This window comes from Micromonospora qiuiae (genome assembly GCF_016863555.1).
Lineage (GTDB): Bacteria > Actinomycetota > Actinomycetes > Mycobacteriales > Micromonosporaceae > Micromonospora > Micromonospora qiuiae.
In genome coordinates this window covers 112,484-161,133 of the sequence record NZ_BOPC01000017.1, presented here as the reverse complement: position 1 = coordinate 161,133, position 48,650 = coordinate 112,484, and the positions used below count along the sequence as shown (strand labels likewise).

42 protein-coding genes and 2 pseudogenes (1 of these 44 cut by a window edge) are annotated in these 48,650 nt (G+C 71.3%); 32 read left to right on the top strand and 12 right to left on the bottom strand.

All coding sequences use genetic code 11. From position 1 onward, the window contains the following. The first annotated feature begins 127 nt into the window (after nucleotides 1-127). From Vqi01_RS07450 to Vqi01_RS07395, 12 genes and pseudogenes are all read left to right on the top strand, one after another. Nucleotides 128-508: a tetratricopeptide repeat protein gene (locus Vqi01_RS07450; protein WP_204033823.1), complete on the top strand. Its 381-nt coding sequence runs from the start codon at nucleotides 128-130 to the stop codon at nucleotides 506-508. 184 nt (nucleotides 509-692) lie between these two features. Further along, nucleotides 693-947: a Smr/MutS family protein gene (locus Vqi01_RS07445; RefSeq protein WP_013736060.1), complete on the top strand. Its 255-nt coding sequence runs from the start codon at nucleotides 693-695 to the stop codon at nucleotides 945-947. 136 nt (nucleotides 948-1,083) lie between these two features. Further along, on the top strand, nucleotides 1,084-1,860 hold the full coding sequence (locus Vqi01_RS07440) for an SDR family NAD(P)-dependent oxidoreductase (protein ID WP_204033822.1): 777 nt from the start codon (nucleotides 1,084-1,086) through the stop codon (nucleotides 1,858-1,860). 57 nt (nucleotides 1,861-1,917) lie between these two features. Further along, a pseudogene (locus tag Vqi01_RS07435) lies at nucleotides 1,918-2,163 on the top strand (RidA family protein); the annotation flags it as partial. Nucleotides 2,164-2,440: 277 nt separating this feature from the next. After that, nucleotides 2,441-3,667 (top strand): PP2C family protein-serine/threonine phosphatase, encoded by a 1,227-nt coding sequence (locus Vqi01_RS07430; RefSeq protein WP_239098238.1) that lies wholly within the window; start codon nucleotides 2,441-2,443, stop codon nucleotides 3,665-3,667. Beyond that, nucleotides 3,664-5,466: a sensor histidine kinase gene (locus Vqi01_RS07425; protein WP_239098237.1), complete on the top strand. Its 1,803-nt coding sequence runs from the start codon at nucleotides 3,664-3,666 to the stop codon at nucleotides 5,464-5,466. The genes Vqi01_RS07430 and Vqi01_RS07425 overlap by 4 nt, the downstream gene beginning before the upstream one ends. Continuing rightward, on the top strand, nucleotides 5,463-5,915 hold the full coding sequence (locus Vqi01_RS07420) for a response regulator (RefSeq protein ID WP_204033820.1): 453 nt from the start codon (nucleotides 5,463-5,465) through the stop codon (nucleotides 5,913-5,915). Before Vqi01_RS07425 ends, Vqi01_RS07420 begins: the two co-directional genes overlap by 4 nt. Then, nucleotides 5,908-6,714: an inositol monophosphatase family protein gene (locus Vqi01_RS07415; protein WP_204033819.1), complete on the top strand. Its 807-nt coding sequence runs from the start codon at nucleotides 5,908-5,910 to the stop codon at nucleotides 6,712-6,714. Before Vqi01_RS07420 ends, Vqi01_RS07415 begins: the two co-directional genes overlap by 8 nt. 269 nt (nucleotides 6,715-6,983) lie before the next feature. After that, complete coding sequence (locus tag Vqi01_RS07410) at nucleotides 6,984-7,988, top strand: coiled-coil domain-containing protein (RefSeq protein ID WP_204033837.1); 1,005 nt, start codon at nucleotides 6,984-6,986, stop codon at nucleotides 7,986-7,988. 36 nt (nucleotides 7,989-8,024) lie between these two features. Continuing rightward, entirely contained in the window at nucleotides 8,025-9,578 is a 1,554-nt protein-coding gene (locus Vqi01_RS07405; RefSeq protein ID WP_204033817.1) for a fused MFS/spermidine synthase, read from the top strand. Nucleotides 9,579-9,649: 71 nt separating this feature from the next. Next, nucleotides 9,650-11,335 (top strand): serine/threonine-protein kinase, encoded by a 1,686-nt coding sequence (locus Vqi01_RS07400; RefSeq protein WP_204033816.1) that lies wholly within the window; start codon nucleotides 9,650-9,652, stop codon nucleotides 11,333-11,335. 122 nt (nucleotides 11,336-11,457) lie between these two features. Then, a complete protein-coding gene (locus tag Vqi01_RS07395) occupies nucleotides 11,458-12,867 on the top strand; it encodes a CLIPPER-2 domain-containing protein (protein WP_204033815.1) in 1,410 nt (469 codons plus the stop codon). Nucleotides 12,868-12,932: 65 nt separating this feature from the next. Here the strand turns inward: Vqi01_RS07395 and Vqi01_RS07390 are convergent, their stop codons facing one another. Beyond that, nucleotides 12,933-13,604 (bottom strand): potassium channel family protein, encoded by a 672-nt coding sequence (locus Vqi01_RS07390; protein WP_204033814.1) that lies wholly within the window; start codon nucleotides 13,602-13,604, stop codon nucleotides 12,933-12,935. Then, nucleotides 13,594-14,928: a TrkH family potassium uptake protein gene (locus Vqi01_RS07385; protein ID WP_204033813.1), complete on the bottom strand. Its 1,335-nt coding sequence runs from the start codon at nucleotides 14,926-14,928 to the stop codon at nucleotides 13,594-13,596. Before Vqi01_RS07385 ends, Vqi01_RS07390 begins: the two co-directional genes overlap by 11 nt. 128 nt (nucleotides 14,929-15,056) lie before the next feature. On the opposite strand from Vqi01_RS07385, the gene Vqi01_RS07380 reads away from it, so the two are divergent. From Vqi01_RS07380 to ltrA, 3 genes are all read left to right on the top strand, one after another. After that, complete coding sequence (locus Vqi01_RS07380) at nucleotides 15,057-15,458, top strand: glycerophosphodiester phosphodiesterase family protein (protein WP_239098236.1); 402 nt, start codon at nucleotides 15,057-15,059, stop codon at nucleotides 15,456-15,458. 37 nt (nucleotides 15,459-15,495) lie between these two features. Further along, nucleotides 15,496-15,684 carry a tetratricopeptide repeat protein gene (locus Vqi01_RS07375; protein WP_204033812.1) on the top strand — a complete coding sequence of 63 codons (189 nt, stop codon included), beginning with the start codon at nucleotides 15,496-15,498 and terminating at the stop codon, nucleotides 15,682-15,684. Nucleotides 15,685-16,345: 661 nt separating this feature from the next. Further along, nucleotides 16,346-17,596, top strand: coding sequence for a group II intron reverse transcriptase/maturase (gene ltrA / locus Vqi01_RS07370; protein ID WP_204033811.1), 1,251 nt, complete (start codon nucleotides 16,346-16,348; stop codon nucleotides 17,594-17,596). A 392-nt stretch (nucleotides 17,597-17,988) separates the two neighbouring features. Here ltrA and Vqi01_RS31440 read toward each other — a convergent pair. Then, nucleotides 17,989-18,219, bottom strand: a pseudogene (locus tag Vqi01_RS31440) (NF041680 family putative transposase); the annotation flags it as partial. A gap of 759 nt (nucleotides 18,220-18,978) precedes the next feature. Here Vqi01_RS31440 and Vqi01_RS07365 point away from each other — a divergent pair. From Vqi01_RS07365 to Vqi01_RS07345, 5 genes are read left to right on the top strand one after another with little or no spacing between them, the layout of a single operon-like run. Next, nucleotides 18,979-20,184: a substrate-binding domain-containing protein gene (locus Vqi01_RS07365; protein ID WP_204033810.1), complete on the top strand. Its 1,206-nt coding sequence runs from the start codon at nucleotides 18,979-18,981 to the stop codon at nucleotides 20,182-20,184. Between the two features lie 8 nt (nucleotides 20,185-20,192). Beyond that, entirely contained in the window at nucleotides 20,193-20,936 is a 744-nt protein-coding gene (locus tag Vqi01_RS07360; protein WP_204033809.1) for an ABC transporter ATP-binding protein, read from the top strand. Further along, entirely contained in the window at nucleotides 20,933-21,727 is a 795-nt protein-coding gene (locus Vqi01_RS07355; protein ID WP_239098235.1) for an ABC transporter ATP-binding protein, read from the top strand. The genes Vqi01_RS07360 and Vqi01_RS07355 overlap by 4 nt, the downstream gene beginning before the upstream one ends. Then, on the top strand, nucleotides 21,727-22,617 hold the full coding sequence (locus Vqi01_RS07350; protein ID WP_204033808.1) for a branched-chain amino acid ABC transporter permease: 891 nt from the start codon (nucleotides 21,727-21,729) through the stop codon (nucleotides 22,615-22,617). Before Vqi01_RS07355 ends, Vqi01_RS07350 begins: the two co-directional genes overlap by 1 nt. Beyond that, nucleotides 22,614-23,738: a branched-chain amino acid ABC transporter permease gene (locus Vqi01_RS07345; RefSeq protein ID WP_204033807.1), complete on the top strand. Its 1,125-nt coding sequence runs from the start codon at nucleotides 22,614-22,616 to the stop codon at nucleotides 23,736-23,738. The genes Vqi01_RS07350 and Vqi01_RS07345 overlap by 4 nt, the downstream gene beginning before the upstream one ends. A 50-nt stretch (nucleotides 23,739-23,788) precedes the next feature. On the opposite strand, the gene Vqi01_RS07340 is transcribed toward Vqi01_RS07345, so the two are convergent. Then, complete coding sequence (locus Vqi01_RS07340) at nucleotides 23,789-24,592, bottom strand: hypothetical protein (RefSeq protein ID WP_204033805.1); 804 nt, start codon at nucleotides 24,590-24,592, stop codon at nucleotides 23,789-23,791. A 78-nt stretch (nucleotides 24,593-24,670) separates the two neighbouring features. Next, nucleotides 24,671-25,372 carry an alpha/beta hydrolase gene (locus Vqi01_RS07335; protein ID WP_239098234.1) on the bottom strand — a complete coding sequence of 234 codons (702 nt, stop codon included), beginning with the start codon at nucleotides 25,370-25,372 and terminating at the stop codon, nucleotides 24,671-24,673. Between the two features lie 119 nt (nucleotides 25,373-25,491). Here Vqi01_RS07335 and Vqi01_RS07330 point away from each other — a divergent pair, with 119 nt between their 5' ends. Both Vqi01_RS07330 and Vqi01_RS07325 read left to right on the top strand, forming a co-directional pair. Next, nucleotides 25,492-27,648, top strand: coding sequence for a DEAD/DEAH box helicase (locus Vqi01_RS07330; protein ID WP_204033804.1), 2,157 nt, complete (start codon nucleotides 25,492-25,494; stop codon nucleotides 27,646-27,648). Nucleotides 27,649-27,821: 173 nt separating this feature from the next. Continuing rightward, nucleotides 27,822-28,826: a DUF8832 domain-containing protein gene (locus tag Vqi01_RS07325; RefSeq protein WP_239098233.1), complete on the top strand. Its 1,005-nt coding sequence runs from the start codon at nucleotides 27,822-27,824 to the stop codon at nucleotides 28,824-28,826. 88 nt (nucleotides 28,827-28,914) lie between these two features. Here the strand turns inward: Vqi01_RS07325 and Vqi01_RS07320 are convergent, their stop codons facing one another. The 5 genes from Vqi01_RS07320 to Vqi01_RS07300 all read right to left on the bottom strand — a co-directional run bounded on the left by Vqi01_RS07320 (nucleotide 28,915) and on the right by Vqi01_RS07300 (nucleotide 33,700). After that, complete coding sequence (locus Vqi01_RS07320; protein WP_204033803.1) at nucleotides 28,915-29,334, bottom strand: helix-turn-helix domain-containing protein; 420 nt, start codon at nucleotides 29,332-29,334, stop codon at nucleotides 28,915-28,917. Between the two features lie 118 nt (nucleotides 29,335-29,452). Continuing rightward, nucleotides 29,453-30,622 carry a class I SAM-dependent methyltransferase gene (locus Vqi01_RS07315; protein ID WP_204033802.1) on the bottom strand — a complete coding sequence of 390 codons (1,170 nt, stop codon included), beginning with the start codon at nucleotides 30,620-30,622 and terminating at the stop codon, nucleotides 29,453-29,455. Nucleotides 30,623-30,708: 86 nt separating this feature from the next. After that, entirely contained in the window at nucleotides 30,709-32,394 is a 1,686-nt protein-coding gene (locus tag Vqi01_RS07310) for a DEAD/DEAH box helicase (protein WP_204033801.1), read from the bottom strand. 377 nt (nucleotides 32,395-32,771) lie between these two features. Further along, nucleotides 32,772-32,999 (bottom strand): DUF3107 domain-containing protein, encoded by a 228-nt coding sequence (locus tag Vqi01_RS07305; protein WP_204033800.1) that lies wholly within the window; start codon nucleotides 32,997-32,999, stop codon nucleotides 32,772-32,774. Between the two features lie 62 nt (nucleotides 33,000-33,061). Further along, the gene (locus Vqi01_RS07300; protein WP_204033798.1) at nucleotides 33,062-33,700 is read right to left on the bottom strand and encodes a TetR/AcrR family transcriptional regulator; all 639 of its coding nucleotides are present in this window, start codon (nucleotides 33,698-33,700) and stop codon (nucleotides 33,062-33,064) included. A 147-nt stretch (nucleotides 33,701-33,847) separates the two neighbouring features. Here Vqi01_RS07300 and Vqi01_RS07295 point away from each other — a divergent pair, with 147 nt between their 5' ends. From Vqi01_RS07295 to Vqi01_RS07270, 6 genes are all read left to right on the top strand, one after another. Next, complete coding sequence (locus tag Vqi01_RS07295) at nucleotides 33,848-36,649, top strand: hypothetical protein (RefSeq protein WP_204033797.1); 2,802 nt, start codon at nucleotides 33,848-33,850, stop codon at nucleotides 36,647-36,649. A 21-nt stretch (nucleotides 36,650-36,670) separates the two neighbouring features. Further along, a complete protein-coding gene (locus tag Vqi01_RS07290) occupies nucleotides 36,671-37,645 on the top strand; it encodes an alpha/beta fold hydrolase (protein WP_204033796.1) in 975 nt (324 codons plus the stop codon). A 119-nt stretch (nucleotides 37,646-37,764) separates the two neighbouring features. Next, on the top strand, nucleotides 37,765-38,577 hold the full coding sequence (locus Vqi01_RS07285; protein WP_239098232.1) for a DUF3152 domain-containing protein: 813 nt from the start codon (nucleotides 37,765-37,767) through the stop codon (nucleotides 38,575-38,577). Between the two features lie 68 nt (nucleotides 38,578-38,645). After that, entirely contained in the window at nucleotides 38,646-39,431 is a 786-nt protein-coding gene (locus Vqi01_RS07280) for a DUF3152 domain-containing protein (RefSeq protein ID WP_204033794.1), read from the top strand. A 105-nt stretch (nucleotides 39,432-39,536) separates the two neighbouring features. Further along, nucleotides 39,537-40,757, top strand: a complete 1,221-nt coding sequence (moeZ, locus tag Vqi01_RS07275; protein WP_204033792.1) for an adenylyltransferase/sulfurtransferase MoeZ — start codon at nucleotides 39,537-39,539, stop codon at nucleotides 40,755-40,757. A gap of 144 nt (nucleotides 40,758-40,901) precedes the next feature. Further along, the gene (locus Vqi01_RS07270) at nucleotides 40,902-41,732 is read left to right on the top strand and encodes a prenyltransferase/squalene oxidase repeat-containing protein (RefSeq protein ID WP_239098241.1); all 831 of its coding nucleotides are present in this window, start codon (nucleotides 40,902-40,904) and stop codon (nucleotides 41,730-41,732) included. A gap of 433 nt (nucleotides 41,733-42,165) precedes the next feature. On the opposite strand, the gene Vqi01_RS07265 is transcribed toward Vqi01_RS07270, so the two are convergent. Together Vqi01_RS07265 and proB are read right to left on the bottom strand one after the other, a co-directional pair. Beyond that, nucleotides 42,166-43,410: a glutamate-5-semialdehyde dehydrogenase gene (locus Vqi01_RS07265; protein ID WP_204033790.1), complete on the bottom strand. Its 1,245-nt coding sequence runs from the start codon at nucleotides 43,408-43,410 to the stop codon at nucleotides 42,166-42,168. A gap of 67 nt (nucleotides 43,411-43,477) precedes the next feature. Then, complete coding sequence (proB, locus tag Vqi01_RS07260; RefSeq protein ID WP_204033789.1) at nucleotides 43,478-44,605, bottom strand: glutamate 5-kinase; 1,128 nt, start codon at nucleotides 44,603-44,605, stop codon at nucleotides 43,478-43,480. A 61-nt stretch (nucleotides 44,606-44,666) separates the two neighbouring features. Between proB and Vqi01_RS07255 the strand changes: the two genes are divergently transcribed. The 4 genes in view from Vqi01_RS07255 to Vqi01_RS07240 are tightly spaced (at most 58 nt apart) and all read left to right on the top strand, a layout consistent with a single transcriptional unit that may run on beyond the window. Continuing rightward, entirely contained in the window at nucleotides 44,667-44,981 is a 315-nt protein-coding gene (locus Vqi01_RS07255; protein ID WP_204033788.1) for an MGMT family protein, read from the top strand. A 32-nt stretch (nucleotides 44,982-45,013) separates the two neighbouring features. After that, on the top strand, nucleotides 45,014-46,606 hold the full coding sequence (locus Vqi01_RS07250; protein ID WP_239098231.1) for an MFS transporter: 1,593 nt from the start codon (nucleotides 45,014-45,016) through the stop codon (nucleotides 46,604-46,606). Next, on the top strand, nucleotides 46,603-48,078 hold the full coding sequence (locus tag Vqi01_RS07245; RefSeq protein WP_204033786.1) for a pyridoxal phosphate-dependent decarboxylase family protein: 1,476 nt from the start codon (nucleotides 46,603-46,605) through the stop codon (nucleotides 48,076-48,078). The genes Vqi01_RS07250 and Vqi01_RS07245 overlap by 4 nt, the downstream gene beginning before the upstream one ends. A gap of 58 nt (nucleotides 48,079-48,136) precedes the next feature. Further along, nucleotides 48,137-48,650, top strand: partial view of an NADH-quinone oxidoreductase subunit B gene (locus Vqi01_RS07240; RefSeq protein ID WP_204033785.1) — the 5' portion only. 47 nt of this gene lie beyond the right edge of the window; only the first 514 of its 561 coding nucleotides appear in the window; its start codon is at nucleotides 48,137-48,139; its stop codon lies beyond the right edge, outside the window.

Here is a 48,650-nt window from a genome sequence, read left to right as displayed (position 1 = left end):
TTATCAACAAGCGGTTGAGACGGCGCGGGGATGTGCATCGCGCCGGAAAAGCGCTCGGGAACAGTCGCGGGACGTCCGATGTTGTGCCAGCGTCGGGACAGTGGCGCGACACGGAGGGGGTGGCGAGATGGATCTTCTGGCCGAATACCGGCGGGCGACCCTGTTCTTCGAGGCCGGGGACCCGATCGGGGCGGCTCGGCTGCTCGAACCGATCGTCGAGGCAGAGCCCGACAACGCTGCGGTACGGCAGCTGCTGGCCCGGGCGTACTACCAGTCGGCCCAACTCGGCCGGGCCGAGCAGCAGCTGCGGGAACTGGTCGACCGCAACCCCAGCGACCACTACGCCCACCATGTGCTGGGCCGGACGCTGGAGCGGCTGAACCGGCACACGGACGCCCTGCGGCACCTGCGCATCGCGGCGGCCATGCACTGCTCCGACAACGACGACAACGACTACACGACCGCCCTGCGGCGGGTTGAGACCAAGGTCGGCGGTGGTGGCCGCTGAGGCCATCCCGGCGTTGCTGGCCGGAGTGTGACCATCGCGACGAGGGGCAGCCCACCCGGGCTGTCCCTCGTCGCCTCGGCCGGCGGCCGGCGGCCGGCGGCCGCCGGCGGGCGCGGGCTGCCGGAGCCGACGGCCGGCGTGCCTACGATGGCCGCATGGGAGCCGACCGGACGGTGGACGCGGCATGAAGCTGAAGCTGGACCTGCACGACATCTTCAACAAGGGCCACGACATCGATCGGGCGCTGCGGGGGATCATGGACGAGGCGGTGGCGAAGAAGGCCACTCTCGTCGAGATCATCCCCGGCAAGGGTTCCGGCCAGTTGAAGAAGCGGGTGCTGCGCTTCCTCGACCAGAAGGACGTCAAGCAGCTCTACCACCGGGTGGAGAAGGACTCCAAGAACTTCGGCCGCCTCTTCGTCCACTTCCGCTGGAAGTAGGAGCCCTCGCTGTCCGACCTCCGTGCAGCGGCCGAGCCGCCAGGCAAAAGAGTGAAGGACTCGGTGTTCTGGGGTCGGTCCTTCGGTGCCGGCCCACACTCATGTTCAGGGACTCCCATATCAAGAGGTTTCGGGCATGGAACTGAACCTGAACGACAAGATCACCGTGATCACCGGTGCCGCCAGCGGCATCGGCCGGGCCAGCGCCATGGAGTTCGCCTCCCTGGGGGCCACGGTCGTGGTCAGTGACATCGATGCGCAGGGCGCTGAGGCCACGGTCGGGCAGATCCGGCAGAAGGGTGGCACGGCGGTCGCCGTCGCCGCCGACGTCATGGCGCAGGAGCAGGTCGCCGCGCTCATCAACACGGCGGTGGAGCGGTTCGGTCGGCTCGACGTCCTGTTCAACAACGCCGGCGGAGCGCAGCCCGAGCCCACCCACGAGATGTCACCGGCAGAGTTCCGTCGGGTCGTCGAGCTCAACCTGTTCTCGATGTTCTACGGCGTGCATGCCGCTCTCCCCGTGATGATGGCCCAGCGTTCCGGAACGATCCTGTCGACGACCTCCGGAGCGGGGCTGGGAGCCGTCCCCGGACTTGCCGCCTATGGGGCGGCCAAGGCCGGGATGATCGCGCTCACGCGCAACATCGCCGCCGAGTACGGCCAGTACGGCATCCGGGCCAACGTGATCTCCCCCGGATCGATGGACACTGTCGGCTTCCGGATCTGGCTGGACTCGTTGCCGGGAAGCGACCAGGACTACTTCTCCCAGATCCCGTCCGGGCGGCTCGGCACCGCCGAGGACATCGCACGGGTCGCGGCGTTCCTCGCCAGCGACTACTCCGCCTACGTCAACGGCGTGACTGTGCCTGTCGACGGCGGAATCGCCGGCGTGCTGGCCATCCCTCGGGTCTGACCTGGCCAAGGCCGGGACTTCGACCCATGCCAGGGCGCGCGTGCTCGGTGGGCGGAAGGAACCCGCCAGGCCATGCGCAATGTCGGTGCCGCCCTGGTCGCTGCCGGCGCAACCTGGGACGACGTCTTCAAGCTCACCTTCTACGTGGTTGATACCTCTGCGCTGGCGATCGTACGAGCGGTACGGGACGAGTTCATCAACATCGAACGGCCGCCGACCAGCTCACTTGTCCAGGTAGCAGGGCTGTTCCGACCGGATCTGCTGGTCGAGATCGAGGCAGTCGCAGCGATCGCCGACCGCTGACCTCACGACCGGGGGCATGTCGTCGGCCATCCTCGCCGACCTTGCAGTTTCGGTCGCCTTTATGCCCCTTGTGTCAGGTTTTGCGGGGACGAAAAGTGCAAGATCAGCGAGCGGCCTCCGGGTAGGCAAGCATCCCCGATGCCGGCCCAGGGCACTCCGTCATGTTGTGTGCGAACGTTGTCTAATACAGGATCAGCAGGGCAGTCGGAAGGAGCCCGACATCACCAGCGATCTCCCGCCCGTCGCGGCGGCGACCTGGCCGCACCGGGGGACCGGTATGACCGGTCCCTCCGTCGTGTCGTGGCCCTACCCGCAGGGCGGCGGTCTGGGTCGCGTCCCCAACCTGCCGCCCGGTGAGCGGCTACGGGTGCTGCTGGTCGAGGACGACGAGGGTGACGCGTTTCTCGTCGGCGAACTGCTGGCCGAGACGAATTCGGGGATCGAGCTGCTGGTCGCCACCAGCCTGAGCGAGGCGCGACAGCGGGTCGCCGGCGTGGACTGCGTCCTGCTCGACCTCGGTCTGCCCGACGCGCAGGGGCTGGATGGTCTGCGGCAGGTGCTGGAGATGTCCGGCAGCGCGGCGGTCTGCGTGCTCACCGGCCGCTCCGACGAGCATCTGGGCATCGTCGCGGTCGCCGAGGGGGCCCAGGACTATCTGGTCAAGGGCCAGGTCGACGGCGTGTTGCTGACCCGGGCGCTGCGCTACGCGGTGGAGCGCAAGCGGGCCGACGAGAACGCCCGCCGGCTGCGCGAGGTGGAACTGCGCCAGGCCGAGTCCGCCCGCCTGGAGCGCGGGCTGCTGCCCCAGCCGCTGATGTCCACCGAGCAGATCGCGGTGCACACCTTCTACCGGCCGGGCCGGCACGCCGCCCTGATTGGCGGGGACTTCTACGACGTGGTGCAGACCCGTCCCGACCGGGTCGACCTGATCGTCGGAGACGTGTGCGGGCACGGCGTGGACGAGGCGGCGCTCGGCGTCGAGCTGCGCGTGGCCTGGCGGGCCCTGGTCCTCGCCGGGGTGCCGGACGACGAGGTGCTTCCCGCGCTGGAGCAGGTGCTGATGAGCGAGCGCCGGCTCCAGGAGATTTTCGCCACCGTGGCGACGGTCCGGCTGGATCTCAGCGCCAACCGGGCAACCGTACGGCTGGCCGGTCACCCGCCGCCGGTCCTGCTCTCCGGAGGCCGGGTGGCCCCGGTGGCGGCGCCGGGCGGCCTGCTGCTGGGCGTACGCCCCCGTCGGCCCGTCGCCTTCGACCTGGAGTTCGACACCGATGACTGGTCCCTGCTGATGTACACCGACGGCCTGATCGAGGGCCGGATCGGCGACGGCGACGAGCGTCTCGACGTGCCCGGCCTGACCCGTCTGCTCGCCGAACCGGCCAGCCGGGACGTCCCGCTGCCCGAGCTGCCCGCCTGGCTGGTGGGGCGGGCGGAGGAGCTCAACGATGGCCCGTTCGCCGACGACGTGGCGATGCTGCTGGTCTCCCGGGGTGGTGGCCGGTGAGCCCCAGGACCGGCCGGTGGACGCTGCGTAGTCGGGTGCTGGCGCTGCTCGGCATCGTCGGCGCGATGCTGCTCGGCCTCGCGGTGGCCGAGGGAGTCGTCGCCACGAAGAGCCGCGGGTACACCGATGTGCTGCTGGTGCAGGTCGGGCCACTGCGGGTGCAGGGCGAGGAGCTGCTCAGCGCGTTGCTCGACCAGGAGACCGGGGTCCGCGGGTACGCGGTGACCGCCGACCCTGAGGACCTCGCCTCGTACGAGCGGGGCATGGCACGGGAGGAGGCGACCGCGGCGCAGATCCGGGAGTTGGCCGCCAACTATCCCGCCATCCAGGCGGAGCTGCGCAGGGTCGAACGGCTGGCCGACGAGTGGCGGCGGGACGTCGCCCAGCCGGTGATCGAGACGACCGACGCCCGTGGCACGACGACCGGGCAGGCGCTGTTGACCGACGAGAGCCGGGGGCGCTTCGACGAACTGCGCACCGCCGTGGGCGCGCTGCAGGATGAGATCCTGGCCGCCCGGGAGGCCACCGCCCGGGATGTGGAGCGGGCCGGGAACCTTCTGGTCGTACTGCTCATGGTCGCCGGCCTGGTGGTCGCGCTGGCCGGTATCGCGCTGCTGGTCTCGCTGGACCGGATGGTGCTGCGTCCGCTGACCGCCCTGGCCGGGCAGATCCGTCAGGTCGCCACCGGCGACTACGGTCACCGGATCGGCGGCACCGGCCCGCCGGAGTTCCAGCGCCTCGGCGAGGACGTGGACGCGATGCGCCAGAAAATCGCGGCGGACCTGGCCGAGGTGCGCGAGGCACGGGAGCGGATCGAGTGGGTCAACTCCCAGTTGCAGAAGCAGGCCGAGGAGCTGACCCGGTCCAACCGTGATCTGGAGCAGTTCGCCTACGTCGCCTCGCACGACCTCCAGGAGCCGCTGCGTAAGGTGGCCAGCTTCTGCCAGCTGCTGCAACGCCGGTACGCGGGCCGGCTCGACGAGCGGGCCGACCAGTACATCGCCTTCGCGGTGGACGGCGCGCAGCGGATGCAGCGGCTAATCAACGACCTGCTGGCGTTTTCCCGGATCGGCCGGATCACCGCCGGCTTCACCGATGTCGACCTGAACCAGCTGATGGCCGAGGTCGCCGCGCAGACCGAGCCGGCCCGCCAGTACGCCGACGCCGAGCTGACCTGGGACGACCTGCCGGTGATCCGGGGGGAGGAGCCACTGCTGACCAACCTGCTGGTGAATCTGGTCAGCAACTCGGTCAAGTTCCGCCGCCCCGACGTGCCGCCGAGGGTGCACGTCTCCGCCCGGCTGGTCGACGACGAGTGGGAGATCACCTGCCAGGACAACGGCATCGGGATCGAGCCGGAGTTCGCCGACAAGATTTTCGTGATCTTCCAGCGGTTGCACGCGAAGGACGCGTACCCCGGGACGGGAATCGGGCTGGCCATCGTGAAGAAGATCGTGGAGTACCACGGTGGGCGGGTCTGGGTGGACACCGATGTGCCGGAGGGCACCGCGATCCGGTTCACCCTGCCGGCGTTGCCCACCGAGGTCGGGGGCGCGACGACCGCCAGCGGAACGGATGGTCCGGCCACCGGTACCGACGACGGGCAGGAACTCGCTGACCGGCCCGAGGAGAGCCTGCCCGGAGCCGACGGGTCCGGAGCCGACGAGGTTTCACCGGCCGGCGAGGGTACCGTCAGTGTGCTGGCCGACCGGTCAACGTCGTCCGACAAATCAACGCCGGCCGACCGGCCAACGCCGGACAGCGGTGGAGCAGGTGGCACGAAGGAGGCGGTGAGATGACCGCGCCGACGGACGGCAGCAGCCCGATCGAGGTCCTGCTGGTCGAGGACGATCCGGGTGACGTGCTGATGACGCGGGAGGCGTTCGAGGAGCACAAGCTGCGCAATCGGCTGAACGTCGTCTCCGACGGGACCGAGGCGCTCGCCTACCTGCGCCGCGAGGGCCAGTACGCGGACGCGGTGCTTCCGGATCTGATCCTGCTCGACCTGAACCTGCCCCGCCGGGACGGCCGGGAGGTGCTTGAGGAGATCAAGAAGGACGAGCAGCTCTGCCGGATCCCGGTGGTGGTGCTGACCACCTCCGAGGCCGACGAGGACATCCTGCGCAGCTACCAGCTGCACGCGAACGCGTACGTGACCAAGCCGGTGGACTTCGAGCGGTTCATCGCGGTGGTCAGACAGATCGACGAGTTCTTCGTCAGCGTGGTGAAGCTGCCGCCACGTGGTTGACACACTGCTCGACGAGGTCGCCGGGCTGCTGCGGGAGACCGCAGACCGGGTCGTACTGCCGTCCTTCCGCCGCCTCGGCGAGGCCGACGTCACCGAGAAGGCCCCCGGCGAGCTGGTCACCGTCGCCGACCGCAAGGCCGAGGACATGATCACGGACGGGTTGCGCCGGCTGCGGCCGGGCTCGGTCGTGGTCGGCGAGGAGGCGGTGGCCGACGATCCCGACCTGCTGCGCCACCTGAGCGGCGCGGGCGACGTGTGGCTGGTCGATCCGATCGACGGTACGGCGAACTTCGCGGCGGGCCGCCGCCCGTTCGCGCTGATGGTCTCCCTGCAGACCGACGGTGAGCCGGTGGCCGCCTGGGTGTACGACCCGCTGGCCGGGACGTTGGCCACCGCCCGCTTCGGCGAGGGCGCGCACCTGGACGGCCGGCCGCTGCGGTTGCCGCCCGCGCCGCCGGTCGGCGAACTGCGCGGCGCGGCGATGACCAGGTTCCTTCCGCCGGCCGCGCGTCAGACGGTCGAGTCGGGCGGGCATCGGGTCGGCGAGTTGCTGCCGGGCCAGCACTGTGCCGGTCGCGAGTACCTCGACCTGCTCACCGGCCGGCAGCAGTTCGTCATCTTCTGGCGCACCCTGCCCTGGGATCATGGCCCCGGCACCCTGCTGGTCCGGGCTGCGGGCGGCGTCGCCCGCCGCTTCGACGGCACCGACTACCACCCCGCCAACACCGGCCACGGCCTCCTGGTCGCCGTCACCACCGAGGTCTGGGCCCAGGTCCGCCAAACCCTCCTCCCCACCTGACCACCCCCACCCCCCGATCACGCGTCGATCATGAGGTTGGCGGCAGTGTGAAGATCGACAACCTCGCGATCAACGCAGGGTGTGAGGCGCGGGTTACCGGGGGTGGAGGGGCGGAGGGTGGGGGAAGGGGTTGTGAGGATGGTTCCGGTATCGTGACCGGCGGTCTTCGGAGGCAGGCCGCCGACCGGCGCCGGCGGAGGTTGCCGCCAGCGCAGAGTGAGCAGTGGGGGGCCGGCGGCTGACGGAAGGATGCTTTCGTGCGCAGGTCCATGTTCATCCGGCGGCGGATGCACCGGCCGCTGATCGCCCTGCTCGCCGCCGTGGCGCTGCTGCTCGGTGTCGGTGCCGTGCCGGCGTACGCCGAGCCGAACGAAGGCGGCAGCAAGAAGCTGCGGGATGCCCTGGAGGCCACCGCCAAGGCGCACATCGAGGCCAAGCGCAAGCTCGAGGGCTCCAAGAAGCGACAGAAGCAGCTCGGCGTCGAGCTGGCCGAGGTGGAGGACCGCCTGGTCGAGCTGACCGTCCTGGTCGGTGAGGTGGCGGCCCAGTCCTACCGGGTCGGCCGGTTGAGTGCCGCCGCCGCGCTGCTGGACAGCGCCACCCCCGAGGCGTTCGTGCAGCGGGCCGCCAGCCTCGACATGATGGCCCAACGGGACGGCCGCCGGGTGCGTGAGCTGACCGAGGCGCGCGAGCAGGCCCGGCAGGCGAAGCTCGCGATCAACGCCGAGGTCCGCGAGCAGCAGAAGCAGGTCGCGGTGATGGCGAAGAAGAAGAAGGAGGCCGAGGCCGCCCTGGCGGCGGTCAGCTCGGGCAGCAGCGGCGGGTTCAGCGGCGCCAACTCCACCTCGGCGAGGCCGGCGCCGCGCAACTCCGACGGGTCGTGGCCGAGCGAGTCGTGCTCGGTGAACGATCCCACCACCTCCGGCTGCATCACGCCGCGTACGCTGCACGCTCTCCAGCAGACCCAGGCCGCCGGGTACAAGCGGCACGTCTCCTGCTACCGCAGCGGCGGCTCGGGCGAGCACCCCAAGGGCCGGGCCTGCGACTTCTCGGCGGCCACCAACGGCTTCGAGGATCGCACCGCCACCGGCGGCGACAAGGCGTACGGAGACAGCCTGGCCGCCTGGCACGTGCGTAACGCCGACCGGCTCGGTGTGCTGTACGTGATCTGGTACCGACAGATCTGGCATCCGGGGACCGGATGGCGGGCGTACAGCGGCAGTGGCAGCCCGGCCGCCGATCACACGAACCACGTTCATCTCTCGATGTACTGACCTTCGACCGGGGGATCGCTGCGTACGATCGCCACGATGAACTCTCCATCGTCCGACGTGTCGGTCCCACCGGCACCGTCCGAGCCGGAGGCCGTTCGGGCCCTTCCCAACGGGCTCGCCGCGTTCCTGGTCTTCTACTCCAGTGGTGCCGTCCTGGTCCTGGAGACCGCCGCGCTGCGCCTGGTCGGGCCGTACGTGGGCGTCACCCTCCAGGTGACCAGCTCGGTCATCGGCATCGCGCTGGCCGCGATCGCGTACGGGGCGTGGGCGGGCGGCTGGCTCGCCGACCGGCGTAACCCGCGTACCCTGCTCGCGCCGGCGCTGGTGCTCGCCGGCATCGCCACCGCGATCACCCTGCCCGCGGTGCGTTACGCCGGTGAGGTGCTGCGCGGCGGCGCGGCCAGCGCCATCCTGCTGTTGGTCGCGGTCGCCGTGTTCGCCCCCGCGATGCTGCTGTCCGCCGTCACCCCGCTGGTGGTCAAGCTGCAACTGGCCGACCTGCGCCGCACCGGCCAGGTGGTCGGCCGGCTCTCCAGCATCGGCACGCTGGGCGCCGTCACGGCCACCCTGGTCACCGGCTTCGTGCTGGTCGCCGCCCTGCCCAGCACCGTCATCCTGTTCGGGCTGGCCGGCTCGCTCGGCGTCGTCGGCGTTGCGCTCTGGGTGTATCTGCGCCGGCAGGACCGCGCCACGCTGCCCGGTCCGGCCCGGCTCAAGTCCGCCCTGGCGGCGCTCGGCCTGATCGGGGCCGGACTGACCGTGATCGCGCCCAACCCGTGCGATGTGGAGACGGCGTACCACTGCGCCCGGGTCGAGGCCGATGCCGGGCGGCCCAGCGGGCGGACGCTGCTGCTCAACTCGGCCCAGCACTCGTACGTCGACCTGGCCGACCCGACCCATCTGGAGTACGCGTACATCCGGTGGATCGGTGCGGTGGCCGACGTCATCGCTCCGCCGGGGCAGCGGCTCGACGCGCTGCATCTGGGCGGCGGTGGGTTCACCGTGCCCCGCTATCTGACCGCCACCCGCGCCGGCACCGACAACCTGGTCTTCGAGATCGACGGCGGGCTGGTCGAGCTGGGCGAACGGCAGCTCGGCGTGGTGCAGGGGCCCGACCTGCGGGCGGTGGTGGGCGACGCCCGGCTACTGGTGACGGCCGAGGCGACCGACAGCCGGGACTTCGTGGTCGGTGACGCGTTCGGGCACCTGGTGGTGCCCTGGCACCTGGCCACCCGGGAGATGGCCGCCGAGATCCGGCGGGTCGCCCGGCCCGGCGGAGTGTACGTGCAGAACGTCATCGACTACCCCCCGCTGCGGTTCATCACCAGCGAGGTGGCCACCGTCGCCGCCGAGTTCCGGCACGTGGCGCTGATCGCACCGCCGGAGGCGCTGGCCGGCGCGCGGGGCGCCAACTTCCTGATCGTCGCCTCCGACGTGCCGCTGCCGTTGGCGGCCGTGCGGGCCCGCCTGGACGCCGACAACGAGCCGGCCAGCCTGCTCTCCGGTGGCGAGCTGAGCGACTTCATCGGCGCGGCGCTGGTGCTGACCGACGATTACGCGCCGGTGGACCAGCTCCTGGCCACCGCCTGATCGGGTGACATCGCTGACCGAATCTGACCAGAAAGGTGTAGCCGGCTTCGCGTCGGGCAACAACGCCGACCATGGGCGGAGGGGTACACGGCGGCGCACAGCTGCTCGGTGAGCGGTACCGGCTGATCGAGCAGCTCGGCGCGGGCGGGATGTCGGTGGTCTGGCGCGGCTACGACGAGGTGCTCGGCCGTCAGGTCGCGGTGAAGGTACTGGCCTCGCGGCTGGCCAGCGATCGGGCGTTCCGGCACCGGATCCGCAGTGAGGCCCAGGCGTCCGCCCGGCTCTGCCACCCCAACATCACCAACGTGTACGACTACGGGGAGTCCGAACAGGTCGGGCTGACCGTGCCGTACGTGGTGATGGAGTTGGTCGACGGCGTCCCGCTGACCGCGCGGCTCGCCCGCGACCGCCGCCTGCCGTGGCGGGAGGCGGTGACTGTCGCCGCGGAGGTCGCCTCCGCGCTGGCCACCGCGCATGCGCGGGGCGTGGTGCACCGCGACGTCACGCCCGGCAACGTGATGCTCACCCCGACCGGCGTGAAGGTGGTCGACTTCGGTATCTCGGCGCTGGTCGGCGAGAGCGAGAAGGCGCCGGACGGAACGCTGCTGGGCACGCCCGCCTATCTCGCCCCGGAACGGCTCGACAACGGCCAGGTCAGCCCGGCCACCGATGTGTACGCGGTGGGACTGCTGCTCTACCGGATGCTCACCGGACGGCTGCCCTGGCAGGCCGACACCACCACGCAGATGCTGCGGGCACACATGTACCGCGAGCCCGAACCGATGCCGTCGGTGCCGGGCCTGCCCACCGAGGTCGCCGATCTGGTCCGCCGCTGCCTGGCGAAGCGTCCGGCGGACCGGCCGGCCACCACCGAGCTGGCCCGTACGCTCGCGGAGGCAGCTGGCCGGGCGCCGGCGGTGCCCGCCGGTGAGGCGCGGGCCGAGCCGTTGCGGCTGGCCAGCATCAACACCACGATCCTGCCGTGGTCCGCCGCGACCGACGCGTTGCCCTTCGCCGGTCTACGGACCCGCCGGACGATGGACCGCCGCCGCCGGATCGAGGCGGGGGTGGCCGCGGCGGCGCTGATGGCCGTGACGGCGGGAGTGTGGGGGATCACCTCGCGCAGCCCGGCCAGCGGCGGCATCGACCAGCCGGCCCAGGCCCGCATCGGCGGCGAGCAGCAGTTCCCGTGCCAGGTGTCGTACACGCTGCGTAAGGACTCCGGCAAGGATTTCACCGCTGAGGTGCGCCTGACCAACACCGGCGACCGCGAGTTGCGCGACTGGACGATGCGCTTCGCCTTTCCGGGTGAGCAGAAGGTGACCAGGGCGACCCCGGCGCCGGTGCGCCAACAGGGGCGGGCGGTGGTCGTGCAGCCCGATCAGCAGCGACCCCCGCTGGCCCCGGGCGCCACCGAGAAGCTGAGCCTGTCCGGCACGTACACCGGGTCGAACCCGCTGCCGGTGGAGTTCCGGGTGGGCGAGGAGATGTGCGGTGTGCAGGTCGCCGGGGTGGCCGGTGCCGCACCGAGCGCCAAACCGGCCCCGAAACCGGTGCGGGCCGCCACCGGCAAGGCCGGCTCCGGTGGTGCCGGTGGCACCAAGGCAAAGCCGGAGTCAAAGCCGAAGAAGGACCAACCGGGCAAGGGCAAGCCGGGCAAGGGCAAGCCGGAGAAGGGCAAGCCGCCGAAGCACGCCCAGCTGGCAAAGGGCACGAAGGGCAAGTCGGAGAAGGCCAGGGGTGGGAAGAAGGGGTAACCGATCAGTTTCACCAGCGCGGCGATGACCCGACGGGGTGAATTGTCCCCGCGTCACATCACATGTCTGCCCGGTGCTCGTTGATCTCGGCGTCAATGAGGCTTCACGACACGGGGATTGACATGAGCAGACTTGTACCATCCGGACGGGCAGGTGCCTGGGGTCGTCTGGCCGCCGGTGCCCTGCTGGCCGGCGCGATGCTGACGGTCGGCGCGTCGCCGGCCATGGCCGACACGGTGATCAGCATCAATCCGGAGAACGTCCCGACGACGGCGGCCGACTTCACCCAGAAATGCGATCCCAACCTGGGTGGCGGACCGTACGAGAACGAGGACGTCTGGGTCTTCAACCTGCCCGGCAGCAATCCGCCCACCGACGAGTTCGTGACGGTCACGGGCACCTGGAGCACGCCCAGCGGCACCGTCACCAGGACGATTCCCACCGCCCAGGACAGCGCGCTGGTCAACAACATGGGCACCAGCAAGGCGTGGATCGTACTCCCGGCCGGCTGGACGCTGACCGGGGCGACGGCGGTGGTCACGGGCACGGAGAGGTTCTTCGTCCTCACCCACACCTGCGCCGCCTCGAACCCTCAGGTGCGCCCGAGCCTGTCGCTGACCAAGAAGGGTGCGCCGGCCAGTGGGCTGAAGGCCGGTGACGTGGTGACGTACACGTACACGGTGACGAATACGAGTACGGGGACGACCTCTTCGATCACGGGTATCACCGTGGCGGACGACACGGTCACGGGCATCACCTGCGTGGCGACGTCGTTGGCGCCGGGGGCGAGTACGACGTGCACGGGTAAGTACACGGTGACCGCGGCGGATGTGGCCGCAGGCAAGATCGTGAACGTGGCGCAGGCCAGTGGCCTCTTCGGTCAGCAGACCGTGCCGTCCAACAAGGCGACGTTCACCGTCACGACCCAGAAGCCGCAGGCCAGCTTGTCGATCGACAAGAAGGCGCGGGTCGATTCGGACTGCCGTGAGAAGTGTGAGAACGACGGTTTCGCGGCCAAGGGTGACAAGATCCACTACACCTATCGGGTGACCAACACCGGCACGGTGACGATCACCGACGTCGCGGTCAACGACCCGACCGCCGGACCGGTGGTCTGCAACAGCACCACGCTGGCGCCGGGCACCTCGACCGACTGCCATGCCGTGAAGCCGTACGTCGTGACTCATTCTGACGTCAAGCGCGGCAAGGTGGTCAACACCGCCCGGGCGACCGGAAAGTTCGGCAGCCAGACCGTGGTTTCCGACCCGGCCACCGTCACGGTCTGCATCCGGCACGGCAAGCACGATCACCGCAAGGACCACGACAAGGGCCACGACAAGGACCACGACAAGGACCACGACAAGGACCATGGGAAGGACCACGACAAGGACCACGACAAGGACCACGGCAAGCTCCCGGTGACGGGCGACGACACCGGCGGCACACTTGCCCTGGGTGGCGGCCTGCTGGCCGCTGGCAGCCTGCTGCTCGGCGCCTCACGGTTCCGCCGCAGGGCCGGCTCCACTCTCTGACCCGTACGCCAGAAACGCTCCGGGCACCGCACGCGGTGCCCGGAGCGTTCGCGGTACGCGCACGGTCAGGTCAGGGTGGAGAAACGCTGGACCTGCTCGATGGGGCCTTCCACGATGATGATGTCGTCCGGGCAGAGCTCCAACCCCTCCGAGACATAATGGAACCGGTCTTCGGTCGCCCGCTTGACTCCGACCACGCGTACGCCGTGGCGGTTCAGCAACCATGCCTCGCTGATCGCGCGACCGACCAGCGGCTGGGGCACCCGCATCTTGGCGATGGCGAAGGCACCCTCGAACTCCACGAAGTCGAGCATCCGGCTGACGATCAGATGAGCCAGCCGTTCGCCCGTCTCCGCCTCGGGAAAGATGACGTGTTGGGCGCCGACCGCTTCGAGAATCTTCGCGTGTTGGGTGGTGGTGGCTCGGGCCCAGATCTGCGGTACGCCCAGCTCGACCAGGGCGAGCACGGTGAGCACGCTGGCCTCCACCGAGGCGCCGATGGCCACCACCACCCGTGACAGGTCCGCCACGCCGAGCTGGCGCAGCGCCTCCCCGTTGGTGGAGTCTGCCTGCGCCACCTGGGCGAGCTGCGCCGACCACTTCTGCACCTGCTGCGGGTTGTCGTCGATCGCCAGTACCTCGTGGCCGAGCGCGTTGAGCGACTCGGCGAGGTGGCTGCCGAACCGACCGAGCCCGATCACGACCACGCCCTCGGAATCGGCGTTCCTATCCGACAATGGGTTGCTCCTCTGCGTAGCGATAGAGACGGTGCCGCGTGTTCAGGGCGATCGCCGAGCCGAGAGTGAGTGGCCCGACCCGGCCGATGTACATCAACGCGATCAGCAGGAGGTGCCCGGCGTCGGAGAGGGCCGACGTCACGCCGACCGTGAGCCCGGTGGTGCTGAAGGCCGAAGTGATCTCGAAGAGGGCGGCCTGGAAGGGCAAATGGTTGGTCATCGCGATGAGCAGGGTGGTGGCACCGGCCACGATCGCGACACTCAGCAGGGTGACGGTGAGCGCCTGTCGTTGGCTGGCGGTGGCGACCCGACGGTGCCCCACCGTCACGTCGGGCTCGCCGCGGATCTCCGCCCAGATGACGAAGGCGAGCAGGAAGAAGGTGGAGACCTTGATCCCACCGGCCGTGCTGGCGCTGCCGCCGCCGATGAACATCAACCCGATCAGCAGCGGGTAGCTCTCCTCGCGGAGCGCGGTGGCCGGCACCAGCTCGATCCCGCCGGTCCGGGCCAGCGCGATCTGGCCGAATGCGGCGAGCAGCTTGTCCGCGACGCCGTACTGCCCGATGGTCCAGCGGTTGGCCCACTCGATGGCCAGGAACGCCATGGTGCCGACAACGACCAGGGCGAGGCTGCCCCAGATGCTCAGTTTGGTGGCGACCGCCCAGCGCACCGGCCGTCGCCATTGGCGGGCCGCCTCGAACAGCGCCGGGAAGCCGAGCCCACCGACGATGCCGCCGAGGGCCAGCGGCAGGGTGACCCAGGGATCTCGGGAGAAGCCTCGTAGCCCGTCGGGGTAGAGCGAGAAGCCGGAGTTGTTGAACGTCTGTACGGAGTGGAAACCGGCCGACCAGAGCGCGCGGCCCAGCGAGTAGTCGTAGTCCAGCCAGAGCCGCCCACTGACGATGATCGTCATCAGTGTCTCGCAGACCAGCACCGTGACGCCGATGTGCAGCAGCAGCCGGCGGATGTTGCCGAGCCCGTACTCCAGCGTCTCGGCCTGGACCAGCAGCCGATTGTGCAGGCCGAGCCGGCGGGAGACGGTCAGGATCACCAGCGCGGCGCCGGTCAGGATGCCGAGTCCGCCGAGTTGGGTGAGCACGGCGATGACCACCAGGCCGGCGGTGGACCAGTAGTCCGGGGTGCTGACGACGGCCAGACCGGAGACCGAGATCGCCGAGGTGCTGGTGAACAGCGCGGTGATGAAGGACGGGTGCCGGGGCTCGACCGCCATCGGGGGCAGCATCAGCAGGCCGGTGCCGAGCAGAATCGCCACCAGGAAACCGATCGGCACGAGCCGGACGGGGTGACGGAAGAACCGGCGCACCAGACAATCTTGGCGATTCCAACCCCTGCCCGGGAGTCGAATACGCCAATCGGCGAGGATTCACCGGACGGTCAAGCGCGGACCAACTTCCGGTCAGCCCGGCCCGATCTCCTGAGCGGCTGGTCCAGTTGCTCGACGCCGGCGGACGCCCGTACGACTTCACCGCCTCCGGCGACGCCCGCACCTACCGCGATCTGACCGGGCGCACCGGGCTGAAGTGGATCGCCCGGTACGCCGACGGGATCGGCGCGCACAAGAACCTGATCGTGCCGCGCGACGCCGCCGGCAAGTTGCTCGCCCCGACGACGCTGGTCCGCGACGCGCACAAGGAGAAGCTGGTCGTGCACGCCTGGACCTTCCGGGCGGAGAACCAGTTCCTGCCGGTCGACTTCCGGCTCGGCACCGATCCGAACGCCCGCGGCGACATCCAGGCCGAGTACGAACTGTTCTACTCCCTCGGCCTCGACGGCGTCTTCACCGACCACCCGGACACCGCCGTGGCCGCCCGCGCCGGCCTGCCCCGCCGCTGATGACCCACCCTTGCCGGCCCGCCACCCCGCTCTCGGGGTGGCCGGCCTGTATCCGTCGTTGCACCTCAACCTCGGTGAGTGCTACCGCAAGCTCGGCGATTTCGACCTGGCCCGCGAGCACCTCCAGCGCGCGGAGGCGGGGATCGGCGCGCTCGGCGACGACGAGTACGGGCAGCTGATCAAGAGTGGCCTGGACCGGCTGGCCCGCCAGTTGACGTCTGAGTAGGCGCTGCCGAGACCGCCTGGCATCTGGTGGCGGCACTACTCGTCGGCTGCGTTAGCTTGCGTTTTCAGTGCGCCACGAGCGCGGAGAGTGAGGTCGGTGTAGGGGATCTCATTTGATGCGGTGCTGTGCAGGAGATGAAGGTTTTGTGGCCCTTCGGCATCGCCCTGTGGGGGGAGATGCCAAACCACCTCAAGCTGCGTTGGCTGAAGACCGTCGTGGTGAGCGTTGAGGAAAAGGCACGCTTGACGTGTCAGGTGGGGACCGGAAAGGCGAGCGTAAGCGAACCGCTATTGACGTGTCGAAACAAGAAGATGACATCAAAACCGGTGCGGTTAAATGGCGCCGGGATGAGCCTGGCGGGTGCCCGCTTATTGGCCAGGCGGTGTCCGGCATGGAGGCGGCGCGAGTCCGGTCTGCGGCTTCTGCATGGAACGTGGGAAGGCGGACGCCGATACGGCTCAACTGGCGAGGCTGGGGGAGCGAGAGGGAGCGCACCGGGCGGCGGAAACCGTCAGGTGCTGAGTACCGATGCGGCATCCGCTGGCGGACCGGTTCGTAGTAGTGGTGAAGCCCTGGTAATCGGGGTGGAGCGAAGGGGCCGGCTCATCGCTGATCTGTTCGCACGAACAACCGGACGTGTGCCGGGAGGAAGCGGGTGGGCATGTCAAGTCCGCAGGACAAGCCTTTTGACATTCCGAAGCGACTGGTGTGGGAGGCGTACGAGAGAGTCAGGTCGAACAAGGGCGCCGCAGGCGTGGACGGGCAGTCCATCGAGGACTTCGAAGCCGATCTGAGAAACAATCTGTACAAGATTTGGAATCGGATGTCATCGGGGACGTACTTCCCGCCGCCGGTAAAGGCGGTGGAGATCCCAAAGCTAGGCGGCACACGAACGTTGGGTGTGCCGACGGTGGCTGATCGCGTGGCGCAGACGGTGGTCGCGCTGGCGTTGGAACCCCGAACAGAGTCGATCTTCCATGACGACTCGTACGGGTATCGACCCAGGCGTTCGGCGTTGCAGGCGATCGAGCGGTGCCGGCAACGGTGCTGGAAGAAGGACTGGGTCATTGACCTGGATGTGCAAAAGTTCTTCGACTCTGTGGATCACGCTCTCATGGTCAAGGCTGTGGAAGCGAACACCGACCAGCGGTGGGTAGTGCTGTATGTCAAGCGGTGGTTGGTTGCCCCGTTGGCGCTGCCCAACGGAACCCTGCAAACGCGGGATCGGGGAACGCCACAGGGTTCCGCGGTTTCACCCGTATTGGCGAACCTGTTCATGCACTATGCGTTCGACTCGTGGCTGGAGGGGGAGTTCCCGACCGTAGAGTTCGAACGCTATGCCGATGACGCGGTGGTGCATTGCGCGACAGAGCGCCAGGCCCGGCAGGTCTGGGCGGCGCTGGCCGAACGGCTGGAAAGTGTCGGGCTGCGCTTGCATCCCGACAAGACAAAGCTGGTGTACTGCAAGGACTCCCGACGGCGGGGCTCGTTCGAGCACACGTCGTTCACGTTCCTGGGGTATGCCTTCGGCCCGCGCAAGGCGAAGTATCCGGATGGGAAGGCGTTCACCTCCTTCCTGCCCGCGATCAGCCCTCAAGCCCTCAAAACGATGGGCAGACAGCTGCGTCACTGGCGCATTCATCGGCGCACCGAAGATTCTCTCGACGAGCTCGCTGATTGGATCAACCCGATCGTGGCGGGCTGGATGAACTACTACGGCCGGTTCTACCGGTCGCAGCTATATCCCTTTCTACGGCGTATCAACACCTACCTGATGCGTTGGGCGCGCAAGAAATACAAGAGGTTGCGCTCCTGGAAGCGCTTCAAAGCATGGTGGACCGGGCTCCTCGATCGAGATCCCGGCCTGTTCGCGCACTGGGCGTGGGAGCGGCAGTACTGCTGGAATTGGTGAGAAGAGCGGAGTGACGGGAGACTGTCACGCTCCGTTCCGTGGGAGCCCAGGGCTGCGACGCCCTGGGCCACCCGACCCTGTTTGCGGTTTTTCCTCCTCGCCGTGGCATGTCCTTTTTGCGGATCTTCTTGCCGACGGGGTGGCGCGGGGCTGGTACGGAGGTGCGACCTTGAGGGCCGGCCTGGGCCGGGTCGGGTGGGTTTCGCCGCGCGGGCGGGAATCCCGACGGTACGGCGGATGCGGCGGAATACTCGCCGGACCCGTAGCGGGCTGGGCGGTCGGTGTGGCGGTAGAGGTCTCTCCCAGGGATGGCGCAAATCATCGACGTGTTGGCGGGCCAGGCGTAACTGTGCGTATGCGGCGATGATCAGCCTCGTCCAGTGGTCCCCGCCGACATCGCCACCACCGGCCGCCAACGCGTCGTAAAGAGCCCCGTGACCACGGCGAAAACAGCCCGCCAACGATAACTCCGCCAGCGACACCATCGGGCCATCCACACACAACACCGCGTCGGTGAGCTCGAACAACGCATCAGCGCGCAACGTCGGGCAGTCATAGAACGAACGACGGAACCCGACAAGCTCATCCCGGCACGCCGCACCACCCTGCTCGCCCCAAGCCACCGCCTGCGGCACACTAACAGCCACGGCCACCGCTTTCATCTTCTTCAAGTTCTGTGGAAGGAACCCGAAGAGGATCACGCGGTGGCCGCTCCGCGTCACGCCAACACGCCGAGCGCAACCGACACCCACCGTCGAGACATACGACCGAGGTTAAAACGCAAGGCTAGAGGGACCGGCAATAGGTGGTGGCGTGGCCAGGTGGGTCCAGGCGTGGTGGCGCTGTGGGATGTGGACAGCGCGGGTTGCGGCATCTCGGGGTGTCCGGGTGCCCAGGGCGGGCACGGGTTGCGGCATGTCGGCGTATCCCGTCCTTTGGGTGGCGCGGGTTGCGGCATGTTGGGGTTTCCGGGCCGGTTGAGACCGCGAGTTGCGGTGTCCTGTGCCCAGGAACGCGAGTTGCGGTGTCTTGTGCGACGGTGCCGGTCGCGGACGTGGTCCATCGCACTCGGGGGCGGTGATCGACACAATGCCGGCGGAATGGCGGTATCCAAGCGCGCCCGATACCGCCATTCCGCCGGCACGGAGTTGATCAAGACTAGCGAGGGCGTGTTCCGGACCGACACATGAGCGGGCTGGGGGATGGGGATGGTCGCCGCCCGGGCGCGGTGGCGCGACCGCCGAGGCCGAGTGCTTGTCAAGGCTGGCCACTCCATCCTGGTGACTTGTGTGCTTCCGCCACATAGCCCGTGGGTGACGTCACTTCTAGCGTGAGCCGACACATAAGGTTTCTCTTCCTCTGAGTCCTCACGTGGAGTCGCTATGACGGTCCGGACGACACGACGGGTGTTCCTGTCCACCGCCACGATGATGGCCGCGGCGCTCGCGGCCACGGCGTGTGGCAGTCCGCAGGACACCGCCAGCGGCGGTGGCGACGGCGCCGCGCCGGTGAAGGTTGGTCTGGTCTACTCCCAGTCGGGAGCGCTGGCCAGTTACGGAAAGCAGTACATCGAAGGGTTCCGGGCCGGCCTGGACTTCGCCACGAACGGCACCAACAAGGTGGGCGACCGGGCAATCGAGATCACCGAGGTCGACGACGCCGGTGACCCGGCGAAGGCGGTCTCCGCGGCCAAGGACCTGATCGGCAAGGGCAACAAGATCATCGCAGGCTCGACGGCGTCCGGTGTGGCGCTCCAGGTCGCCCCGATCGCGGCCCAGAACAAGGTCCTGTTCATCTCCGGTCCGGCCGCCACCGACGCGGTGACCGGCGCGAACAAGTACACGTTCCGCTCCGGCCGGCAGTCGTACCAGGACGTGGTGACCGCGAAATCGTTCATCGGCGACCCGGCCGGCAAGAAGGTCGTGGTCTTCGCCCAGGACGGCGCGTTCGGTGACGCCAACGAGGCGGCCGTCAAGGAGGTCATCGGCGTTGCCGGGGCCACCGTCAGCGCGGTCCGGGCACCGGCCAGCGCCACCGAGTTCACCCCGTTCGCCAGCCAGATCAAGTCCGCCAAGCCGGACCTGCTCTTCGTCGCCTGGGCCGGCACCACCGCCCCGGCGATGTGGCAGACCCTCGACCAGCAGGGCGTACTCACCTCCACCACGGTCGTCACCGGCCTGGACATCCGTGCCTCCTGGCCCACCTTCGGCGCGGCCGGCAGCAAGATCTCCTTCCTGTCGCACTACTTCGACGGTGCCAGTGACACCGAGGCGGCCACGGCCGCGAAGGCCAAGATTCCCGGGGGCACCCTCGACCTGTTCCACCCGGACGGCTTCGCCGCCGCGCAGATGGTGGTCCGGGCCGTGCAGGAGGGCGGCGACGACGTCGACAAGATGGTCTCCGCGCTGGAGGGCTGGAGCTTCGAGGGCGTCAAGGGCACCATGACCATCCGCGCCGAGGACCACGCCCTGCTCCAGCCGATGTACCAGGCGAGCCTGACCGGCAGCGGAGAGGACTTCACCGCGACCGCGCAGAAGGCGCTCACCGGCGAGGAGACCGCGCCACCGGTCCAGGCGATGAAGGGCTGAGGCTCGCCATGCTCGCCACCCGCGGTCTGACCTGGCGGATCGGTGAGGTCGCCATCGTCGACTCCGTTCACCTCGACCTGGCGCCCGGGGAATTCCTCGGCGTGATCGGGCCCAACGGCGCCGGCAAGACCTCACTGTTCAACCTGATCACCGGCCTGCGCCGGCCCACCGAGGGGAGCGTCACCCTGGACGGGCGGGACATTTCCGCTCTGCCGCCGTACCGGCGGGCCCGACTCGGGTTGGGCCGTACCTTCCAGGCGTCCTCGGTCTTCGGCTCGCTCACGGTGCGGGAGAACGTCCGGCTCGCCGTGCAGGCGTACCGCGGGGGCTCGATGAAGCTGTGGCGGCGGGCGGCGGCCGACCGGGAGGTGGCCGCCGCCGCCGACGCGGCGCTCGACCGCGTCGGCCTGGCCCATCGGGGTACGGCGTTGGCCGGCACCCTCGCCCACGGCGAGAAACGCAAGCTGGAGATCGCGCTGCTGCTGGCCGGCGAGCCGAGGGTGATGCTGCTGGACGAGCCGATGGCCGGGGTCAGCGCCGAGGACGTGCCGGAACTGGTGCGCGTGATCCGGTCGTTGACCGGCGACAGCGGCCGGTCGGTGCTGATGGTGGAGCACCACATGGACGTGATCCTGGAACTGGCCGACCGGATCGCCGTGATGCACCACGGCGCCCTGCTGGCCTGCGACACCCCGGAGACGGTGATGGCCAACCCGACGGTGCAAGAGGCGTATCTGGGGGAGGACCTGTGACGGAGCCGGTGCTGACCGTCGAGGACCTGTCGGTGCGGATCGCCGGGCTGCACATCCTGCAGGGGGTGTCGTTCACGGTGGCGCCGACCGGGGTCACCGTGCTGCTCGGCCGCAACGGTGTCGGCAAGACCACCACGCTGCGCGCGGTGGTCGGGTTGACGCCCCGGGGCGGCGAGGTGCACGGCAGGGTCCGGATGGGAGACCAGTCGCTGCTGGAGCGGCCGACCCACCGCCTGGTCCGCGGCGGGCTCGGCTACGTGCCGGAGGACCGGTGCGTCTTCGCCGGGCTCACCGTCGCGGAAAACCTGCGGCTCGCCGAGCGGCGGGGCACCACTGCGGCGTACGACCGGGTGTTCGCGCTCTTTCCCGAACTGGATCGGCGGTCCCGGCAGCGGGCCGGCTCGCTGTCGGGCGGGCAGCAGCAGATGCTCGCCATCGGCCGGGTGCTGCTCAACGACAACCGGCTGTTGCTGGTCGACGAGCCGACCAAGGGGTTGGCGCCGAAGGTGGTGACCGAGGTGGCCGAGGTGCTGAAACGGGTCGCCGAATCCGTGCCGGTGCTGCTGGTCGAGCAGAACCTGGCCGTGGTCCGGCGGCTGGCCCGCGACGCGGTGGTGCTCGCCGCCGGCCGGGTCGCCTGGACCGGTGACGCCCAGGAACTGCTGTCGGCGACCGCGCTGACCAGGTCGCTGCTCGGCGTCGGCTCGGCGGAGGGGCATCACCACGGATCCGGTACGGAGCCGGGGGCATCCGCCAGCACGGCGGGCCCGGCGCGGGAGGACGCCCGCTGATGGACGCGATCATTCTGCTGACGCTGACCGGGCTCGGCCTGGCGGCGCTGTACTTCCTGGTGGCCTCCGGGCTGTCGCTGGTCTTCGGCCTGGCCGACGTGCTCAACTTCGCGCACGGGCTCTTCCTCGGCGTCGGCGCGTACGCCACCTGGTGGGCGGCCGGGAACCTGCCCGGCGCCGGGCACGACGGCCTCGGGTTCGTGGTCGCGGTCGCCTTCGGGGTGGCCGCCGGCGCGTTGATGGCGGTGCTGGTCGAGCTGGTGCTGATCCGGCCGCTCTACTCCCGCACCATCGAACAGGTGCTGGTCACCGTGGGTCTCTCCCTGGCCGGCGTGGCGCTGTTGCAGGCCACCTGGGGTGCGGACGCCCGACGGTTCCCGCGCCCGGAGTGGACCCGCCAGGTGACCTCGATCCTGGGCGCGCAGGTGCCCAACGGCGGGCTGCTGCTGATCATCGCGGCGGTGCTGGTGCTCGCCGCGATCCTGGCCTTCCTCCAGTGGACCCGGTACGGCCTGATCATCCGGGCCGGGGTGGAGAACCGGGAGATGGTCACCGCGCTGGGCATCGACGTACGCAAGGCGTTCACCCTGGTCTTCGCGATCGGTGGGGCGGCTGCGGCGTTGGCCGGCGCGCTGGGCAGCGTCTATTTCGGCACCGTCTCGCCACAGCAGGGCGGCTCGCTGTTGATCTTCGCGTTCATCGTGGTGGTCATCGGCGGCATGGGCTCGGTGGTCGGGTCCGCGTACGCGGCGGTCGCGGTCGGGCTGCTGCAACAGTTCGTGAACTACTACGGCACCTCCGGGCTGGGCGACATCTGCGTGGTCGCGCTGCTCGCCGCGGTGCTGCTGCTGCGCCCCCAGGGCATCGCCGGAAAGGTGGCAACGGCATGACCGAGGTCAAGAGCCCCGAGCTTCCCGCGGCCTCAGCGGCGGTACCGGCCGAGCTGACCCCGGGCCGCGTCAGCCGGCTGCGCCCCGTCCTGCCGCTGGTGGTGCTGGCCGTGGCGGTGATCCTGCCGTACTCGACGCTGCACCTGCCGGGCATCTTCGAGGGGGCGCTGAACTCGCCGGGCACCCTGCAACTGCTCGCCGTCTGCCTGGTCTTCGGTGGCCTGGCGGCCGGTTACGACCTGCTGTTCGGGCGCACCGGGATGCTCTCCTTCGGGCACGCCCTCTACTTCGCTGCCGGTGTGTACGGCACCGACATCCTGATCACCCGGGCCGGGCTGCCGCTCTGGCAGGCCGCGCCGCTGGCGATCGTCGGCGGGACCATTCTCGCCGGCCTGATCGGTGCGGTGGCGCTGCGTACGATCGGCATCGCCTTCGCCATGGTGACGCTCGCCTTCGCCCAGGTCGGAGCGATCCTGGTGGCCCGCGACTTCGGCGGGCTCACCGGCGGCGAGGAGGGGCTGCCGCTGGACGTCGCCGGGCTGCCCGCCGCTCTGGTCGGCGTCGCCAACACGGTCAACCTTTACTGGCTGGCCCTGGCGTACCTGGTCGCGGTGGTGTTCGTGGTGCACCGGGTCACTGCCTCGCCGACCGGGCGGGTGCTGGCCGGGGTGCGCGACGACGAGCGTCGCGTCGGGGTGCTCGGGCTGGATCCGTACCGCTTCAAGCTGGTCGCCTTCACCCTGGCCGGCGGCCTGGCGGCGGCGGGTGGAGTGGTCTACTGCCTGATCGTCGGCGGCGCCTCGCCGCACATCACCAGCAGCGAGCTGACCCTGTCACTGCTGGTGATGGTGGTGCTGGGCGGGCCGGGCACACGCTGGGGCCCGGTGCTGGGCGGCATCCTCTACATGTACCTGGACCACCGCCTGGTCTCCTTCGGCAGCTCCGACGCGGTGAGCGCGCTGCCGGCCTTCCTCAGCCGCCCGCTCTCCGAGCCGCTCTTCGTCCTGGGCACCGTCTTCATCCTGGCCGTCTACTTCTTCCCCGGCGGCCTGGCCAGCCTTGCCCCCCGCCTGGCCCTGCTGCGCAACTCGCTGCGCCTCGGCCGACGCCGTCCGACCTGATCATCGGCGGGCGGCGTAGCGGTGCGTCGCCCGCCGGCCGCTGACCGACGTCAGCCGTTGTTGAGCATGTCGTACGCCGCCTTCGGTGCCGGTTTCGCCTCGTCGCCGACGAAGGCGACGACCGCCGGGGCAGTGCCGTAATCGGAGTACTTCACGACGTACTCCGACGCCTTCCGCTTCCCGATGGCCGGAATCGCCAGGGTGAGCGAGGTGAGGTTGCCGTCCGGGCCGACGACGGCGGTGAGCGGAACCGGCTCGGTGGCGTCGCCGAGCGGCGCCACGCCCTCCATGGCCTCCACCAGCTCCGGTTCCGTGGAAAAGTCGATCACACCCGTGTACGTCCCGTCCTCGCCGGCCTGGACGTCGGTGGCCGCGCGAATGATCACCTCGGTGTTGCCGGGATCGGTGCCTTCGTACGTGGGCATCTCGTCGGCCCCCTTGACCTTCGTCCGGTCCAGTTCCATCCATGTGGTCGGCAGCTTCATCAGCTTCTGGATGTCCCGCTTGCCCTTGAAGTTCACCTTCATCCAGGTGCGCGACTCGACAAACCGGAAGGCCATCTCCAGGGTGAAGTCCTTCTCCTTGCCGACGATCTCCATTTCCATGCCGCGGTTGACCGGGTCGATCACACCCGAGACGTCACCCGAGGCGTCACTGGTGATGAAGCGGAAGGCCGGGTCCTCGGCGTCCGGCACCGCCGCCAGCAGTTCCTGCTTCGGGTCGGGCGGCGGTGGGGCCGCCTGCGGGCCGGCGTCCCTGTCGTCGCAGCCGGCCACCAGAGCCACAGCCAGCAGGGCGACCGTGGCGGCCGCGAACCGCCGGATGGTGGCGGTGGTGCCGGTTCGCTGAGTCATGTCGTCTCTCTCCCGGATTGAACGAGAACCGTACGACCTTAAACGCCGCCGGGCGTCTGCGCACAAAAGGCGTGCGTGTCAGGAGGTGGTGAGCCAGGCGGCAGCCTGTTCACGGATCTCCGGAGGCACCTCGTGGCCGTTGGGGAACTCGTGGTAGGTCACGTCATAACCGAGCGACCGCAGTCGGGGGACCAGTCGACGGCTGCACGCGTCGACCGGAAGGACCGGATCCGCGACGCCGTGCGAAACGTACATCCGGGGACGGCCGTGGGTGACCAGCGGCGCGGCGAAGCCGGGGGAGAAGGCCACCACGGCGTCGACCAGGTCGCCGTTGGTCAGGCCCAGGGAGAGGGCGTACGAGGCACCGTCGGAGAAGCCGCCGAAGACCACCCGGTCGACGGGGTGACTGGCGAAGATCGAAGCGAGCAGCGCGTCGATCCGTCGCACGTCCGGCCCGAAGCCCTCCACGATGAGGTCCCAGCTGCTCGCCACGGCCTGCGGGGCGACCAGCAGCAGGCGGTGCGCGTCGGCGACCGGAAGCAGCAGGTCCAGTCCCTGCCGGGCCGAGCCGCCCGCCCCGTGCAGCAGCAGCACCATCCGGTACGGCCGGCCGTCGGCGGGTTCCGGGGCGTACACCATGGCTTGCAACCCGCCCGCGGCGTCGTTGCGCGATAGCAGACCAGCGGTGGCCGGGGTTGCCGGCGGCGCCGGACGTGCGGTCAGTCGACCGTGCCGGAAGTTCTCCTCCGGTGCCAGGTGCGGCTGCGCGGGTTCGGTCACGAATTCACCCTTCTCGTCCTCGGCGGTACGGCGCTTACCCCGCTCGGCGGCGGTGAACCCGGCGGCTTGCCTCGCTCGGCGGCGGTGAACCGGCGGTTGGACGCTGGTAGAAAGGCCGGATGAGCCAGGAACGGACGGCGGTGCGGCAGCGGGCCGAGGCGGTGCTGCGGCGGCTGGCGGGCGAGGACGCCCGGCTCCGCGAGGACCAGTGGCGGGCGATCGAGGCGCTGGTGATCGACGAGCGGCGGGTGCTCTGCGTGCAACGCACCGGGTGGGGCAAATCGGCGGTCTACTTCGTGGCCACCGCCCTGCTGCGCGAGCGTGCGGAGCCGACCGGCCCCACGGTGATCGTCTCGCCGTTGCTGGCGTTGATGCGTAACCAGGTCGAGGCCGCCGGACGGGCCGGGATCCGGGCCCGCACCATCAATTCGGCCAACCTCGACGAGTGGCAGGAGATCACCGCCGAGATCCACGCCGGGTCGGTCGACGTGCTGCTGATCAGCCCGGAGCGGCTCAACAACCCGGAGTTCCGCGACGGCGTGCTGCCGAGGTTGGCCGCCACCACCGGTCTGCTGGTGGTGGACGAGGCGCACTGCGTGTCGGACTGGGGGCACGACTTCCGGCCGGATTACCGCCGGTTGCGTACCTTCCTCGGCAACCTGCCCGAGCGCACGCCGGTGCTGGCCACCACCGCGACCGCCAACGCCCGGGTCACCCGGGACGTGGCCGAGCAACTCGGTACCGAGCCGACCGATCCCACCGGGCCACGATCGGACGTCCTGGTGCTGCGAGGCAGCCTGGACCGGGAATCACTGCGGCTGGCCGTACTCGACCTGCCGAGCCCGGCGCACCGGCTCGGCTGGCTCGCCGACCACCTGGACCGGCTCCCCGGCTCGGGCATCGTCTACACGCTGACTGTCGCGTCGGCGACCGAGACCGCCGAGTTCCTGCGGTCGCGGGGCTGGTCGGTGGCCGCCTACACCGGGCAGGCCGAGGACGCCGACCGCCGCGCCGCTGAACAGGACCTGCTCGACAACAAGATCAAGGCGCTGGTCGCCACCAGCGCGCTCGGGATGGGCTTCGACAAGCCCGATCTCGGTTTCGTGGTGCACCTGGGCGCGCCGCCGTCGCCGATCGCCTACTACCAGCAGGTCGGCCGGGCCGGTCGGGCCGTGGAGCACGCCGAGGTGCTGCTGCTGCCTGGCACCGAGGACGCGGCCATCTGGCGGTACTTCGCCTCGCTCGCCTTCCCGCCGGAGGAGCAGGTCCGCGCGGTGCTCGCCGCCCTGCCCACCGATCGGCCGCTCTCCACCCAGGCCCTGGAGCCCCTGGTCGACCTGCGCCGGGCCCGGCTGGAGCTGATGCTCAAGGTGCTCGACGTGGACGGCGCGGTCCGCCGGGTGCGGGGCGGCTGGCTCGCGACCGGTGAGCCCTGGGTCTACGACGCGGCCCGGCTACGCCGCGTCGCCGCCGCCCGCGCCGCCGAGCAGCAGGCGATGCTCGGGTACGCCGCGACGACCGGTTGCCGGATGCGCTACCTGCGCGAGTGCCTGGACGACGCGGAGGCGGCCGACTGCGGCCGGTGTGACCGCTGTGCCGAGGCGTTGTTCTCGCCGGAGGTGTCGCCGGCCGCGCTGACCGCCGCGCAGACCTTCCTCGGTCGACCCGGTGTCCAGATCGCGCCGAAGAAGCTCTGGCCGACCGGGCTGGCGGCGGTCGGCGTACCGCTGAAGGGGCGGATCGCCCCGTCCGAGCAGGCGTTGCCCGGTCGCGCCGTCGGCCGGCTCTCCGACCTCGGCTGGGGTGGCCGGCTGCGGGACCTGGTCGGGCCGGGCGCGCCGGACGGCCCGCTGCCCGACGACGTGGCCGCCGCCGTCATCGAGGTGCTCAAGGCTTGGGCGCACGGCGATGACCCGTGGCCCGCCCGCCCGGCCGGCGTGGTCGCGGTCGACTCGCGTACCCGTCCGGTGCTGATCGGCTCGCTGGCCGAGCGGATCGCCGCCGTCGGGCGGCTGCCCCTGCTGGGCCGGGTCACCTCGGTCGGGCCGGCGGGCGGCGACGGACCGCGCGGCAACAGCGCCCAGCGGGTACGCGCCCTGCACGGCAACCTCGCCGTGCCCGAGGAGTTGGCCGCCGTCCTGGCCGGACTGGACGGCCCCGTGCTGCTCGTCGACGACCTGGTCGACTCGGGCTGGACGATGACCATGGCGGCCCGCGCCCTCCGCCAAGCCGGCGCCCCCGCAGTCCTCCCCCTATCCCTCGCCATCCCCACCTGACCCCCCCCACGCCCCCCACCCCTCGCCCTCGCGATCTTGCACTTTTGGTCGGGGCGAAAGGGGTAAATGCCGCGTATCTGCGACACAAACTGCATGATCGACGGGGGCAGGGTGGGGGCCACGTGAGGGCGGGGTGCAGGGAGGGTGGGGTGGGGCGGCGGTACGGTGGGACCATGGCTGAGCAGGACCTCGACGCGTTGGCGTTCGGGTCGGTGCGGAGCGTCGAGCGACCGGCGGCGGGGGACGGCACCGATCCCGAAGGGGTCTCCGCGGTGCCGGATCGGGCCACGATTCGGCTCGCTCTGGTGGTCGGCGGGCTCGTTCTCGCCGTGCTGCTCGGGTTCGGGCTGGGCCGGATCAACAGTGGTGGTGGGCCGGCGGCGGGTGGGGCGGTGGACAGCGCGTTGGCCGACCACGTCCACGCGCCCGGGGTCGGCGCGCACTCGCACGGCGCGGGGCAGGCCGAGGCGGCCGAGGCGGGGGGCCTGGCGGTCAGCCGGGACGGCTACACGCTCACCCCGGTGTCTGCCGAGTTCACCGCCGGGCGCGCCGGGGAGCTGCGATTCCAGATCCGGGACGAGCAACGTCGGGCGGTGACCCGCTTCGCGGTGGTGCACGACAAACCGATGCATCTGATCGTGGTGCGCCGCGATCTGACCGGCTACCAGCATCTGCACCCGACCATGGCGACGGACGGGACCTGGTCGGTGCCGCTCACGCTGCCCGAGCCGGGCGTCTGGCGGGCGTACGCCGACTTCACGGCGCTCGCAGACGACGGCCGGCAGACGGCCACGACACTCGGCGTGGACCTGGCCGCACCGGGCGGGTACGCACCCCGGGCCCTGCCCGCGCCAGCCACCACGACCACGGTCGACGGGTTCACCGTCGGCTACCAGGGCAGGCCCGAGCCTGGCCTGACCGTGCCGCTGGCCTTCCGGGTCATCGCAGCCGACGGCACCGAACCAGCGCTGGAGCGCTACCTCGGGGCGTACGGCCACCTCGTCGTGCTGCGTGAGGGCGATCTCGGCTACCTGCACGTGCATCCCGAGCCGGAGTTGGTGGATGGCGCGATCAGGTTCTGGTTGACCACGCCCGCATCCGGGCGGTATCGCCTCTACCTGGACTTCGCCAGCGGCGGCGAGGTGCGGACCGCCGAGTTCACGGCGACGGTGCCGTAGCCCGGCGAATGCCCCGCCGGGAGCGGCGGCGGGCATCGGCCGCTCCGGAAAATGTGGCGCCAGCCGGCCCGGCGAATGTGGCGGCGCGTCAGCCGGCCCGGCGGATCGGGCGACGGGCGAGGTAGCGCAGCAGATCGCGGATGTGGTGCTTCTCCTCCGCGGGCACCGTCGGATCCGCCAGCCGTTGCAGGATCACCCGGACGTCGGCTTCGACCGGGCTGTCGTCCCTGCCATGTCGCAACGGGCTGGGGCCGGCGTCGGGCAGGCCGAGTGCGCGGAAGGCCGCTGCCACCGGGAGATCCAGCGCGGCGCAGAAGCCGCGAACCTTGGCGAGTTCGGGGTAGTCCTGCCAATCGCCGGCCAGCCAGCGGAAGACGGTCGAACGGCCGACGCCGGTGTGCGAGGCCAGGTCGGCGACCGTCCATCCGCGCTCTTCGCGGGCCTCGTCGATGGCCTGGCGTACGAAACGCGCGAAGGCCATCTGTGGCGAAACCTCTGCCGATCCCATCCGGTGGGTGGTCCCTCCCGACCGGCACCCCCGCGGTGCGTTCTTCGAGAGTAGTACGGCGACGGAGAGAACAACTGACTGACCGACCAGGCGGTCCCGGCGGCAAGACCGGAACCGGTCAGCGGTCCGGCTCGGACGGCCTGAGCAGGATCTCCAGACGGGGGGTGATGTCCCACTCTGCGATCAGCTCGCGGTACTCCGTGCGCTGCTCGTCCGTCGGTGCGGCATCCGTACGCCGGGCGCGGATGAGCAGGTTGCGTGGGGTGTGCGCGGAGTCGACGAACTCGACCACCTCGGCCCGGTAGCCGTGTAGCCGCAGCAGTGCGGCGCGCAGCGCGTCGGTGAGGACGTCCGCGAAGCGCTCGCGGAGAATGCCCTGCCGGGTCAGCAGATCGTACGGCCGGGGGGCCGCCCGGGCGCGCAACTGCGCCGCGATGTCGTGGTGGCAGCACGGCGCGGCGAGCACCCAGCGGGCACCCCAGCGCACCGCTCGGGCCAGCGCCTCGTCGGTGGCGGTGTCGCAGGCGTGCAGCGCGAGCACCAGATCGGGAGCCGGTTCGACGTCGGCGTCGGCGATGGTGCCGGCCACGAAACGCACCCGGTGCGCCCAGCCCAGCCGCTCGGCCAAGGCGGTGTTGCGGTGGCGCTGGTCCTCGCGGACGTCCACGCCGACCAGCTCGACGTCGAGGCCGAGCTGCGACAGGTACCGGTACGCGGCGAAGGTCAGGTACGCGTTGCCGCACCCCAGATCCACCACCCGCAACGGGCGGGTCAGGGCCCCGGCCGGGTCGACCGGCAGAGTGGCCGCCAACGCCCGCAGGAACGCGTCGACCTGTCGCCGTTTCGCCGCCGAACCGCCGATCTCGGTGAAGATCGGGTCGCCGGGATCGAGCAGGTACGCCTTGGCCCGGTCGTGCGCGGCCGGCGCGACGGCCGGGCGGGCGGCTGTCGTCCGGTGTACCTGCGCCTCGCCCGACCTGGTGACCCGCAGTTGCAGCGTGCGGTCGACGGTTTCCACGTGCCAGTTGCCGAACGGTTCGGCCAGCAGTGCCTCGACCGCATCGTCGGCCTCCGGACCCGGTGCGACGTTGCGGGTGTAGGGCCGGGCCCCGTCAGAGGTGGCGATCTGCAATCGCGGACCGGCCTTGAGCGCGACCGGCCGCAACTCGGCCCGAACCACCGAGGGGCGCTGACCACGCCGGCGCCCGGCGGCCACGGCCCGGGTCAGCGCGGGATCGAGCAACATCGAGCGCACCTCGGCCAGGGCCGAGTCCAAGGGTTCGGGCATCGCTCAATCTTCCCAGGCCCGTCCGCCACACCATCGTCGTGGCATGGCTGGCGGTGATCAAGAACCTCGCTGCCCGGGGCAACGTGTCAGTCGACGGTCGCCTCGGCCGGCGTACCGCTGCTGCCAGCGCCACCACGGCGGCGTCGGCGCCGACGCGGGCGGGATGTGTCACCCGCGGTGTCCGGGGTGGTCTCGGGCGTGCCGTCGCTGGCCTTCGGGGCCGCGTCGGCACCGACCACCGCCTCGCCGGCCACCAACTCGCCGGCCCGGCGGCGTCGGCGGCGGCGGGGGGTACGCGTTGCCTCGCCCGCCGTGGCCTCGGTGACGTCCGGCCCGGTGTCGCCGACCGGCTCGCCACTGGCCTCGGCGCGCCTGCGACCGCCGCGCCCGTTCTCGCCCCGGCCACGATCACGGCCCCGGCGGGCACCGCGCGGCTCGCCCCGGCGGGACCGGCCGCCGCCCAGGTCTTCCTCGACCTCGGCGGCCAGGCCGGCGCGGGTGCGCTCGGCGGTCGGCAGGGTGCCGGTGACCTCCGGCGAGATGTGCAGGTCGGTGTAGAGGTGCGGGGAGGTGTGGTACGTCTCCGACGGCTCCGGCATGTCCAGCCCGAGCGTCTTGTCGATGATCCGCCAGCGGGGCATGTCGTCCCAGTCGACGAAGGTCACCGCCACGCCGCTCGCGCCGGCCCGGCCGGTACGGCCGATCCGGTGGGTGTAGGTGTCCTGGTCTTCGGGGCAGTCGTAGTTGATGACGTGGGTGACGCCGCTGACGTCGATGCCCCGTGCGGCGACATCGGTGGCGACCAGGGTGTCGATCTTGCCGGCCCGGAACGCTCGCAGCGCCCGCTCGCGGGCACCCTGGCCGAGGTCACCGTGCACCGCCGCCACGGCGAAGCCGCGGAAGTCGAGATCCTCGGACACCCGGTCGGCGGCCCGCTTGGTGCGCGTGAAGATCATCGTCAGTCCACGGTTTTCCGCCTGAAGGATCCGGGCGACGATTTCGAGCTTGTTCATCGAGTGGGTGCGGTAGACGAACTGCTCCGTCTGCGGCGAGGGGCCGGTCTCGGCCGTGTGCCCGGCGTGGATCGTGATCGGGTGGCGCAGGAACCGCCGGGACAGCGTCACGATCGGATCGGGCATGGTCGCGGAGAACAGCATGGTCTGCCGGTCCTCCGGCAGCATCGCCAGGATCCGCTCGACGTCGTCGAGGAAGCCCAGGTCGAGCATGCGGTCCGCCTCGTCCAGCACCAGCGCCCGCACCCCGTGCAGGCGCAGGTGCTTCTGCTTGGCGAGGTCCAGCAACCGGCCCGGGGTGCCGACCAGAATCTCCACGCCCCTGCGGAGCGCCTCGATCTGCGGCTCGTACGCCACACCGCCGTAGATCGGCAGCACGCGTACGCCCCGGGTGCGGCCGGCCGCCGCGATGTCCTTGGCGACCTGGATGCCCAGTTCGCGGGTTGGTACGACGACCAGGGCCTGGGGCAGGCCGTCGCCACCCTCGTCGGGCGCGAAGACCCGCTCCAACAGCGGCACGCCGAAACCGAGGGTCTTGCCGGTGCCGGTCGGGGCCTGCCCGATCAGGTCGGCGCCACGCAGCGCGATCGGAAGCGCGTACTCCTGGATGGCGAAGGCGCGGGTGATGCCGGCCGCGGCCAGCGCGTCGACCGTCTCGGCGCGCGCACCGAGCTCGGCAAAGGTCGGTGCCTCCGGTCGAACCGGGGCGGTCGGGGCCAGTTCCTGGCCGTCTGTGAGGTCTTGAGTCAGCTCACTCATATGGATTTGGGGGTGCCCTCTCGTGGGTGCGCCCCGTCATGTCATCAGGGCGCATTCGGTATGGCGCGGGCCACACGGTCGGCGGCAGAAGGCCGAGCGGACCGGGCCGCACGCGCGCCGTGGGTCGGACTTCGACCGGAACTCGATTGGGATTCCGGCCGGCTCAGCACCTACGGCAACTTCTTCATGCTACCTGAACGGGCCAGGCGACGTCCCGATTCCCGAGCGACTGAACGCTACGGCGAGGGCGAAAGTGTGATGTGTATCACACTGAGCGCTCACCGACCTGGTGAGCGGGTGGCTGTGAGGGATCGCGTCGTGGCGGCCGACCGCCGCGCGTACCCGCGCGGGCGGCCGGCGGCCGCAACGACTGATCGTCAGCGAACGGTGAAACCGACCGCCCGGGGAGACTCCTCCGCGATCTCGACGTAGGCGACCTTGCCGACCGGCACGATGATCCGCCGGCCCTTCTCATCGGTCAGGGAGAGGGTGCCCTCGCCCCTGGCGACGGCGTCGGTCACGATCCGCTCGATCTCGGCCGGGGACTGCGCGCTCTCCAGGACCAGCTCGCGCGGCGCGTACTGCACGCCGATCTTGACCTCCACTGTGCCTCCCTCGTCGAGCGAAATGGCGCCGTGCGAAGGCTATCCGATCGCAAGGTGTTGGTTCAGGCTGACTCACCTTGCAGCGGGAAGCTGGCGATGCCGCGCCAGGAGAGGGCGGCGACCAGTGCCTCCGCTTCGGCTTTGGGCACCTGACGCCCGCCGGCCAGCCAGAACTGTGCGGCGGTCTCGGCCGCGCCCACCAGGCCGGAGGCGAGCAACTCGGCGTGCGCCCGGCTGATTCCGGTGTCGGAGATGATGGTGTCGGTGATGGCCGCGATGCAGCCCTGCTCGACCCGCTCCACGCGCTGCCGTACGGCCGGGTCGTTGCGCAGGTCCGACTCGAAGACCAGTCGGAAGGCTTCACTCTCGTGATCGACGAAGTCGAAGTAGGCCCGCACCGACGCGCTGACCCGTTCCTTGTTGTCGGTGGTGCTGGCCATGGCGTCGTGCACTTTCGCCACGATTGCGTCACAGTGCGTGTCGAGCAGTGCGAGGTAGAGCTCCATCTTGCCGGGGAAGTGCTGGTACAGCACGGGTTTGGACACCCCGGCCCGCTCGGCGATGTCGTCCATTGCCGCCGCGTGATAGCCCTGCGCGACGAACACCTCCTGAGCTGCGGCGAGCAGCTGCTTGCGGCGCGCCGACCGGGGGAGGCGCGTGGGCCTGCCGGCGGTCTGGGCGCCGTTCCCAACAGCGGTCATGGGAACCTCCGAGGTTGTCGTACGGGCCGGCATTTCGCCCGAACCGGTCGGGGCCCGGAAACCCCGCACGGAATTGGCCCGCCGCTGTAACTTATCGCCACTGTCGCCACACGGTAGCCTCAGCGGGGGGCGACCAAGGAGCGCGCGGTGAGTGAAGCAGGGCAACCCGGTGCCGCCACCCCGGGAGAGCACGGCGACGGGACGGGTCAGCGGGATGACCTGGGCCGTTCCGTCAGCGGGTGGCCGCCGTCGGCCCCCGACTGGTCGTGGGGCGGCGACGACGCCGCCGCGACCTGGCGCCACCCCGGGCCGCCCTCCGGATGGGCCACCGCGGCACCGCGCCACGCCGACCTGCCCGCCCCGTTCGGTGAGCCAACCGGGCCTGAGCAGCCCGCCCGGCTCAACGGGCACCACATCAACGGGGTACGCCACTCGGAGGAACCGTCCGGCGGCGGCCAGCACTCGCCGGTGAGCGCCCCGCCCGGGCCACGCGATTCCGGCCACGATCCGGGCCGGGACCGGCTCGTGTTACCCGCGCCGCGTCCCGGTCCGCCCGCCGAGCAGCCCGCAGCCGGGAGCACCGGGCTGCCGACCTCTGCGCCGCCGGCCGTGCAGGTGCCACCCGTGGGCACCGCCGCCTCCGGCTTCGAGATGCCACCCGGCCTGCACGCCCCCACCGCCGAGCGTTCAGGTGACGCGCCGGTGGGCGGCCCGCCATCCGAGTGGGACGACGCGTTCCCGCCGGAACCGGCGCCCGAGGCCCGGCCCGAGCTGCCCGGCAGCGGCCGTAGCGTCGCCCCACCGGCCGCCGACCGGCCGCCAGCGCCCGGCCCGGATGCCGGCGGCCAGCCACCGGTCGAGCCGCCATCGGCCGAGCCAGAGCGCCCGAGCTGGGCCCGGTCCGGCACAGCCAACGACTGGGCCCCCTCCTGGGCGCGCGGCGACGCGCCATCCTGGCCACGCGGCGACGACGAGCCGACCGGCCGGCGGTCACGCGAGGTGCCGGCCCAGGGCTGGACCAGCGAGCCCAACCGGCCGTACGAGCCGGTGCGCGCCGAACCGACGCGCCCCTACGAGGCGGTACCCGTCGAGCGACCCCGCCCGTACGAGCCATCCCGATCGGAGGCCCAGCCCGGCCCGGGGCGGGAACCCGCGGTCGAGCCCGAGCCGGCCGAGCGGCCGGCGTGGGCGACCGAGCCGCACCGCGCTCCGCCGGGCCCGGAACGCCCGTCGTGGGCCGCCCGGTCGACCAGTGGACCGCCGGCCGGAGAGCACCCCTCCTGGGGGACGCCCCCGGTCAGTGGCGTCCCCGCTGACGAGACGCTGCCATGGGGCGCCCGACCCGACGAGCCTCCGTCATGGGCGAGCCGCGCCGGCGGTCAGTCGCCGGGCGAGGAGCGCCTGCCCTGGGCGCTCGGCCCGGCCAGCGCCCCACCGGCCACCTCGGCGAAAGCGGCAGCGGCCAGCGCGCCGCCGGCCGGCGTCTCTCCGTTCGCCCGGGAGGCCCCGCTGGCCAGCGCGCCGCCGGCCAGCGCCCCTCCGTTCGCCCGGGAGGCCCCGCCCGAGCCGGGGTCGGCGTTGCCGGTGGCCGAGGCCGGGGCCGCGTCCGACCTGCCGACCTACCGGCCGTACCGGCTTCGTTCGGTCCCCGATGAGCCGGCAGCGTCCCAGCCCGCTCCGGAACCGGCCGTGCCCAACCCGACCTCGGCGTCGACCGATCCGGCGGATGGTGCGTCCACCGGTGGCGGGACCGGCCGCCGTGAGCGCACCCCCACCGCGCCCGTCCCGACGAGCGCAGCCCCCTACGCGGCACGTCGATCCGCGCCTGATCCGGAGCTGCCCGGCGAGCAATCGCCGGACGGCACCTTGGCGGTGTTGCCGCAGCGCGTCCCCGCCGAACCGGACGTGCCCGTCGTGCCGGAGCCGCCAGCCGTGGACCCACCCGCCGAAACGCCGGAACTCGCCCGGATCGCCACCCACCTACGCCGGGAGGACGAGTCGGCGCCGTTGCGCGATCGGCCCGAGGGCTTCGACGTCAACGCGATCCTCGACGCCGTACGGGGTGTCGAGGGGGTGCGCGACGCGTCCCTGCGCCGTACCCCGGCCGGTGCGCACAGCCTGCGTCTCGACCTCGCCGACGGTGCCGATCCCGCGGAGGTGAGTCGGCAGGTCGCCCGCCTGCTGCAGGAACGCATGGGGCTGGCCGCCGCGCCGCAGGGCATGCCGGGAACGCCCGTAGCACCGGTGCGCCGACGCTCCGCCGAGAAGCGTGGCGGCGACGCCGGTGAGGCCAAACCCACGAGCGAATCACGCCGTCCGGTCAACCGACCTGCCGGTACCCGTGCGGAGGCCGTCGCCGCCCGGACCGAGCAGGTGCCGGAGACCCCGAGGCGGCGACGCCCGGCCACCAGCCGGGGCCGCGGCACCACAGAGGAGACGGCCCCGCCGGGCAGCCCGGCGACCCTCGGTGCCTCGTACTCCGGTGGGCAGCTGACCACCACGGAGTCCGCACCGTCCCGGCCGCTGAACACCGGCGGCTCGCCCGGCCCCCGGGTGGTGCTGGACCACGTCCAGGTGAGCACTTTCGGGCTCGACGCCACCGTCGAGATCCGGCTGATCGCCGGTGAGCAGAACGCGGCCGGTTACGCCACCGGCCCCGCCGTGGACGGCTACGTGCTGCGACTCTGTGCGGTGGCTGCGGCGGCCGCGATCGACGAGTTGCTGCGCGGCACCGGCGTCACCGCCGACCAGGGACGGTGCTTCGTGGAGCATGCCGCCGTGGTGCCGTTCGGCAACTGCGAGGTGGCCACCGTCGTGGTGCTGCTGGTCTGCGACGGATGGGTCGAGCAACTCGCCGGCTCCGCCCTCGTCGCCGGTGACCCTCGGCAGGCGGTGGTGCGGGCCACCCTGGCCGCGGTGAATCGGCGGCTGGAGGCGCTGCTGGCCTGAGCCGGCCGGCAGACTGAAACGGTGAAGCTCGCTACCCTCTGGCCGGACCAACTGCTACCTGCCCACTCGGTTCCGCCACCGTGGCCGGGCCGAGAGGTACGCCTCGACGGCCTGGTCACCTACGTGCGGGAGACACCGGCCACCGGGCCGGATGCGGAACCAGCGCTCTACGTCCACGGGCTGGGTGGTTCGTCGCAGAACTGGACCGACCTGGCCGGTCTGCTCGCCCACCGGTTGGACGGCCAGGCGATCGACCTGCCGGGTTTCGGCCGCAGCGAGCCGGGTCAGCGCTACACCGTGCCGGTCTTCGCGCAGCGGGTGATCCGTTGGATCGAGCACACCGGCCGGGGACCGGTGCATCTGTTCGGCAATTCGCTGGGCGGCGCCATCTCGGTGCGGGTGGCGGCCCTGCGGCCCGACCTGGTCCGGACGCTGACCCTGGTCTCGCCGGCCCTGCCGTTCCTCGACTTCCGCCGGTCGTTGCAGGGTCGGATGCTGCCCCTGCTGGCGATCCCCCGAGGCGAGCGGCTGGCCGCCTGGCGGCTGGCCCAGGTGGCACCGGAGGTGATGGCCCGGCAGGTGATGGAGGCATGCGTGGCCGACCTCAGCCGGATCAGCGACCAGCGCCGCCGGGAGGCGTTGGACGAGATCCGGGTGCGCCACCAGGCGGAGCACCACGCGGCGGCGTACGTCCGGACCTTCCGTGGCCTGGTCACCAGCTTTCTCCGGTCGTACCTGCCCGGCTCAGGCTCGCTGTGGCGGATGGCCGGTTCAGTGCAGGCGCCGACGCTGGTCGTCGGGGGTCGGCAGGACCGGCTGGTCGACGTACGGGTGGCGCCGCAGACCGCCCGGGTGATCCCGGACAGCCGGCTGTTGATGCTCGACGGCGTCGGCCATGTGGCGCAGTTGGAGGTCCCGCGCCTGGTGGCCCGGGCGGTGGTCGGGCTGCTCACCGAGACGGGGGACCGCGGTCGCCGGACCGACCTGGCAGGATGAGCCGGGTGTCGATCCCGCACAGCCATCGCCGGCGCTCCGGCCGGCACGTCCGCCCGAGGAATTCAGCAGCATCGGGTGCCGGTGATACAGGCGGAAGGCCACCCCGGCGCCGGCCCGACGTGGTTCTCCGGACGGTTGTGGTGCTGGCGGCGGTCGGTGCGGCGGTGACCCTGGTCGTCGGGGGCGGCGAATGGCTGCGCGGGGCGGCCGGCGCCGAAGAGGTGGTCGCCTCCGCCCCGTCGTCGCCCGCGTCGTTGGTCACGCCGTCGCCGGTGGCCTCGTCATCCGTACCCCCCTCGGCGAGCCCGTCGCCCGAGCCGCCGGTGCTGCGGCTGCCCGGGCCGGTCCCGTCGGCGGGGCGGGGCAGCTTCGAGATCGACGACCGGACGGGCCCGGTGCTGGGCACTGCCGGTCGGGTGCGGGGTTACCGGGTCGCGGTCGAGGTCGGCTCCGGTGTCGATCCGGCCGAGTTCGCCCTCGCGGTGCAGGAGGCGTTGACCGGCCCCGGCAGTTGGGTGGACAGCGGCCGGCTGCGCCTGCGGCAGGTCGCCGAGGGGGCCGCGTACGACTTCACCGTCTATCTCGCGACGGCGCGGACGGCGGGCCGGATGTGCGCCGCCGGTGGCGTGGACATCCGGATCGGTGGGCGGCCTTACACCTCCTGCCGCGCCCCGGGCAAGGCGATCATCAATCTGGAGCGGTGGCGGTTGTCGGTGCCGCACTACGTCGAGGCGAAGGTGCCGTTGACCGTCTACCGCACCTACGTGATCAACCACGAGGTCGGACACGAGTTGGGTCACCGGCACGAGCGCTGCCCGGGTAAGGGCAAGCCGGCGCCGGTGATGATGCAGCAGACGCTCTTCCTCAACGGCTGCGTCGCGAATCCCTGGCCGTACCTCGACGGGCGGCGTTACGCCGGGCCGTCACTCTGACCGGACCGGCGTCGGTCCATGGTCCCGATATGCGGGGATGTTCCCCATCGGGGTGCGATGATGGCATCATGCCCGCTTCACCCCTTTTCGGCTCGCCGGCGGCGGGCCGGTCGCGGCGCCGGTTCGTGGTGGTCCCGCTCGCCAGGGCGGCCCTGGTGCTGGCGCTCGCGATCTTCGCCACGGTGTCGCTGCTCCGGGCCAGCGACCGGGTGACCAGGCCGGAACCGGGTGCGCCCCGGGTCGGATCCGGGGCGGGGGTGGACGAGGCGGCCGCGCCCGGTGCGTACCCGAGCAGCGGCACCGGTAGCTTCGTGCCGGTCGACGAGGGCACGCCGGTGCGCGGCGTAACCGGGCCGGTCGCCCGCTACCGGGTCGCCGTGGAGCAGGGCACCGGGCAGGATCCGGCGGGATTCGCGGCCGAGGTTGACGCGATACTGGCCGACCCGCGTAGCTGGATCGGCTCGGGTGAGCTGCGTGTGCAACGGGTCGTCGAGGCGGAAGCAGCGGACTTCACCGTCTATCTGGCCACCCCGCTCACCTCGACGGAGATGTGCGCCCAGGGCGGGCTGCACACCGAGGGATACACCTCCTGTCGGCTTCCCGGGAGAGTAATCATCAACCTGGCGCGCTGGCTGGAGGCGGTGCCGGACTACGGGGCGCCGCTGGCGGTGTACCGGGCATACGTGATCAACCATGAGGTTGGCCACGAGTTCGGGGAGGGGCACGAGGCATGCCCCGGGCCCGGCCACCCCGCGCCGGTGATGCAGCAGCAGACGTACGGCCTGGCGGGCTGCGTGGCGAATGCCTGGCCCTTCCTCGACGGCCACCGCTATGCCGGCGATCTTCTGTCCTGAGCTGCCCGCGTACCCGAGATCCCGGGTCCCACCCGGTTATTCCCGCTCCCGCATGCCGGGCGACGTGTCCCTACTCATGGTCGATGGGCACCTCGGCGAGCAACAATGGCGGTTGCCTGTCACATCGATCCCGGGGAGTTCACCGTGTCGTTGCCCCCGCTCGTCGAACCCGCCGCCGAGCTGACCGTTGACGAGATCCGCCGCTACTCGCGCCACCTGATCATCCCCGATGTCGGTGTGGAGGGCCAGAAGCGGCTGAAGAACGCCCGGGTGCTCTGTGTCGGTGCCGGGGGCCTCGGCTCGCCGGCCCTGCTGTACCTGGCCGCCGCCGGGGTGGGCACGCTCGGCATCATCGACTTCGACACCGTCGACGAGTCCAACCTCCAGCGGCAGATCATCCACGGCGTCTCCGACATCGGCCGCCCGAAGGCCGAGTCGGCCGCGGCGAGCATTCGCGAGATCAACCCGCTGGTCGACGTCGTGATTCACAACACGGTGCTGGACCGGGAGAACGTCCGCGAGATCTTCGCCCAGTACGACCTGATCCTCGACGGCACCGACAACTTCGCCACCCGGTACATGGTCAACGACGCCGCGGTGCTGCTCGGCAAGCCGTACGTCTGGGGGTCGATCTACCGCTTCGACGGCCAGGCGTCGGTGTTCTGGGCCGAGCACGGTCCCTGCTACCGCTGCCTCTACCCGGAGCCCCCGCCGCCCGGCATGGTCCCCTCCTGCGCCGAGGGTGGCGTGCTCGGCGTGCTCTGCGCTTCGATCGGGTCGATCCAGGTCAACGAGGCGATCAAGCTGCTCACCGGCATCGGCGAGCCGTTGGTCGGCCGGCTGATGGTCTACGACGCCCTGGAGATGAGCTACCGCAAGATCAAGGTACGCAAGGACCCGAACTGCGTGCTCTGCGGCGAGAACGCCACGCTCACCGACCTGATGGAGGACTACGAGGACTTCTGCGGTGCGGTGTCCGTCGAGGCGCAGGAGGCGGTGGTCGACGCGACCATCACCGCGGCCGAGCTGAAGGAGTGGCAGGACGCCGACAAGGACATCTTCCTCGTCGACGTACGGGAACCGGCCGAGCACGAGATTGTTCGCATCCCCGGCTCGACCCTGATTCCGAAGGGCGAGATCATCTCGGGTGAGGCGCTGGCCAAGCTGCCGCAGGACAAGCAGATCGTGCTGCACTGCAAGTCCGGCGTCCGCTCCGCCGAGGCGCTCGCCGCGCTGAAGGCGGCCGGTTTCCGCGACGCGGTCCACGTCCAGGGCGGCGTGCTCTCCTGGATCAAGCAGATCGACCCCTCCCTCCCCGAGTACTGATGTGAAGGAAGGGCCCCTTCTTAACGCCTGCGGTAGAGAAGGGGCCCCTTCTTAACAACCCGCCTCGACGCCCTGCTCAACCCCGCCGACAGGCCGGTCCGCCCGCCCGAAGAACCGAGGCGGAATGACGTTCTCGCCGGTAGCCTGACCGCCGTGGTCGACATCGACGCCGCGATCGGGTTCGTGGTGGCGCACGGAGACGCGGTGGAGCGTGCCCGCCTCTCCTGGTTGCGCACCGGCACCCCGGCGCCCCCCGAGGCGCTCGACAAAGCGGAAATCGGCCAATCCTCCGATGGCGGCTGGCCCGCGACCTGGAACAGCGACGTCGCCTCGGTCGACGCCACCTGCTTCCGGCTGGTCGAACTGGACGACCTCGGCGCACTGGGCCGCCCCGCGGCTCGGCGGGCGCTGGACTGGCTCGCCGCCGCCCAGCGGAGCGACGGCTGCTGGGAGGAGGACGAGGCGCTGGCCGGCACCGCCCCCGAGTGGGCACGGCCGGGCGACCCGGAGGCACGGCTCTACCTCACCGCCAACGCCGCCTTCTGGCTCACCGTGGCCGGGCTGGACGCGCGTGCCGCCGGGCCGCTGGACCACCGCGTCGGCGGCGCGTACGCCGGGGTGGTGCACGGCGCCGCGCAGGCGCTCGCCGCCCAGCTGCGTCCCGACGGAAGCTGGCCGTCCTTCCTTGCCGCAGGCTGGTTGAGCGCGGCCGTGCTGCATCGGCAGCAGATGTTCTACGAATCCGCGCGAATGAAGGCGGTTCTCGCCGAGCGGATGCCGAAGATCTCTCCGGCGGACGCAGCCTGGCTGGCCGCGACCCTGCGCCGGGTCGGCGTCGACGACCAGGAGTGGACGATGGTGGCCGCCCGTCGCCGGCTGGCCGAGACGCAGCGCAGCGACGGCGGGTGGGACAGCGACGACGGCCACCAGTTCGACGTGCACGCCACCCTGGCCGTGATCCGCGCCTTCCGCTGATCCTCGGCCGCCCGCCGCCCGCCGCCCGCCGCCCGCCGCCCGCCGCCCGCCGCCCGCCGCCCGCCGCCCGCCGCCCGCCGCGCGGTCGGGTCGTGGCATCGGTGCCCTGGTCCTGCTGGCACCACCGCTGCTCTTCGGCCCGCTGTTGCTCGCCGCTGCTGCGGGCGTCGTCGTGCTGCTCGGCGTCGCCGTCACGGACGCCCGTCGCGCCGCCGGCCGCCCACCGGAGGCCCCGTCCCCGCCCGCATAGGTCGCGCCCCGCCGCGCCCCGGGCTCTGCCGCGCCCCGGGCTCTGCCGCGCCGCACCCTGGCGCCCCGGGCGGCGCCCTGCCGCGTCGCGCCGCCCGCACGGGTCGGCGCCGCGATGTTGTTAGAAGGGGCCCCCTGCTATGCACCAGGCGTTAAAAGGGGGCCCTTCCTTACACCTTGCACCTCAGCCGCGTAGGTGGGCGTCGCCGGTGACGACGTACTTGGTGCTGGTCAGCTCGGGCAGGCCCATCGGGCCGCGGGCGTGCAGCTTCTGGGTGGAGATGCCGATCTCGGCGCCGAAGCCGAACTCGCCGCCGTCGGTGAACCGGGTCGAGGCGTTCACCATCACGGCCGCCGAGTCGACCCGGGCCACGAACTCCCGGGCCGCCGACTGCGAGTCGGTGACGATCGCGTCGGTGTGGCCGCTGCCGTACCGCCGGATGTGCCCGACCGCCGCGTCGAGCGAGTCGACGACGGCGACGGCAATGTCCGCGGAGAGGTACTCGGTGGCGAAGTCCTCGTCGGTGGCGGCGACCACCGCGTCGGAGTAGGCGGCCACCCGGGCGTCGCCGTGCACGGTGACCCCGGTCTCGGCGAGGGCGGCGAGCACCGGCGGCAGGAATGCGTCGGCGATTTCCGCGTGCACCAGCAGCGACTCGGCGGTGTTGCAGGTCGACAGCCGCTGCGTCTTGGAGTTGAGCGTGATTGCGACGGCCTTGCCGATGTCGGCGGCGGCGTCCACGTAGACGTGGCAGTTGCCCACTCCGGTTTCGATCACCGGCACGGTCGACTCCTCGACCACGGTCCGGATCAACGACGCGCCGCCGCGCGGGATCAGCACGTCCACCAGGCCCCGTGCCCGCATCAGCTCCTTGACCGAGTCGCGGGTGGTGGCGTCGAGCAGCTGCACGGCGTCCGCCGGCAGGCCGGCATCGGCGATCGCGTCCCGCAGCACCGCCACCAGCGCCGCGTTGGAGTGCGCGGCCGAGGAGGAGCCGCGCAGCAGCGCCGCGTTGCCGGACTTCAGGCAGATGCCGGCGGCGTCCACGGTGACGTTCGGCCGAGCCTCGTAGATGATGCCGACCACGCCGAAGGGCACTCGGATCTGTCGCAGCTCCAGCCCGTTGGGCAGGGTCGAGCCGCGGAGTACCTCGCCCACCGGGTCGGGCAGCGCGGCCATCTCGCGCAGCGCGTCGGCGATGTCGGCGACCCGGCCCTCGTCGAGGGCGAGCCGGTCCAGGATTGCCGCGCTCAGCCCGGCTTCGCGTCCGGCCGCCAGGTCCGCGCCGTTCGCGGCCACGATCTCGGGGGTACGCGCCACCAGCGCGTCGGCCATCGCGTGCAGCGCGGCGTCCTTGACGGTACGCGTCGCCACGGCCAGCGCCTCCGCCGCCGTACGCGCCCGGCGGGCTTGCTCGCTCACGCTCATCCCATGCTCCTCACGGTGTTAGGAGGGGCCCCTTTTAATACACCAGGCGTTAAAAGGGGGCCCCTGCTTACAGCAGTACCAGGTCGTCGCGGTGGACGACCTCTCGTTCGTACGCCGGGCCGAGCGCCGCGGCGAGGTCGGCGGTGGAGCGCCCGAGCAGGCCGGGCAGCTCGACCGCGTCGTAGTTGACCAGCCCTCGGGCCACCGGTGCGCCGGAGGTGTCGACCAGGTCGACCGGATCCCCGGCGGTGAACGCCCCGTCCACGGCGGTGATCCCGGCTGGCAGCAGCGACTTGCGCCGGTCCACCACGGCGGCGACCGCACCGGGATCGAGGTGCAGCCGCCCCCGGGGCGAGGTGGCGTGGGCGAGCCAGAACAGCCGGGCGGCCGGCCGGCGGAGGCTGGGGTGGAAGAAGGTGCCGACCGGCTCGCCGGCCAGCGCCGCGACGGCCTGGGCGGCGGAGGTGAGCACCACCGGAATGCCGAACCCGGTGGCGATCCGGGCCGCCTCGACCTTGGTCACCATGCCGCCGGTCCCGACTCCCGAACGGCCGCTGCCGCCGATGTCGATGCCGGCCAGGTCGGCCTCGTCGCGTACCTCGGCGATGCGGTCGGAGCCGGGGCGTGCCGGGTCGCCCGTCCAGAGCGCGTCGACGTCGGAGAGAAGCACCAGCAGGTCGGCGTCGACCAGCGCGGCCACCAGCGCGGCCAGCCGGTCGTTGTCGCCGAACCGGATCTCCTCGGTGGCGACCGTGTCGTTCTCGTTGACGATCGGCACCGCCCGCAGGTCGAGCAGCTTCCGCAGGGTGCGGTACGCGTTGCGGTAGTGCGCCCGCCGGGTCACGTCGTCGAGGGTGAGCAGCACCTGGCCGACGGTACGGCCGTGTCGGGCGAAGGCCGCAGCGTACCGCCCGATCAGCAGCCCTTGACCGACGCTGGCGGCGGCCTGCTGGGTGGCCAGGTCGCGCGGTCGCCGGTTCAACCCGAGTGGGGCCAGGCCGGCGGCGATCGCCCCGGAGGAGACGAGCACCACCTCACGCCCGTCGGCTGCGGGGTCGCCGCCGGGCGTACTCGTGCCGAGGGCGTCGACGAGGGCGTCGAGCCGCTCGTCGTCCAGCCCTCCACCGGTGGTGGTCAACGAGGATGATCCGATCTTGACGACGACCCGTCGGGCCGTCGTGACTGCGTCACGCACCCGCCTATTCTGCGTCGTCGCCGCAGCAATCCCCGCCTCCCCTCCCATACTCTGGCCAGCTGTGACACCTGAGGAGTACGTCGAGGCAGTGCTGGGCCTGGTTGACCGAATCCCACCCGGCCGGGTGATGTCGTACGGCGCGGTCGCTGACGCGTTGACCGAGGACTCCGGGCGAACCTCTGCCCGGCTGGTGGGGGCGATCATGTCCCGGCACGGTGGCGGCGTGCCCTGGCACCGGGTGGTGAACGCCGCTGGCGGCATGCCTCCCGGGCTCGCGGCCGAGGCGCGGGCGCGATGGCTCGCCGAGGGGACGCCGCTGCGGCAGGACCGGGTGGACATGCGGGCAGCCAGCTGGTGGCCCGGTGAGTCGATGTGACCGACGACATAACGTGAGTAAGATTCGGCTCCATGACCGCGCCGCCGGGCGGATCCGGCTCACCACCCGCCGCTGACCCGTCGGCGCGGCCGGGCCTCCCGTCCGGGACGGGCGCGGGCACGCCAGTGCGACCCGTCGGCTCGCCGACCGGGGGCACGCCAGGGCGTTCCGTCGGAGCGCCGACCGCGCCGGGTGCCCCAGCGGTGGCCGCCGCACCGGGGTTGCTGCCGTGCAGGGTGCACGTCGGATACTCCCTCGGCTCGCTGGCCACCGGGGCGTTCGGCACGGTGCCGGGGCTGTTGCTGCTGCCGTACCTCACCGACACCCTCGGCGTGGCCGCCGGGCTGGCGGCCCTGCTGGTGCTGCTGCCGAAGGCGTGGGACGTGCTGGTCAACCCGGTGGCCGGGAGGATCTCCGATCGCACCCGCTCCCGCTGGGGTGCCCGCCGGCCGTACCTGCTGATCGGTGGGCTGGCGCTGGCCGTGCTGTTCGGGTCGATCTTCGCCGCGCCGTTCGGCGCCGGACCCGCCGCCGCCGCGTACGTGACGGTCGCCTTCCTGGCCACCGCCACCGCGTTCGCCTTCTTCCAGGTGCCGTACGTGGCGATGCCGGCTGAGCTGACCAGCGACTACGCCGAACGTACCCGGATGATGACCTGGCGGATCGCGCTCCTGGCACTGGCCATCCTGGTCTCCGGGGCGGTGGCCCCGCTGGTGCGCGACGCGGCCGGCGGGGGCGTGCCGGGGCACCGCTGGATGGGTCTCTTCGTCGCGGCGCTGATCGCGCTGGGCGCGGTCGGGGCATTCCTCGGCACCCGGTCCGCTCCGCAGGGCACCATCGGGGAGAGCGAGCCCAGCCTGCGCGCCCAGTTCGCCGTGGCCGGCCGCAACCGGCCCTTCCGGGCGCTGCTGCTCTGCTTCGTGGTGCAGTCCGCCGGGGTGGCGACGATCCTCGCCGGGGTCCAGTACTTCGCCGACCAGATCCTGAACGACTCGGCGACCGGGCCCACCCTGTTGTTCGTCTGTTTCGTCGGCCCGGCCCTGGTGGTGATGCCGCTCTGGTCCCGGGTCGGCGCCCGGCTGGGCAAACTCGCCGGGCTGGTGGCCGCGTCGCTGATCCTGGCCGCCGGCGGGCTGGCCCTGGTCGCCGCGCCGCTGCTGCCCGCGTCCGTGATCTACCTGCTGGTCGCGTCGATCGGCGTCGGGTACGCCGGGCAGCAGGTCTTCGCGCTGGCCATGATGCCGGACTGCATCGCGTACGACACGGCGCGCACCGGGCGTCGACAGGCCGGCGTCTTCACCGGGCTGTGGACGGCTGGCGAGACCCTCGGGCTGGCCCTCGGCCCCGGCATCTACGGGCTCGTGCTCGCCGTCACCGGCTACGTCTCTTCCACCACCGGGACCGCCGTCGCCCAGTCCGACACCGCCCGCCTCGGCGTGCTGCTCGGCTTCACCGTGCTACCCGCCCTCCTGATCGGGCTGGCCACTCTTCTCCTGCGCCCCTACGACCTCACCGAGGCCCGCCTCGCCACCCTCCCCACCACCCTTCACGCCGCCGCCGATCATGGAGTTGTGGTCGGGACGAAAGCCGCGAAGCAGTACGGAAAGGGGACCACAAGTCCATGATCGACGAGAGCGGGGCCGGGCTGCCCGCGTACGGGATGTCCGCCGAGCGGGTGCTGGGGGAGATCCGGGAACTGCGGGGGTTGGATCGGCCCACGCACGGGGGGCGGCTGTTCGCGTATGTGTACGACCCGGGGGTGGCGGGGCTGGACGAGCTCGCGGCTGCCGCGTACGCCGAAAGTGCCCACGTCAACGGGCTCGACCCGACGGCCTTTCCCTCCCTGCTCGCGATGGAGAACGCGCTGGTCGGTGCAGCGGGGCGCCTCCTCGGCGGCGGGCCCGGCACGAGTGCGCCGGAGGTGGTCGGCAGCATCACCAGCGGCGGCACCGAGTCGCTCATCCTGGCCGTCAAGGCCGCCCGGGACGCCCGGCCGGAGATCGACGTGCCCCGGGTCGTGGTGCCGGCCAGCGCCCACGCCGCGTTCGCCAAAGCGGCGCACTACCTGCGGGTGGAACTCGATCCGGTGCGTCTGGACCCGATCACGCTGCGGCCGGCGGTCGCCGACATGGCCACGGCGATCCGGCCGGAGACGGTCCTGGTGGTCTGCTCCGCGCCGTCGTACGCGCACGGCGTCGTCGATCCGGTCGAGCAGATCGCGCAGGTGGCCGCCGCGGCCGGGGTGCGGTGCCACGTGGACGCCTGCTTCGGTGGCTGGACCCTGCCGTACCTGCGCCGCCTCGGCGTGCCGGTGCCCGCGTTCGACTTCACCGTGCCCGGGGTCACCTCGATCTCCGTCGACCTGCACAAGTACGCGTACGCCCCGAAGGGCGTCTCGGTGCTGCTGCACCGCGATCCCGGGCTGCGGGCACCGCAGTACTTCGCGTACGCCGACTGGCCCGGCTACACCATGGTCAACCCGGTGATCTCCTCCACCCGTTCCGGTGGCCCGATCGCCGCCGCGTACGCCACCCTGCGACACCTCGGCGACGACGGCTACCTGGAGCTGACCCGCCGGACCTGGACGGCGGTGCGGGAACTGGCCGACGCGGTACGCGGCGTCGACGGGCTGCGGCTGGTGGCCGAGCCGGAGTCGACGGTGGTCTGCCTCACGTCGACCGACCCGGATCTGGACCTCTTCGTGCTGGTCGACGAGCTGACTGCGCTCGGCTGGCACACCCAGCCCCAGCTCGCGTACGCCGGCCTGCCGCGCAGCGTGCACCTTACGGTGACCGCCGCGGTGGCGCCCCGGGCGGCGGAGTTCGGGCCGATCCTGGCCGACGCGGCGGCCGCGGCACGGGCCCACGGTCCGGTGGTGCTGCCGCCGGAACTGCTGGCGCTCGCCGGCAGCCTCACCCCGGAGAGACTCACGCCGGAACTGGTCGGCGGACTGGCCGACGGGCTCGGCCTGGCCGGCCGTCCCGGTCCGCCGGAGCGGATGGCGGTGGTGAACACCCTGCTCGACGCCGCTCCGGTCCGGTTGCGGGAACGGCTGCTGGTGGAGTTCGTCGGGTTGCTGCAACGCCCAACGTGGTAGCTCGGGCGCGCAGGTGCTGTGATTGACTGTTCATCGGGACAGATGAGGGAGGCTCGAGGTGCAGCTGCCGGCAGTGCTCGGCGAGCCGATCCGGTTCGTGCTCAACTGGGGCCGGCGTTACTCGCTCTGGGTCTTCAACTTCGGGCTGGCCTGCTGCGCCATCGAGTTCATCGCGACCAGCATGTCGCGCCACGATTTCATGCGGCTCGGGGTGATCCCGTTCGCGCACGGGCCACGGCAGGCCGATTTGATGGTGGTCTCCGGCACGGTCACCGACAAGATGGCCCCGGCGATCAAGCGGCTCTACGACCAGATGCCCGAGCCGAAGTACGTCATCTCGTTCGGCGCCTGCTCCAACTGCGGCGGCCCGTACTGGGACTCGTACTCGGTGACCAAGGGAGTCGACCAGCTCATCCCGGTCGACGTCTACGTGCCGGGCTGCCCGCCCCGGCCGGAGGCGCTGCTGCACGGCATCCTCCGGTTGCAGGAGAAGATCGCCGCCGAGCAGTCCGGCGTCGGCGGGGTGTCCCGCCCCGACCTGCTCGCTTCGCCGGTCGACGTTTCACCCCGCT

Coding starts and splice junctions, on each gene's coding strand:
- Vqi01_RS07320 (WP_204033803.1), bottom strand. CDS start 29,334: ATGGGATCGGCAGAGGTTTCGCCACAGATGGCCTTCGCGCGTTTCGTA.
- Vqi01_RS07265 (WP_204033790.1), bottom strand. CDS start 43,410: ATGAGCGTGAGCGAGCAAGCCCGCCGGGCGCGTACGGCGGCGGAGGCG.
- Vqi01_RS07315 (WP_204033802.1), bottom strand. CDS start 30,622: ATGCCCGAACCCTTGGACTCGGCCCTGGCCGAGGTGCGCTCGATGTTG.
- Vqi01_RS07330 (WP_204033804.1), top strand. CDS start 25,492: ATGAGCCAGGAACGGACGGCGGTGCGGCAGCGGGCCGAGGCGGTGCTG.
- Vqi01_RS07245 (WP_204033786.1), top strand. CDS start 46,603: ATGATCGACGAGAGCGGGGCCGGGCTGCCCGCGTACGGGATGTCCGCC.
- Vqi01_RS07365 (WP_204033810.1), top strand. CDS start 18,979: ATGACGGTCCGGACGACACGACGGGTGTTCCTGTCCACCGCCACGATG.
- Vqi01_RS07340 (WP_204033805.1), bottom strand. CDS start 24,592: ATGACTCAGCGAACCGGCACCACCGCCACCATCCGGCGGTTCGCGGCC.
- Vqi01_RS07420 (WP_204033820.1), top strand. CDS start 5,463: ATGACCGCGCCGACGGACGGCAGCAGCCCGATCGAGGTCCTGCTGGTC.
- Vqi01_RS07360 (WP_204033809.1), top strand. CDS start 20,193: ATGCTCGCCACCCGCGGTCTGACCTGGCGGATCGGTGAGGTCGCCATC.
- Vqi01_RS07410 (WP_204033837.1), top strand. CDS start 6,984: ATGTTCATCCGGCGGCGGATGCACCGGCCGCTGATCGCCCTGCTCGCC.
- Vqi01_RS07280 (WP_204033794.1), top strand. CDS start 38,646: ATGCCCGCTTCACCCCTTTTCGGCTCGCCGGCGGCGGGCCGGTCGCGG.
- ltrA (WP_204033811.1), top strand. CDS start 16,346: ATGTCAAGTCCGCAGGACAAGCCTTTTGACATTCCGAAGCGACTGGTG.
- Vqi01_RS07430 (WP_239098238.1), top strand. CDS start 2,441: ATGACCGGTCCCTCCGTCGTGTCGTGGCCCTACCCGCAGGGCGGCGGT.
- Vqi01_RS07350 (WP_204033808.1), top strand. CDS start 21,727: ATGGACGCGATCATTCTGCTGACGCTGACCGGGCTCGGCCTGGCGGCG.
- Vqi01_RS07400 (WP_204033816.1), top strand. CDS start 9,650: ATGGGCGGAGGGGTACACGGCGGCGCACAGCTGCTCGGTGAGCGGTAC.
- Vqi01_RS07445 (WP_013736060.1), top strand. CDS start 693: ATGAAGCTGAAGCTGGACCTGCACGACATCTTCAACAAGGGCCACGAC.
- Vqi01_RS07405 (WP_204033817.1), top strand. CDS start 8,025: ATGAACTCTCCATCGTCCGACGTGTCGGTCCCACCGGCACCGTCCGAG.
- Vqi01_RS07250 (WP_239098231.1), top strand. CDS start 45,014: ATGACCGCGCCGCCGGGCGGATCCGGCTCACCACCCGCCGCTGACCCG.
- Vqi01_RS07440 (WP_204033822.1), top strand. CDS start 1,084: ATGGAACTGAACCTGAACGACAAGATCACCGTGATCACCGGTGCCGCC.
- Vqi01_RS07395 (WP_204033815.1), top strand. CDS start 11,458: ATGAGCAGACTTGTACCATCCGGACGGGCAGGTGCCTGGGGTCGTCTG.
- Vqi01_RS07345 (WP_204033807.1), top strand. CDS start 22,614: ATGACCGAGGTCAAGAGCCCCGAGCTTCCCGCGGCCTCAGCGGCGGTA.
- Vqi01_RS07325 (WP_239098233.1), top strand. CDS start 27,822: ATGGCTGAGCAGGACCTCGACGCGTTGGCGTTCGGGTCGGTGCGGAGC.
- moeZ (WP_204033792.1), top strand. CDS start 39,537: ATGGCGGTTGCCTGTCACATCGATCCCGGGGAGTTCACCGTGTCGTTG.
- Vqi01_RS07310 (WP_204033801.1), bottom strand. CDS start 32,394: ATGAGTGAGCTGACTCAAGACCTCACAGACGGCCAGGAACTGGCCCCG.
- Vqi01_RS07450 (WP_204033823.1), top strand. CDS start 128: ATGGATCTTCTGGCCGAATACCGGCGGGCGACCCTGTTCTTCGAGGCC.
- Vqi01_RS07300 (WP_204033798.1), bottom strand. CDS start 33,700: ATGACCGCTGTTGGGAACGGCGCCCAGACCGCCGGCAGGCCCACGCGC.